The organism is Cupriavidus sp. C1SS-2L (assembly GCF_057073735.1).
This window is the reverse complement of record NZ_CP172708.1, coordinates 2,826,837-2,883,496: the sequence shown is the minus strand read 5'-3', so window position 1 is coordinate 2,883,496 and position 56,660 is coordinate 2,826,837. Positions and strand designations below refer to the sequence as shown.

General features: G+C 64.0%; 50 protein-coding genes, 1 tRNA gene, 1 other RNA gene and 1 pseudogene (2 of these 53 cut by a window edge). 37 read left to right on the top strand and 16 right to left on the bottom strand.

Features of this window, described 5'->3' with window-relative positions; genetic code table 11:
* Positions 1 to 82 carry the 5' portion of a hypothetical protein gene (locus ACIGJG_RS13370; protein WP_166487018.1) on the bottom strand. The gene continues 92 nt to the left of window position 1, outside the view, so 82 of the gene's 174 nt are visible here — the first part of the coding sequence; it begins with the start codon at positions 80 to 82; its stop codon lies off the left edge, out of view.
* A gap of 231 nt (positions 83 to 313) precedes the next feature.
* On the opposite strand from ACIGJG_RS13370, the gene ACIGJG_RS13365 reads away from it, so the two are divergent.
* Positions 314 to 709 (top strand): hypothetical protein, encoded by a 396-nt coding sequence (locus tag ACIGJG_RS13365; RefSeq protein WP_483672434.1) that lies wholly within the window; start codon positions 314 to 316, stop codon positions 707 to 709.
* Between the two features lie 3 nt (positions 710 to 712).
* On the opposite strand, the gene ACIGJG_RS13360 is transcribed toward ACIGJG_RS13365, so the two are convergent.
* Positions 713 to 1,573, bottom strand: coding sequence for a hypothetical protein (locus tag ACIGJG_RS13360; protein ID WP_011298745.1), 861 nt, complete (start codon positions 1,571 to 1,573; stop codon positions 713 to 715).
* Between the two features lie 146 nt (positions 1,574 to 1,719).
* Between ACIGJG_RS13360 and ACIGJG_RS13355 the strand changes: the two genes are divergently transcribed.
* The 5 genes and pseudogenes from ACIGJG_RS13355 to ACIGJG_RS13335 form a co-directional block, all read left to right on the top strand.
* Positions 1,720 to 3,060 carry a replication-associated recombination protein A gene (locus ACIGJG_RS13355; protein WP_483672433.1) on the top strand — a complete coding sequence of 447 codons (1,341 nt, stop codon included), beginning with the start codon at positions 1,720 to 1,722 and terminating at the stop codon, positions 3,058 to 3,060.
* Between the two features lie 101 nt (positions 3,061 to 3,161).
* Positions 3,162 to 4,466 (top strand): serine--tRNA ligase, encoded by a 1,305-nt coding sequence (gene serS, locus ACIGJG_RS13350; protein WP_483673083.1) that lies wholly within the window; start codon positions 3,162 to 3,164, stop codon positions 4,464 to 4,466.
* Between the two features lie 79 nt (positions 4,467 to 4,545).
* Positions 4,546 to 4,635, top strand: a tRNA-Ser gene (locus ACIGJG_RS13345).
* A 171-nt stretch (positions 4,636 to 4,806) separates the two neighbouring features.
* Positions 4,807 to 5,649, top strand: coding sequence for a DUF1653 domain-containing protein (locus ACIGJG_RS13340; protein WP_376990593.1), 843 nt, complete (start codon positions 4,807 to 4,809; stop codon positions 5,647 to 5,649).
* A 25-nt stretch (positions 5,650 to 5,674) separates the two neighbouring features.
* A pseudogene (locus tag ACIGJG_RS13335) lies at positions 5,675 to 6,448 on the top strand (phosphatase PAP2 family protein); the annotation flags it as partial.
* A gap of 211 nt (positions 6,449 to 6,659) precedes the next feature.
* On the opposite strand, the gene paeA reads toward ACIGJG_RS13335, so the two are convergent.
* A complete protein-coding gene (gene paeA, locus ACIGJG_RS13330; RefSeq protein ID WP_011298740.1) occupies positions 6,660 to 7,991 on the bottom strand; it encodes a polyamine export protein PaeA in 1,332 nt (443 codons plus the stop codon).
* A 61-nt stretch (positions 7,992 to 8,052) separates the two neighbouring features.
* On the bottom strand, positions 8,053 to 9,027 hold the full coding sequence (locus ACIGJG_RS13325; protein ID WP_041679685.1) for a LysR family transcriptional regulator: 975 nt from the start codon (positions 9,025 to 9,027) through the stop codon (positions 8,053 to 8,055).
* Between the two features lie 128 nt (positions 9,028 to 9,155).
* Between ACIGJG_RS13325 and ACIGJG_RS13320 the strand changes: the two genes are divergently transcribed.
* From ACIGJG_RS13320 to ACIGJG_RS13310, 3 genes are all read left to right on the top strand, one after another.
* Positions 9,156 to 10,436 carry a D-amino acid dehydrogenase gene (locus tag ACIGJG_RS13320; protein WP_483673082.1) on the top strand — a complete coding sequence of 427 codons (1,281 nt, stop codon included), beginning with the start codon at positions 9,156 to 9,158 and terminating at the stop codon, positions 10,434 to 10,436.
* Between the two features lie 259 nt (positions 10,437 to 10,695).
* On the top strand, positions 10,696 to 11,508 hold the full coding sequence (locus ACIGJG_RS13315; RefSeq protein WP_011298737.1) for a transporter substrate-binding domain-containing protein: 813 nt from the start codon (positions 10,696 to 10,698) through the stop codon (positions 11,506 to 11,508).
* Between the two features lie 103 nt (positions 11,509 to 11,611).
* Positions 11,612 to 12,271, top strand: a complete 660-nt coding sequence (locus tag ACIGJG_RS13310) for an amino acid ABC transporter permease (protein ID WP_041679684.1) — start codon at positions 11,612 to 11,614, stop codon at positions 12,269 to 12,271.
* 69 nt (positions 12,272 to 12,340) lie between these two features.
* Here ACIGJG_RS13310 and cphA (ACIGJG_RS13305) read toward each other — a convergent pair whose 3' ends face one another.
* Together cphA (ACIGJG_RS13305) and cphA (ACIGJG_RS13300) are read right to left on the bottom strand one after the other, a co-directional pair.
* Complete coding sequence (gene cphA, locus ACIGJG_RS13305) at positions 12,341 to 14,911, bottom strand: cyanophycin synthetase (protein ID WP_483672432.1); 2,571 nt, start codon at positions 14,909 to 14,911, stop codon at positions 12,341 to 12,343.
* Positions 14,912 to 14,940: 29 nt separating this feature from the next.
* Positions 14,941 to 17,577, bottom strand: a complete 2,637-nt coding sequence (gene cphA, locus ACIGJG_RS13300; protein WP_140950385.1) for a cyanophycin synthetase — start codon at positions 17,575 to 17,577, stop codon at positions 14,941 to 14,943.
* 242 nt (positions 17,578 to 17,819) lie between these two features.
* Here cphA (ACIGJG_RS13300) and ACIGJG_RS13295 point away from each other — a divergent pair, with 242 nt between their 5' ends.
* Complete coding sequence (locus ACIGJG_RS13295) at positions 17,820 to 20,126, top strand: cyanophycin metabolism-associated ABC transporter (RefSeq protein WP_140950386.1); 2,307 nt, start codon at positions 17,820 to 17,822, stop codon at positions 20,124 to 20,126.
* Between the two features lie 22 nt (positions 20,127 to 20,148).
* Positions 20,149 to 20,619, top strand: coding sequence for a cyanophycin metabolism-associated DUF1854 family protein (locus ACIGJG_RS13290; RefSeq protein ID WP_086004448.1), 471 nt, complete (start codon positions 20,149 to 20,151; stop codon positions 20,617 to 20,619).
* A gap of 28 nt (positions 20,620 to 20,647) precedes the next feature.
* On the opposite strand, the gene ACIGJG_RS13285 is transcribed toward ACIGJG_RS13290, so the two are convergent.
* The 5 genes from ACIGJG_RS13285 to ompA all read right to left on the bottom strand — a co-directional run bounded on the left by ACIGJG_RS13285 (position 20,648) and on the right by ompA (position 23,795).
* Positions 20,648 to 21,049, bottom strand: a complete 402-nt coding sequence (locus tag ACIGJG_RS13285) for a hypothetical protein (RefSeq protein WP_011298731.1) — start codon at positions 21,047 to 21,049, stop codon at positions 20,648 to 20,650.
* 122 nt (positions 21,050 to 21,171) lie between these two features.
* Positions 21,172 to 21,531: a transfer-messenger RNA gene (gene ssrA, locus ACIGJG_RS13280) on the bottom strand.
* Positions 21,532 to 21,608: 77 nt separating this feature from the next.
* The gene (gene gph / locus ACIGJG_RS13275; protein WP_182142201.1) at positions 21,609 to 22,271 is read right to left on the bottom strand and encodes a phosphoglycolate phosphatase; all 663 of its coding nucleotides are present in this window, start codon (positions 22,269 to 22,271) and stop codon (positions 21,609 to 21,611) included.
* Positions 22,271 to 23,020, bottom strand: coding sequence for a bifunctional 2-polyprenyl-6-hydroxyphenol methylase/3-demethylubiquinol 3-O-methyltransferase UbiG (gene ubiG / locus ACIGJG_RS13270; protein WP_011298729.1), 750 nt, complete (start codon positions 23,018 to 23,020; stop codon positions 22,271 to 22,273). The genes gph and ubiG overlap by 1 nt, the downstream gene beginning before the upstream one ends.
* Positions 23,021 to 23,138: 118 nt before the next feature.
* Positions 23,139 to 23,795 carry an outer membrane protein OmpA gene (ompA, locus tag ACIGJG_RS13265; RefSeq protein WP_011298728.1) on the bottom strand — a complete coding sequence of 219 codons (657 nt, stop codon included), beginning with the start codon at positions 23,793 to 23,795 and terminating at the stop codon, positions 23,139 to 23,141.
* 436 nt (positions 23,796 to 24,231) lie between these two features.
* Between ompA and gyrA the strand changes: the two genes are divergently transcribed.
* The 7 genes from gyrA to aroA all read left to right on the top strand — a co-directional run bounded on the left by gyrA (position 24,232) and on the right by aroA (position 33,504).
* On the top strand, positions 24,232 to 26,883 hold the full coding sequence (gene gyrA, locus ACIGJG_RS13260) for a DNA gyrase subunit A (protein WP_011298727.1): 2,652 nt from the start codon (positions 24,232 to 24,234) through the stop codon (positions 26,881 to 26,883).
* Positions 26,884 to 26,965: 82 nt separating this feature from the next.
* Entirely contained in the window at positions 26,966 to 27,529 is a 564-nt protein-coding gene (locus ACIGJG_RS13255) for a DUF2059 domain-containing protein (protein WP_011298726.1), read from the top strand.
* 114 nt (positions 27,530 to 27,643) lie between these two features.
* On the top strand, positions 27,644 to 28,795 hold the full coding sequence (serC, locus tag ACIGJG_RS13250; RefSeq protein ID WP_011298725.1) for a 3-phosphoserine/phosphohydroxythreonine transaminase: 1,152 nt from the start codon (positions 27,644 to 27,646) through the stop codon (positions 28,793 to 28,795).
* Positions 28,796 to 28,887: 92 nt separating this feature from the next.
* Entirely contained in the window at positions 28,888 to 30,036 is a 1,149-nt protein-coding gene (pheA, locus tag ACIGJG_RS13245; RefSeq protein ID WP_011298724.1) for a prephenate dehydratase, read from the top strand.
* A gap of 30 nt (positions 30,037 to 30,066) precedes the next feature.
* On the top strand, positions 30,067 to 31,197 hold the full coding sequence (gene hisC, locus ACIGJG_RS13240) for a histidinol-phosphate transaminase (RefSeq protein WP_220630952.1): 1,131 nt from the start codon (positions 30,067 to 30,069) through the stop codon (positions 31,195 to 31,197).
* A 68-nt stretch (positions 31,198 to 31,265) separates the two neighbouring features.
* Positions 31,266 to 32,162, top strand: coding sequence for a prephenate dehydrogenase (locus ACIGJG_RS13235; protein WP_011298722.1), 897 nt, complete (start codon positions 31,266 to 31,268; stop codon positions 32,160 to 32,162).
* Between the two features lie 37 nt (positions 32,163 to 32,199).
* Entirely contained in the window at positions 32,200 to 33,504 is a 1,305-nt protein-coding gene (gene aroA, locus ACIGJG_RS13230; RefSeq protein ID WP_140949068.1) for a 3-phosphoshikimate 1-carboxyvinyltransferase, read from the top strand.
* Here the strand turns inward: aroA and ACIGJG_RS13225 are convergent.
* Positions 33,494 to 33,715, bottom strand: a complete 222-nt coding sequence (locus ACIGJG_RS13225) for a DUF2061 domain-containing protein (RefSeq protein WP_011298720.1) — start codon at positions 33,713 to 33,715, stop codon at positions 33,494 to 33,496. The two genes, aroA and ACIGJG_RS13225, sit on opposite strands and share 11 nt — an antisense overlap.
* A gap of 129 nt (positions 33,716 to 33,844) precedes the next feature.
* Here ACIGJG_RS13225 and cmk point away from each other — a divergent pair, with 129 nt between their 5' ends.
* The 11 genes from cmk (at position 33,845) to cysM (ending at position 45,065) form a co-directional block, all read left to right on the top strand.
* A complete protein-coding gene (gene cmk / locus ACIGJG_RS13220; RefSeq protein ID WP_011298719.1) occupies positions 33,845 to 34,510 on the top strand; it encodes a (d)CMP kinase in 666 nt (221 codons plus the stop codon).
* Between the two features lie 162 nt (positions 34,511 to 34,672).
* Positions 34,673 to 36,367, top strand: coding sequence for a 30S ribosomal protein S1 (gene rpsA / locus ACIGJG_RS13215; RefSeq protein WP_011298718.1), 1,695 nt, complete (start codon positions 34,673 to 34,675; stop codon positions 36,365 to 36,367).
* Positions 36,368 to 36,397: 30 nt separating this feature from the next.
* Positions 36,398 to 36,811 carry an integration host factor subunit beta gene (locus ACIGJG_RS13210; RefSeq protein WP_011298717.1) on the top strand — a complete coding sequence of 138 codons (414 nt, stop codon included), beginning with the start codon at positions 36,398 to 36,400 and terminating at the stop codon, positions 36,809 to 36,811.
* 194 nt (positions 36,812 to 37,005) lie between these two features.
* Positions 37,006 to 37,326 (top strand): lipopolysaccharide assembly protein LapA domain-containing protein, encoded by a 321-nt coding sequence (locus ACIGJG_RS13205; protein ID WP_220630951.1) that lies wholly within the window; start codon positions 37,006 to 37,008, stop codon positions 37,324 to 37,326.
* Positions 37,327 to 37,329: 3 nt separating this feature from the next.
* Positions 37,330 to 38,553 carry a lipopolysaccharide assembly protein LapB gene (gene lapB, locus ACIGJG_RS13200; RefSeq protein WP_011298715.1) on the top strand — a complete coding sequence of 408 codons (1,224 nt, stop codon included), beginning with the start codon at positions 37,330 to 37,332 and terminating at the stop codon, positions 38,551 to 38,553.
* A 36-nt stretch (positions 38,554 to 38,589) separates the two neighbouring features.
* Positions 38,590 to 39,963: a UDP-glucose dehydrogenase family protein gene (locus tag ACIGJG_RS13195; protein WP_011298714.1), complete on the top strand. Its 1,374-nt coding sequence runs from the start codon at positions 38,590 to 38,592 to the stop codon at positions 39,961 to 39,963.
* A gap of 51 nt (positions 39,964 to 40,014) precedes the next feature.
* Entirely contained in the window at positions 40,015 to 40,962 is a 948-nt protein-coding gene (rfaE1, locus tag ACIGJG_RS13190; protein ID WP_011298713.1) for a D-glycero-beta-D-manno-heptose-7-phosphate kinase, read from the top strand.
* 49 nt (positions 40,963 to 41,011) lie between these two features.
* The gene (gene rfaD, locus ACIGJG_RS13185; protein WP_011298712.1) at positions 41,012 to 42,007 is read left to right on the top strand and encodes an ADP-glyceromanno-heptose 6-epimerase; all 996 of its coding nucleotides are present in this window, start codon (positions 41,012 to 41,014) and stop codon (positions 42,005 to 42,007) included.
* A gap of 152 nt (positions 42,008 to 42,159) precedes the next feature.
* Positions 42,160 to 42,498 (top strand): ComEA family DNA-binding protein, encoded by a 339-nt coding sequence (locus ACIGJG_RS13180; protein WP_011298711.1) that lies wholly within the window; start codon positions 42,160 to 42,162, stop codon positions 42,496 to 42,498.
* A gap of 268 nt (positions 42,499 to 42,766) precedes the next feature.
* Positions 42,767 to 44,065: a solute carrier family 23 protein gene (locus ACIGJG_RS13175; protein ID WP_011298710.1), complete on the top strand. Its 1,299-nt coding sequence runs from the start codon at positions 42,767 to 42,769 to the stop codon at positions 44,063 to 44,065.
* Positions 44,066 to 44,162: 97 nt separating this feature from the next.
* Positions 44,163 to 45,065, top strand: a complete 903-nt coding sequence (gene cysM / locus ACIGJG_RS13170; protein WP_011298709.1) for a cysteine synthase CysM — start codon at positions 44,163 to 44,165, stop codon at positions 45,063 to 45,065.
* 70 nt (positions 45,066 to 45,135) lie between these two features.
* Here the strand turns inward: cysM and ACIGJG_RS13165 are convergent, their stop codons facing one another.
* From ACIGJG_RS13165 to mltB, 4 genes are all read right to left on the bottom strand, one after another.
* A complete protein-coding gene (locus ACIGJG_RS13165) occupies positions 45,136 to 46,167 on the bottom strand; it encodes a glycosyltransferase family 9 protein (RefSeq protein WP_140949054.1) in 1,032 nt (343 codons plus the stop codon).
* A 44-nt stretch (positions 46,168 to 46,211) separates the two neighbouring features.
* The gene (locus ACIGJG_RS13160) at positions 46,212 to 47,207 is read right to left on the bottom strand and encodes a glycosyltransferase family 8 protein (protein WP_011298707.1); all 996 of its coding nucleotides are present in this window, start codon (positions 47,205 to 47,207) and stop codon (positions 46,212 to 46,214) included.
* On the bottom strand, positions 47,204 to 48,313 hold the full coding sequence (locus tag ACIGJG_RS13155; RefSeq protein ID WP_041679682.1) for a glycosyltransferase family 9 protein: 1,110 nt from the start codon (positions 48,311 to 48,313) through the stop codon (positions 47,204 to 47,206). Before ACIGJG_RS13155 ends, ACIGJG_RS13160 begins: the two co-directional genes overlap by 4 nt.
* Positions 48,314 to 48,481: 168 nt before the next feature.
* Positions 48,482 to 49,588: a lytic murein transglycosylase B gene (mltB, locus tag ACIGJG_RS13150; RefSeq protein WP_140949056.1), complete on the bottom strand. Its 1,107-nt coding sequence runs from the start codon at positions 49,586 to 49,588 to the stop codon at positions 48,482 to 48,484.
* 179 nt (positions 49,589 to 49,767) lie between these two features.
* On the opposite strand from mltB, the gene ACIGJG_RS13145 reads away from it, so the two are divergent.
* From ACIGJG_RS13145 to ACIGJG_RS13110, 8 genes are all read left to right on the top strand, one after another.
* Positions 49,768 to 50,691, top strand: coding sequence for a histone deacetylase family protein (locus ACIGJG_RS13145; RefSeq protein ID WP_011298704.1), 924 nt, complete (start codon positions 49,768 to 49,770; stop codon positions 50,689 to 50,691).
* 13 nt (positions 50,692 to 50,704) lie between these two features.
* Positions 50,705 to 51,508 carry an enoyl-CoA hydratase gene (locus ACIGJG_RS13140; RefSeq protein WP_011298703.1) on the top strand — a complete coding sequence of 268 codons (804 nt, stop codon included), beginning with the start codon at positions 50,705 to 50,707 and terminating at the stop codon, positions 51,506 to 51,508.
* 167 nt (positions 51,509 to 51,675) lie between these two features.
* Positions 51,676 to 52,710, top strand: a complete 1,035-nt coding sequence (locus ACIGJG_RS13135) for a methionine ABC transporter ATP-binding protein (RefSeq protein WP_011298702.1) — start codon at positions 51,676 to 51,678, stop codon at positions 52,708 to 52,710.
* A complete protein-coding gene (locus ACIGJG_RS13130; RefSeq protein ID WP_011298701.1) occupies positions 52,700 to 53,353 on the top strand; it encodes a methionine ABC transporter permease in 654 nt (217 codons plus the stop codon). The genes ACIGJG_RS13135 and ACIGJG_RS13130 overlap by 11 nt, the downstream gene beginning before the upstream one ends.
* A gap of 65 nt (positions 53,354 to 53,418) precedes the next feature.
* Complete coding sequence (locus tag ACIGJG_RS13125) at positions 53,419 to 54,216, top strand: MetQ/NlpA family ABC transporter substrate-binding protein (RefSeq protein WP_220630949.1); 798 nt, start codon at positions 53,419 to 53,421, stop codon at positions 54,214 to 54,216.
* A 206-nt stretch (positions 54,217 to 54,422) separates the two neighbouring features.
* On the top strand, positions 54,423 to 55,172 hold the full coding sequence (locus ACIGJG_RS13120) for an electron transfer flavoprotein subunit beta/FixA family protein (RefSeq protein WP_011298699.1): 750 nt from the start codon (positions 54,423 to 54,425) through the stop codon (positions 55,170 to 55,172).
* Between the two features lie 18 nt (positions 55,173 to 55,190).
* Positions 55,191 to 56,126 carry an electron transfer flavoprotein subunit alpha/FixB family protein gene (locus ACIGJG_RS13115; protein ID WP_011298698.1) on the top strand — a complete coding sequence of 312 codons (936 nt, stop codon included), beginning with the start codon at positions 55,191 to 55,193 and terminating at the stop codon, positions 56,124 to 56,126.
* A gap of 99 nt (positions 56,127 to 56,225) precedes the next feature.
* A protein-coding gene (locus ACIGJG_RS13110; RefSeq protein ID WP_220630948.1) for an acyl-CoA dehydrogenase crosses the window boundary here: on the top strand, positions 56,226 to 56,660 show its beginning. It continues 1,350 nt past the right edge of the window; the window shows 435 of its 1,785 coding nt (coding positions 1-435); the start codon lies at positions 56,226 to 56,228; the stop codon falls past the right edge of the window.

Here is a 56,660-nt window from a genome sequence, read left to right as displayed (position 1 = left end):
CGCCGCGCTTGATGGCGGCGCGTAGCCTGAGTACCGCCTTGCGGTATTGCTTCTTCTTTCGAACCCGGGTGGTGATGGCCATGGCAGGCAGCCTCCGTTCTGTGGGAAAAGCGCTCGGCGGCCGGCCGGTATGGCGCGGTCGCGCGTGCCATGGTACTGCCGGGATTTCGGCGCAGGCTGGCGTTTGCCAAAAGATTCAGATCGGCCTGCCAAGAAACTGAATGCCCGCGCGACGGGCCCTGTCGCAGAATTGTGGTCTCGCGAAACAAACAGATCGCGACGGCCAGCGATCATCGGATCAAGGAAAAAGAACATGTTCTCCCTGCTTCGTCGCCGTGCACTGCACACGCTTGCCTTTGCAGCCACCCTTGGTGCACTGGGCGTCGGCTGTGTAGCGCCTCCCGCGCCACCTGCCGCATCCGGCAGTCCCGCGCAGGGTTCGTCCCCAAGCCCTATCCAAAGTCCCACGCAGAGCCCGACTGGCCCGCAAGGTGCGCGCGGCACGTCCGAAGGCTGTCAGGCCGACAAGCTGGGCGACGACATCCTGGTCGGCAAGACCGAGGCCGAGGCCATCGCGCTGCTGCAAGGCTGCGCCTGGCGTCTTGGCGAGCGCGACGGCCAGCAGTATCCGGGCACCATGGACTACAACCCGCAACGCCGCACGCTTGGCGTCACGTCCGGCAAGGTTGCGTGGGTGCGCCGCGGCTAGGTTTCAGAGAAGGAATCGCTTGTTGCCGGTTACCTCGGTCGGCTCGACCTTCCGGAAAGTGAGTTTCACGCTGCTGTCGAGCCTTCGGCCAGCCTGCTTGCGCCGAAGCGCGCGTTGCATCACGCCCTTGTGGCCCACCGTGCCTTCGGCATAGGGCTGGCCGTTTCCGATATTCAGCAACCCCGCGGCGAGCGCAGCATTGCGCTCGGCGGCGCTCTTTTCGAGCAGCTTGTCGAGCGCGACGCGGGCGCGCACCTGGGCCATCAGAGTCGCGTCGGACGGATTGGCGCGGGCCCGCTCCGCATCCCACGGCAACCGCACCTTGCCGGCCAGGCGGCGCAGCGCGGCGCGCAGTTCGGGGCCATCCATCTTGTTGTCCTGCACGATCCAGACGGCGTCATGCCGGATCAGTGCTTCGGTGTCCGCCATCCTGCGCAGCAGTACGGCGGGCAGGGCGGGCGCGCTCACCTGGTGCGAGCGGCGGATGGCATTGAGCGTGATGCGCCGGATCTGCGGATTGGCATGGTCGGCCAGGTCGGCGAGCACGCGCTGCGCGGCGTCCGGCGAGTCGATCATTTCGGCCAGCTGGCCCGCCAGGGAAACCTCCTCCACGCTGCTGAGCTTGCCCTTGCCGACAAGCCGGTTCATCTTGAACACCAGAAAGTGATATTTCAGCATAATTCCCCGGGCAATCTTGTTAGCCGCGTGGCGGGAAGCGACATCCGGCCTGCCTCGCCCGCCGCCTTGTCTGTTGTCCCCGGACGAGGGATTCCGCAAGAATCCTGAGCCGGGCCAAGCCCGGATATCGGTCGTCGCTGGGCGAACCTTGAGGGAAATCAGAACACGCAGAATCCTGCGGCCCATGGGCGTCAGCAGCCCCCCCGCAAGAGCCTTGTCCGCGTCTGCGCGCGGCGCGGCGGAACAATGGTCTACACTCTCACGTTCCCCGGCGCCGCTGGCGCCAACCACGCCGATGCCTTGCAGCTGGCGATTTTCGAGGCCTGAATACCGTGGCGGACACGTTGTTTTCCGATTCTCCCGACCGTTCCCGGCAACCGCTTGCTGAGCGCCTGCGCCCACGCAATATCGGCGAGGTGATCGGCCAGCAGCACCTGCTCGGAGCGGGCAAGCCGCTGCGCGTGGCGTTCGAGTCCGGCGAGCCGCACTCGATGATCCTGTGGGGCCCGCCCGGCGTGGGCAAGACCACGCTCGCGCGGCTGATGGCCGATGCGTTCGACGCCGAGTTCATCGCGCTGTCGGCCGTGCTGTCCGGTGTGAAGGATATCCGTGAGGCGGTGGAGCGCGCCGAGCAGTTTCGCGCGCATGGCCGCCGCACGCTCGTGTTCGTCGATGAAGTCCACCGCTTCAACAAGAGCCAGCAGGACGCGTTCCTGCCGCACGTGGAAAGCGGGCTGTTCACGTTCATCGGTGCGACCACCGAGAATCCGTCGTTCGAGGTCAACGGCGCATTGCTGTCGCGCGCGGCCGTGTACGTGCTGAAAAGTCTCGACGATGCCGAACTCACGCAGCTCGCGCAACGCGCGAGCGAAGAGCTGGGCGGTATCACGTGGCAGGAAGAGGCGCTCAAGCTGATCGTGGCGTCCGCCGATGGCGATGGCCGCAAGCTGCTGAACAATATCGAGATAGTAGTCCGCGCGGCACGCAATGCAGGCGCGACCGAGATCGATACCGCTCTGCTGGGCAGCGCGCTGTCCGAGAACCTGCGCCGCTTCGACAAGGGCGGGGATGCGTTCTACGATCAGATCAGCGCGCTGCACAAGTCGGTGCGCGGCTCCGACCCCGACGCCGCGCTGTACTGGTTCTGCCGCATGATCGACGGCGGCGCGGATCCACGCTACCTCGCACGGCGTATCGTGCGCATGGCGTGGGAGGACATCGGGCTGGCCGATCCGCGCGCCGCCCGGATCACACTGGACGCCGCCGAGACCTATGAGCGCCTCGGTTCGCCCGAAGGCGAGCTGGCGTTAGGACAGGCACTGATCTACCTGGCCGTGGCGCCCAAGTCGAACGCCGGCTACAACGCGTACAACGCGGCACGCGCGTTCGTGTCCAAGGACAAGTCGCGCGCGGTGCCGGTGCATCTGCGCAACGCGCCCACGCGGCTGATGAAGGAACTCGGCTACGGCCACGCCTACCGCTACGCGCATGACGAGCCCGAGGCCTATGCAGCCGGCGAGCACTATTTCCCGGACGACCTCAAGGCGCAGGACTGGTACCAGCCAGTACCGCGCGGCCTGGAAGGCAAGATCGCCGAGAAGCTGCGCCACCTGCGCGAACTCGACGCGGCCTGGCACCGCGAGCACAAGGCCAAGGGCAAACCGGCGGAATAAGGCGGCTCGTCCGTGCTGATCGGGTACGGCAGCCGGGCCGGGTGAAGTAAAATGGCGAGTCCGCTGGCATGTCGCCGGCCCCGCACTTCCCACACCGCAACATGCTCGACATCCAGCTGTTCCGCAAAGACATCGACGCCGTGGCGCAACGCCTTGCCACGCGCGGCTTCCAACTCGACGTAGCGGCTTTCCAGGCGCTCGAAAGCGAGCGCAAGCAACTGCAGACCCAGACCGAGGAACTGCAGTCCCGCCGCAACAGCCTGTCCAAGCAGATCGGCATGCTCAAGGGCAAGGGCGAAGACGCCTCGGCTGTGATGGCGGAAGTCGGTGGCATCGGCGATACGCTGAAGGACTCGGCTGCGCGCCTCGAAGAAATCCAGGCCCAGCTTTCCGAACTGATGCTGTCGATCCCGAACCTGCCGCACGAAAGCGTGCCGCTCGGCAAGGACGAAACCCAGAACGTCGAAGTGCGCCGCGTCGGCGAGCCGCGCAAGTTTGATTTCGAAGTCCGTGACCACGTGGACGTCGGCGACAAGCTCGGCCTCGACTTCGATACCGCGGCCAAGGTCACCGGTTCGCGCTTCTCCATGTTGCGTGGCGGCATGGCGCGCATGCACCGCGCGCTGGTGCAGCTGATGCTAGATACCCACACGCTGGAACACGGCTACACCGAGATGTACGTGCCGTACATTGTCAACGCCGCGTCGATGCGCGGCACTGGTCAGCTGCCGAAGTTCGAGGAAGACCTGTTCAAGGTGCCGCGCAAGGTGGGCGGCGAGGATGGCGAGCGTACTGAGAACTTCTACCTGATCCCGACCGCCGAGGTGCCGCTGACCAACATCGTGCGCGATGCCATCGTCGCGGGCGACAAGCTGCCGCTGCGCTTCGTCGCGCATACGCCGTGCTTCCGCTCCGAAGCGGGTTCGTACGGCAAGGACACGCGCGGCATGATCCGCCAGCACCAGTTCGACAAGGTCGAGCTCGTGCACGTCGTGCCGGCCGAGCAGTCGTTCGACGCGCTGGAACAGCTGACCGGCCACGCCGAGGCGATCCTGAAGAAGCTCGACCTACCGTTCCGCACCATCGTGCTGTGCACCGGTGACATGGGCTTTGGCAGCACCAAGACCTATGACCTCGAAGTGTGGATCCCGGCGCAGAACACGTACCGCGAAATCAGCTCGTGCTCGAACATGGGCGACTTCCAGGCGCGCCGCATGCAGGCACGCTACCGCGTGGGGCAGGGCAAGCCGGAGCTGGTCCATACACTGAACGGCTCGGGCCTGGCCGTGGGTCGTACGCTGGTGGCCATCCTCGAGAACTACCAGAACGCCGACGGCTCCGTCACCGTGCCGACCGCACTGCAGCCGTACATGGGCGGCACCACGCGTCTGGAACCGGAGCTGTAAAAAACTGCATGCCAGGCTCTTGCGCTGGCTGCAGGAACCTGTCTATAATCTTGGTTTCGCTGCACGCGACCAAGTTACCGGAGAGGTGGCAGAGTGGTCGAATGTACCTGACTCGAAATCAGGCGTACCGGCGACGGTACCGTGGGTTCGAATCCCACCCTCTCCGCCAACAAGAAGCTGCCGACTGTTTCGACCACCGGCAGACAAGAAGACTGTAGTAAAACTCAGACCGACTCCTGCGCAAGCAGGCGTCGGTTTTGTTTTTTGTGCGCCGGATTTGCTGTGATCCGGCGCGCGTTCACCGGCCCTGATGCTGGCCGGACCACCGAGGTCTCAGCCGATGACATCCACGCCCGCCGAACTGCCCCGCGATCCCGACCTCGTTCCCGGCATGCCATACCGGCACTACAAAGGCGGCGCCTATGCCGTGGTTGGCCTTGGCCGGTTCGAAGCCGACTTGTCGCCCGTTGTCGTGTATGAAGCGATGCGCGACCGTTCGCTGCTGTGGGTGCGTACCGCCGATGTCTTCAGCGAGCCGGTAGCAACGTCGAACGGTACGGTGCCACGCTTTGCGCCTGACTGGCCGGCCGCGCTGGCTTGCCTCGATTTCCTGCCGCGCAAGGCGGTGCTCGATGTGCTCGCGCTGTACGACGCGCCGTACCGGCACTACCACGACCGCCGACACGTGCTCGAGATGTTCGAGCAAGCCCGTATCCGCGGCGTGGCGCTGAACCCTGCCCAAGCGCTGGCGGTGTTGTTCCATGACGCCGTGTATATCCCCGGTTGCGAACATAACGAAGCCGCTTCGGCCGCGCTGATCGCGACGATGGCACCCGGTGTCGACGCCGGCATCGTTCAACTCGCCGCGCAGATCGTGCTGGATACGCATACCCATGCGGCCACGGTCGCGGATGCAGCGCTCGTACTCGATCTCGATCTGTACCGGCTCGCCGTGCCTGCGGCGGACTTCGACGCCTACAGCCTCGCCGTCTTCGAAGAGAACCGCGCCTTGCTGGCGGCGCACACCGGACTTTCGGGCGAGCCGCTGATGCAGGCGTTCCGGGAGCGCCGTGCCGCCTTCCTGTCCACGCTCGCGCAGCGCCCACGGCTGTTCGTGACTGACGCCTTCGCCGATTGCGAAGCCACGGCGCGCGCCAACATTGCGCGCGTTGCCGCCGACTGAAAACGGCTACGAAGCAGGAGTCGTCATGGATGCGCAGCAATTGCTGATGCCCGCCCATGCGCTCGGCTTGCTGGCGCTGTTCGCGCTGGCGGCCTTGATGCTGTTCTGGCTGATTCCGCTGTTGCTCGGCATCATCCGGCCGCTGGTGAGATGGCTTGATGTGTGGCGGGCCGCGAGCGTGGAGGCATTGTCGAATCGCACTGCCGGCCGTGGCGGGCGCTCATCGCGCCTGCGGGCCATGACGCTGCGCATGCTCGAGCGCGACGCGGCCGAGCTGCTGCTTGTCGCTGCCGCAGGCGCGAGCCTTCTGGCCTGCGGCAGCGCGCTGCTTTGGCTGGTCGACGGGATTGCCGAAGACCGGGGACTGGTCGCCCTGGACCACGCAGTATTCGACCATTTGCGCGCGGTGCGGCAGGGCTGGCTTGACGTAGCCATGATCGCGATCACCGAGCTTGGCGGCGCGCGGGTCTCGGTTGCGGTTGGTGTCGCCGTCTTTGCGTGGCTGGCGTGGCGGCGCGCATGGGCGGCCGCGGCGTACTGGGCGATTGCCTTGCTCGGCGCGCGCGCCTGCGTGATTGCGCTCAAGTTCGGCTTGCAGCGCCACCGTCCGGCAAGCATCTACAGCGGGCTGGAGTCCTACTCGTTCCCCAGCGGCCACGCCAGCGGCAGCATGGTGACCTATGGCTTCCTCGCTTTCCTGATCTGCCTGCGCCAGCCCTGGCGCGTGCGTGCGCCGGTGCTCGCGCTGACCGCCGTGGCGGTGGCGGCGATCGGCCTGTCGCGCCTGTACCTGGGCATGCACTGGCTCTCGGACGTGGCCGCCGGCTTCGTGCTTGGGCTCGCGTGGATTGCGCTGGTGGGCACAGCCTACATCATGCTGCATGTGCCGGCGCGTCTGCCGGCATGGCAGCTCGGCGCTGTGGCGGCGACCGCGGTCATCGTGGCAGCGGGCTATCTCGTAGCGTATCGCCTGCCCGACAGGCTCGAGCAGTATCGCCAGGCGGGCGCGCTCAGCGACCCGCTTCGGGCGCCGGCTGTCCGAGCGTCGCCGTCGTCCCGGCCGTCAGGCGCGACACCAGGAGCTGATCGATCTTGTGATGGTCGATGTCCAGCACTTCGAAGCGGAAGCCTCCCACGGTGATCGACTCCGATTTCTTCGGGATGCGCTTGAGCGCGTAGATCACCAGGCCTGCCACCGTATCGACGTAGTCCTCGCCCGGCAGCGCGTCGATCTCCAGCGCCTTCTTCAGGTCGATCAGCGGTGTCAGGCCGTCCACCAGCCAGGAGCTATCGTCGCGCCGCACGATCTGTTCATCCTCGCTCGAGTAAAGGATGTCGCCCATCAGCGCGCCGACAATGTCGTCCAGCGTGACGATGCCGACTACCAGGCCGTACTCGTTCATCACCACGGCAAAGTTCTCGTGCATTTCGCGAAAGCGTGTGAGCGCTTCGGAAAGCGTCAGGGTGTCCGGAATCACCAGCACGTTCTTGTCGTGGTGCTTGCCGATATTGCCGATCACCGTTGCCGTTTCGTCGGCCAGCAGCAACTGCAGGATGTCCTTGGAGTCGATGTAGCCCTGCACGTCGTCGAGATCGTGGCCGCAAACCGGATATTGCGCATGCGGCTGGTTGACGAGCTTGCGCCGCACGCTGTCGGCGCCCTCGTCCAGGCTCAGGTAGACCACGTCATCGCGCGGCGTCATGATCGCCGTGACGCTCTTTGAATCGAGTTCGAACACATTCTCGATCAGGTGGATTTCATGCTTGAGCAGCACGCCGGCCTCCGCGCCGGCATCGACCATCGCGGCGATGTCTTCGGTGGTGATCTGCTCGACGGTCTTGGTCGGCAGGCCGAACAGCCGCAGCGTGGCATCGGCGGCGGCATTGAACACGTAGACCAGTGGCTTGAGCACGCGCAGCAGCGTCAGGATCGGATCGATCACCGCGAGCGCGCAGGCCTCGGGGAACGTCATCGCGATGCGCTTGGGGATCAGATCGGCAAACTGGATAAAAAGCAGCGTGACGATCAGGAACGAGCCGATATTGGCGATGCGCTGCGCGATGCCGGTATCCATGTACTGCGATAACGCTCCGAACACCAGATCGGAGACATGCTTTTCCCCGAGGATACCGGCCAGGATCGCCACGCTGTTCACGCCGATCTGCACGATCGTGAAGAAGTTGCCGGGCTCTTCCTTCAGCAGCAGCACCTTGGTGGCACGGCGGTCGCCGCGTTCGGACAGAACCTGCAGCTTGGTGCGGCGGGCGGCGGTCAGCGCGATCTCGGAAATCGAGAAGAAGGCGCTGATCAGGATCAGGAGGAGCAGGGTCAGTACGAACATGGCTGGTTGAGGGCACCGTTCGGGCGCCTTGATGATGGTGCAGGCCGCGCGAGGCTGTCAATCAATCCCGTCCTCTGGTGGCAGTAGTGGCGGTGGCGTCAAAGCTGGCAACGGGCGCTTCGAGCCGGTCCGGCAAGGTCGCGGCCAGTGCCGCGGCGGCCTGCGCAAACTCGTCGCGCATGTCGTCGACGAGACTCGACGCGGCGCGGTGGCTCGCGCGCAGCAGCTGGATCTCGAACGGCAGGGCAGGCTGCACGGCGTGCAGCGACACGCGCGCCGTGCTGGCACTCAATGCCGTGAACTGGTCAAGCAAAGCCATGCCCAGTCCGGCTTCCACCAGCGACAACGCGAGCGAATACGTCTGCACTTCGAGCGTCGAATGTGGTTCCAGCGCATGCCGGGCCAGGGTCTGGCGCACCAGCAGGCCCAGCGAGCTATTGTCGTCGTAGCCGATGAAAGGCCGCTCCATCAGTTTGTGCATCGGCACCACATGGCGGCGTCCGCCTGCGGGCAGCGGCTGCTGTCTCGGTACCGCCAGCAGCATGTGGCCTGCGGCCACCGGTTCGCATGTGATCGCTTCGTGCCGCGGCGGCGAAAAGGCGAAGCCGAGATCGATCTGGTTCGCGAGCAGCGCATCGACGATCTCGTCGGTATGGTGGGTCAGCACCTGCACCTGTGTGTCGGGATAGCGCGCGCAAAAGCCGCGCACCGCAGGCACCAGCAGCGGCTCCGCGAGGCTCGGCGTGGCAGCGACCCGCAGGCGCCCGGCGCCCTTGTGGCGCAGGCTTTCCGAGACTCGCCGCACGCGGTCGATCTCGCCATATAGCCTTTCGACATCGCCATACAGTGCGTTGGCTTCCGGCGTGGCCTGCAAGCGGCCGCGCACGCGCTCGAACAGCCGGAAGCCGAGCGAGGCTTCGGCATGCTGCAGCACGCGCGTGACCACCGGCTGCGAGACGTGCAGCAGGCGCGCCGCCTCGCTGACGGTGCCGGTCAGCATGATGGCGCGAAACACTTCGATCTGGCGCAAACGCATGGTCGGGACGCTGGGAAAGTGCAGCCCATAGCCTAAAGACATATTCTGGCACGTATTGGCATTGGGCAAGCCGCGTGCACTCGACTACGCTGACGCCATTGAATGAACAGCAAGCGACAAGGATGGCAATGCGGGTAGTGATCGTAGGCGCCGGCGTGGTCGGCATGACCAGTGCGTGGCGCCTGGCGCAGGATGGCCACGAGGTGACGGTGCTCGAACGCCATGACGGCCCTGGCGAGGAAACCAGCTTCGCCAACGGCGGGCAGCTTAGCTACAGCTACGTGGCGCCGCTGGCCGGACCGGGCGTGATGGGCAAGGTGCCAGGCTGGCTTCTGCGGCGCGATTCGCCGATGCGCTTCCGGCCCGTAGCCGATCCCGCGCAGTGGCTCTGGCTGGCGGCATTCATGCGCGCTTGCAATGCCGGCACCAGCGAGGCCACCACGCGCAAGCTGCTGCGCCTGGCATTTTACTCGCGCGACCTGATGGAGGCGTTCGTCGCCAGCGAAGCCGCGAAGGCCGGGACGGCGAGCGATTTCGATTTTGCGCGGCGCGGCAAACTGATTGTGCACCGCGATGGCGCGGCGTTTGAATCGGCGCGCCGCTTGCTCGATTATCAAGCCAGTCTCGGGTGCGAACAGCAGGCACTCGACCGGGACGCGTGCGTGGCGCTGGAACCCGCGCTGGCAGGTATCCGCGACGAGATCGCCGGCGCGATCTACACACCGAGCGAGGAGGTGGGCGACTGCCATCGCTTCTGCCTGTCGCTGGCACGGTTGCTGCAGCATCAGCCGGGCGTGTCGATGCGGTTCGGCAATGTCGTGCACGGCCTGGTGCAACAAGGGGACCGCGTCACGGGCGTGCAGACGGTAGCCGGCGTAGTGCCCGCCGATGCGGTGGTGGTGGCGGGTGGCATCGGCAGCGTGCCGCTGCTGCGCCCACTGGGCGTGCGGCCGATGCTTTGGCCGTTGAAGGGCTACAGCATTACCGTGCCGCTGTCGAACAGTGGGCCGGCTCCGCACATCAGCATCACGGATTTCGCCAACAAGATCGTCTATGCACGCATCGGCAATACGCTGCGCGTCGCGGGCATGGCCGATCTCGTGCGTGGTGGCGCGCGGATCGATCCCGAGCGCATTGGCACGCTGGTGGCGCAGACGCGCACGGTGTTTGAGGGTATCGTGCCCGACATCCCGCTCGCGCAGTTGCAGCCGTGGGCAGGGCTGCGGCCCGCGACGCCCGATGGCTTGCCGATGGTCGGGCCATCACGCCTGCGCGGCCTGTGGCTCAATCTCGGGCATGGCGCGCTTGGCTTTACGCTTGCTATGGGCAGCGCAGGGCTGCTTGCCGACCGCCTTGCCGGACGCAAGCCTGCCGTCAATGGCGATGATTTCATCGCCGCGCACGCGTAGTTGCGCGGCGGAATCCTTGCAGTAGCGGGCTATACAACTGTGGTTCGTATCGCCGTTCCCGCCGCGGGGCATCAACATGAGCGGCAAGGCGTTCCAGAGGTCCAGTGGCAGGGGTCAAAGCCATATAGCCATGACGAATCGTTATTTCGATATCGATAGCGTTTGCGGTAGTGTTGAGGCCGATATAGGCTCATAGCAGCACAAGCGACGGGCACCTTTACAAAAGGCGCCCGTCAGTCCGCATCCCACTGGAGAACATATGCGATCGATTCGTCATGGCTGGCTCAAATCCCTGCTGGCTGCCTCGCTGATCGCCGGCGCCGCCGGCCTGAGCGCCACCGCGGCCAGCGCCGCGGACCTGCTCGATACGGTCAAGCAGGCCGGTGTCCTGAAGATTGGCCTGGAGGGCACCTATCCGCCGTTCGGCTTCCGCAACCCGAAGAACGAGCTCGATGGATTCGACGTGGATGTGGCACGTGCCGTCGCCGCGAAGCTCGGCGTGAAACCGGAGTTCGTGACCACGGAATGGAGCGGCATCATTGCCGGCCTGCAGGCGGGCAAGTTCGACGTGATCGTCAACCAGGTTTCGGTGACGCCGCAGCGCAAGCAGGTGCTGGACTTCTCGACGCCTTATGTCTACTCGGCCGCGCAGCTTATCCAGCGCAAGGATGACAAGCGCGAGTTCAATTCGCTGGAAGCGCTCAAGGGCCACAAGCTCGGCGTGAGCCTGGGTAGCAACTACAACGAACTGGCCAAGTCGGTGCCAGGCATCGACGTCAAGACCTATCCCGGTGCGCCAGAGTACCTGCGCGACCTGGCCGCGCAGCGGGTCGACGCCGCACTCAACGACCGGCTCATGGTCAACTACCTGATCAAGACCGCCAACCTGCCGCTGCGCCCGGGCGCGGTGGTGGCGGGCGCGAATGCCGAAGTGGCCATCCCGTTCCGCAAGGACAACCCGAAGTTCGCCCAGGCCATCGACCATGCGCTCGATGACCTGCGCAAGGACGGCACGCTGACCAAGCTGTCGGTGAAGTGGTTCGGGTCGGACGTGACCAAGCCCGGCAAGTAAAACCGCAACCTGTCATACGACACCCCGCCCGGCCACAGGCTGCGCGGGGTTTGCGCGCATGCGGGCAATCCGTATGATGCGTGCTTTTTCCGGCGACCTTCCTATGTCCGCGCTCCAGCTCATCTCCGATTCCATGCCCGTGCTGCTGCAGGGCACGCTACTGACCATCAAGTTCGCGCTGTGGTCGATGGCCTTCGGGCTGGTGCTGGGCATGGTCGTGGCGCTCATGGGCATCAGCCACAACCCCGTGCTGAAGGGCATCGCACGCACGTACGTCAGCATCATGCGCGGCACGCCGCTGCTGGTGCAGATCTTTGTCGTCTACTACGGCTTGCCCGGTATCGGCGTCGCGCTGGAGCCGACGCCTGCGGGCGTACTGACGCTGAGCCTCAATGTGGGCGCATATTTGTCCGAGAGCATGCGCGGGGCGATTCTCGGCATTGCGCGCGGGCAGTGGCTCGCGGCCTATAGCCTTGGGCTGACGCCCGGCCAGACACTGCGTTACGTGGTCGGCCCGCAGGCCCTGCGTCTTGCGGTGCCGAGTCTTTCCAACAGCCTGATCAGCCTGATCAAGGACACCTCGCTGGTGTCGGTCATTACCGTGACGGAGCTGTTGCGCACGGCGCAGGAGGTCATTGCGGCGACTTATCAGCCGTTGCCGCTTTATCTTGCGGTGGCGGCGATCTACTGGGTGCTCAGCACCGGGCTGTCGGGACTGCAGCATGTGCTGGAGCGCAGGCTGTCGTTGCCGGGCCGCCACTGAACTGAGGCGCAGCAAACAAGAAGGGCCAGCCCGGTGGGCTGGCCCATCGTACCTCCGGGATATCCGCGCTTAACCCTGCGCGACGCGCCCGGCGATATGCGCGAGTGCTTCATCGACCTGATCCACCAGGATCAGGCACAGGTCACCCGGCTGCAAATGCGACAGACCCGTGTCGATGGCGACGAACTCACCGCGAATCTCCTCGACCGCACTGGTACGCGTGGCACCTTGCAGGCCCTCGCGCAGCAGCGCCAGCACCTCGCCATCGGCGCGGCCGCGCTGGCACTGGTCCTGGTACAGGATGACCTCGTCGAACACGCCGCCGAGGATCTGCGTCTGCTTGCGGATATCCTCGTCGCGGCGGTCGCCCGCGCCGCTGATCACCACCAGCCGGCGATTGGCCGGCATGGTCTGCACGGCATTGCACAGCGCCTGGATGGCATCCGGGTTGTGGCCGTAGTCAGCAATCAGCGTCGCGCCACGGTAGTCGAACACGTTGAAGCGGCCCGGGGCCGTCTGCGCGTCGTTGACGAAGGTAGCCAGGCCGCGGCGGATGACGTTCCAGTCGATGCCGAGCGCCCACGCCGCGCCGATCGACGACATGGCGTTCTCGACCTGGAAGCCGATCGTGCCATTGCGCGTGAGCGGGATCTCGGCCAGCGGGATGCGCATTTCGTTGTCGCCTTCCGACGCCACGATGTGATCGCCGTCGACGAACACCACGCGCTTGCCCTGGGCACGGTGCGTAGCCATGGCCGGCTGGCCCGGGTCGTGCGCGAAGAAGGTCACCAGGCCCGGGCAGGCATCAGCCATGCGCACCACCATCGGATCCGCGGCGTTGAGCACGGCCATGCCGTGAGGCGCCACGTTCTGCACGATCACGCTCTTGAGCACGGCCAGGTCTTCCACCGTGCTGATGAAGGACAGGCCCAGGTGGTCGCCTTCACCGACGTTGGTCACCACGGCAACGTCGCAGCGGTCGAAGGCCAGGCCTTCGCGCAGCAGGCCGCCGCGCGCGGTTTCGAACACGGCCGCGTCGACGTCAGGGTGCAGCAGCACGTTGCGCGCGCTGCGCGGGCCGCTGCAGTCGCCGGTGTCGATGCGCTCGCCACGGATGTACACACCGTCGGTGCCGGTCATGCCCATGCGCAGGCCGCTCGTGGCCATGATGTGCGTGATCAGGCGGACCGTGGTGGTCTTGCCGTTGGTGCCCGATACCGCGACCACAGGAATGCGGCCATCGTCGCCATCGGCAAACATGGTCGATACGATCGCTTCGCCGACTGCGCGGCCCTTGCCGTATGACGGCTGCAGGTGCATGCGCAGGCCTGGCGCGGCATTGACTTCGACGATGCCGCCGGCCTGTTCCTCGAACGGCTTCAGCATGGTCTCGCACACGGCGTCCACGCCGGCGATGTCGAGGCCGACCATCTGTGCAGCGGCGACGGCGCGCGCGGCGATGTCCGGATGGACGTCGTCGGTCACGTCGGTGGCGCTGCCGCCGGTCGACAGGTTCGCGTTGTTGCGCAGGACTACACGCGTGCCCTTGGGCGGCACAGACTCCGCGGTCAAGCCTTGCTTGGCCAGCGTGGCGAGCGCGATGTCGTCAAAACGGATCTTGGTCAGCGACGTCGCATGGCCCTCGCCGCGGCGCGGGTCGCGGTTCACTTCCTCGACGAGCTGGCGCACCGTATGCGTGCCATCGCCGATCACTTGCGGCGGATCGCGGCGCGCGGCGGCGACGAGGTGCTTGCCGACTACCAGCAGGCGGAAATCGTGGCCCGGGATGTAGCGTTCGACGATCACGTCGGAGCTGATGTCGGACGCGACTTCGTACGCCGTCATCACTTCCTCGCGCGTGCGGATGCGCACGGCCACGCCCTTGCCCTGGTTGCCGTCGCGCGGCTTCACCACGACAGGTGCGTCGATTTCCTGCGCGGCTTCCCAGGCTTGCTCGGCGCTGCGCACCGAACGGCCCAGCGGCACGGGTACGCCGGCCGCGTGCAACAGGCTCTTGGTCAGTTCCTTGTCCTGCGCGATGGATTCGGCGACAGCGCTGGTGGCGCTGGTTTCGGCGGCCTGGATGCGGCGCTGCTTGCTGCCCCAACCAAACTGCACCATCGAACCTTGGGTCAGGCGGCGGTAGGGAATACCCCGCGCGACGGCTGCGTAGACGATCGAGCCCGTGCTGGGGCCGAGGCGCACGTCTTCATCGAGTTCGCGCAGGCGGTGCAACGCGTCATCAAGGTCGAAGGGCGCGTCATCGCGCGCGGCCAGGCACAGCGCCTGGGCCAGGTCGAACGCCAGGCGGCCGACTTCTTCCTCGCTGTATTGCACGATCACCTGGTAGGTGCCGGGCTCGACCGTCTGCGCCGTGCGGCTGAACGTGACCGGGCAGCCGGCCGCGGCCTGCAGGCGCAGCGTGGCGGCTTCGAGCACGTGCGCGAGCGACAGCTCGCCGGCGTCCTCGTCCGGATGCAGCGGGCCGATATCGGGAAAGCGCGCGCGCAGGCGGTCTTCAAAGCCGGGCAGGGTAGCGACCATGTCCGACGGCTCCGGACAGGCCACGATCGCCTCGACGGCGGTGTGGCGGCACCACAGGTTCGGGCCGCGCAGGGCCCGGATGCGAGAGACTTCCATAGATTCTGGTATCCGTTCTTCTTGGGCCGTCAGGCGCGGCGCGGGGGCTGACCCATCCACTGGTGCACGCGGTCGACGGTGGCGGCGGTGGCACCTTCGTCGCACTGCAGAACCAGCAGGTCGCCGGCCACCAGTTGGCCGAGCGCGGTTTCGATGGCGTCCTGGCGCGTGCCTTCGTCGATGATCTTGGTGACGCGGCGGCCTTCGTACAGCCCCTGCTTGAGCAGGGCGCGCGCCTCGGCATCGGGCAGCGCGCCCTTGACGCTGCGGTCCTCGCACAGGAACACGCGGTCGAAGGTAGCGCCAATGACCTTGCCCTGGCGGACCATGTCTTCGTCGCGGCGTTGTACGCCGGCACCGTAGACGATCATGCGGCGTTCCGCCGGGAAGCGGTCCAGAGCCGTGGCCAAGGCTTCCAGGGCAGGGGCGTTGTGCGCATCGTCCACGATCACCGTGGCGCCATTGCGCTCGAACAGCGTGAAGCGCCCCGGTACATCGACCTGGCCGACGTCGAACGTCACGATGCCGGCGCGGATCAGGTCATTGGAGATGCCCAGCGCCCAGCCTGTAGCGACGGCCGCCAGCACGTTCTCGACCTGGAACGACACGCGGCCGGCATAAGTCACCGGAATCGCGGCGACATCGGTCAGCGGCGTTTCACTGTTGCCGGTGGTCAGCACGACCTTGCCATCGCGCACGAATACCGCGCGCTTGCCCTTGGCGCGATGCGCGACGATGGCCGGCAGATCTGCCGACAGGCCGAAGAAGATCACGTCGCCGTCGGACAGTTCGGCCATTTCGACCACGCGCTCGTCGCGCGCGTTGAGCACGGCGGCGCCGTTCTTGAGGACCACGTCGATCTGCGTGCGCAGCACGTTGTACATGCGGTCTTCGTCTTCGACGTAGTAATCGCCCATGTGGTCGGGCGTGTCGAAGTTCGTGACCACGCCAACCTGGCAGCGGTCATAGACGAGACCTTCGGACAGGATGGCGCCGCTGTCGTTCTCGAACACGGCGGCTTCGACCGCACGGTTCATCAGGATGCGATGGCCGGCGTCCCAGTTGGCGCGGTCGCCGCCCTGGACCAGGCGACGATCCAGGAACAGGCCGTCGCTGCACGCCAGGCCGGTGTGCTTGCCCGACAGTTGCAGCAGGCGCGCGACCAGCTTGGCCACCACGGTCTTGCCGTTGGTGCCGGTAATGCCGACCACGGGGATGCGGCCGGGATACGTGTCGTCGGCCTCGGGGAACAGGTGATCGACGATGGCGCGGCCCACCGGGCGCGGCCTGCCTTCGGCCGGCTTGAGGTGCATGAGCAGGCCGGGGCCGGCGTTGACTTCGACGATGGCCCCGCGCTGGTCGGTCAGCGGGCGCGAAATGTCTTCGGCCACCAGATCCACGCCGGCGATGTCCAGGCCGACCACGCGCGCAGCCAGCGCCGCATGAGCGGCCACGCTGGGGTGTACGCGGTCGGTCACGTCGAACGCCACATTGCCGGTGCGCTGGATCAGCACGGTCTTGCCTGCCGGAGGTACCGACTCGCCATCCATGTTCTGGCGCTTGAGTTCCAGGCGCGCTGCCGAGTCCAGGCGGACGCGGTTCAGCGGATGATCTTCGGTGCTGCCACGGCGCGGATCCGAGTTGATTTGCAGTTCGATCAGTTCCTCGATGGTCGACTTGCCGTCGCCCACCACGCTCGCAGTCTCGCCCATCGCGGCGGCGACCACGCGGCCGCCCACTACCAGCAGGCGGTGTTCGTTGCCGGGCACAAAACGCTCGACGATCACCCCGCTGCCTTCCTCGATGGCTACCGCATAGGCGGTCTCGACTTCCTCGCGCGTCATCAGGTTGGTGAAGACGCCGCGGCCGTGGTTGCCGTCGTACGGCTTGACCACCACCGGCACCCCGATGTCCTCGGCGGCTTCCCACGCGTCTTCGGGCGACTCGACCATGCGGCCTTCCGGCACCGGCACGCCGCACGATTCCAGCAGGCTCTTGGTCAGGTCCTTGTCGCGCGAGATGCTTTCGGCGATGGCGCTGGTGCGATCGGTCTCGGCCGTCCAGATACGGCGCGAGCGCGCGCCGTAGCCAAGCTGCACGAGGTTGCCGTCGGACAGGCGGATCGACGGGATGTCGCGGTCGTCCGCGGCATCGACGATGCAGGCCGTGCTCGGGCCGAGGCAGTGCTCGTCGACCAGGCGGCGCAGGTTGTCCACAGCGGCGGGCACGTCGAACGGACGGTCCTCGATGGCGGCCATGACCAGGTCGCGGGCCGCGAACAGCGCGGCGCGCGTGACTTCCTCATGCCAGGCGCGCACGATCACCTTGTAGACGCCGCGGATGGGGGTCTCGCGCGCCTTGCCGAAGCCGCCGGGCATGCCAGCCAGGTTCTGCAGCTCAAGCGTCACGTGTTCCAGGATATGACCCGGCCACGTGCCTTCCTTGAGGCGCTGCAGGAAGCCGCCGCGTTCGCCGATGCTGCAGCGATGCTCGACTAGCGAGGGCAGCCACGTCGACAGCCGTTCATAGAACCCCGGAATCGTGTTGGAGGGAAAATCCTCCAGCTCCCCGATATCGACCCACGCCTCCAGCACGGGCCGATATGTCCACATATTCGGGCCGCGCAGCGACATGACATCGAAAATCTCAATGTCCTTCTTTTTCATTGATTTAGCTTGAGGCAATGGGCGGGACCGCCCGAGAAATGGAAGCCTAACCTTTCAATAACGTTACAGCATACGTCAGGTTGACTTCTTTAGCTGACATCCGATTGTGCAATGCATCAGGAGCACCCGCTGGTTGGCGTTATGTATACTTGCGGGCAAAATCGCCGGCCGCCAGAGTGCGGCCATTCTAAATTGTTTCAAGTTATGTCCGTTTCCGCTGGACGCTGCAAGGCGCGCCGACAATGACCCAGTCTTCCCTGCCTGTCTCTCAAAGCCTCGCCCCGGATGAGCCGTGGCGTGCCGAAGCCGGCGCGACGCTTCGTCCCGGCGAGACCGTTCTGGCTGGACTGGAACTCGACCTCGACGCGAGGCTGCATTTTACCCAAGGGTGGCTGGTTGTGACGGACCGGCGGCTCCTGGCCCGTGCTCCCGGTGAAAAAAGTGTGCGGGAATGGGCCATCGAGCCGGGCCTGCGCCTGACCCATACCGACCACGCCGGCGTTGGCACCCTCGAACTGTGCGATGCCGCGGGCCGGCTCGGCAGCTGGCGCTACACGCTTGGTTACAATCCCGCCGCGCTGCGGCTGGTGGATCAGTTCGAAGCACGCCGCGATACGGCCCCTTCCATGCTCTCCGAGGATGACGGCGAAGTGCTGTGCCCCACGTGCAAGGCACCGTTGCCACCGGGCGAGGAAGAATGCCCGCAGTGCAGCCGCGAGCTCGAAACCCCGTCGTCGACATGGGCACTTCTGCGCCTGTGGCGTTTTGCGCGCCCGTACCGCTGGGAATTGCTCACTGGCTTCATGCTGACGCTGCTGTCCACCGCGGCCACGCTGGTACCGCCTTACCTGACCATGCCGCTGATGGACAAGGTGCTGATCCCGTTTCAGAACGGCGTGCCGATCAACTACGACCTGGTGCGCCTGTACCTCGCGGGGCTGCTCGGTGCGGCGCTGGTGGCATGGAGCCTGGGCTGGGCGCGCACCTACCTGCTGGCGCGCGTGTCGGAACGCATCGGCGCGGATCTTCGCACTACCACTTACGAGCATCTGCTGAAGCTGTCACTCGAGTATTTCGGCGGCAAGCGTACGGGCGACCTGATGGCGCGCATTGGCTCGGAAAGTGACCGCATCTGCGTCTTCCTGTCGCTGCACCTGCTCGACTTCGCGACCGACGTGCTGATGATCGTGATGACCGCGTTGATCCTGGTGTCGATCAACCCGTGGCTCGCGCTCGTGACGCTGGTGCCGCTACCGTTCATCGCCTGGATGATCCACCTTGTGCGCGACAAGCTGCGCCATGGCTTCGAGAAGATCGACCGGATCTGGTCGGAGATCACCAATGTGCTGGCCGACACGATTCCCGGCATCCGCGTGGTCAAGGCGTTTGCGCAGGAAAAGCGAGAAGTCGCGCGGTTCCGCGAAGCCAACAAGCACAACCTTGCCATCAACGATCGCGTGAATGCGGTGTGGTCGCTGTTCACGCCGACCGTCACGCTGCTCACGGAAATCGGCCTGCTCGTGGTGTGGGTGTTCGGCATCTGGCAGGTGTCGCACAGCGCCATTACGGTCGGTGTGCTGGTGGCCTTCCTCACGTACATCAGCCGCTTTTATACGCGGCTCGATTCGATGAGCCGCATCGTCTCGGTCACGCAGAAGGCCGCGGCCGGCGCGAAGCGGATCTTCGATATTCTCGACCACGTATCAAGCGTGCCTGAGCCCGTGCGGCCGGCAAAGCTGGACAAGGTAGAGGGCGCCATCGAAATGCGCGACCTCGGTTTCCGCTACGGTAACCGCGCGGTGATTCGCGGGCTGGATCTGTCGATCGCGCCGGGCGAGATGATTGGCCTGGTGGGTCACAGCGGCTCGGGCAAGAGCACGCTCGTCAACCTGATCTGCCGCTTCTATGACGTGTCCGAAGGCGCGATCCGTGTCGACGGCATCGACATCCGCTCGCTGCCGGTGTCGGAATACCGTCGCCATATCGGCCTGGTGCTGCAGGAGCCGTTCCTGTTCTTCGGCACGATCGCCGAGAATATTGCTTACGGCAAGCCCGATGCCACACGCGAGGAAATCGTCGCGGCCGCGCGCGCCGCGCACGCGCATGAGTTCATCCTGCGCCTGCCGCACGGCTATGACTCGCTGGTCGGCGAACGCGGACAGGCGCTGTCCGGCGGCGAGCGCCAGCGTATTTCGATCGCGCGCGCGCTGCTGATCAATCCGCGCATCCTGATCATGGACGAGGCCACGTCGTCGGTCGACACGCAGACGGAGAAGGAAATCCAGAAGGCGCTCGACAATCTCGTGCAGGGACGGACCACTATCGCGATCGCGCACCGGCTTTCGACGCTGCGCAAGGCCGATCGCCTCGTGGTGATGGACCGCGGCAAGATCGTCGAAGTCGGCGGTCACGACGAACTGCTGGCGAAAGAGGGCGCCTACTACAAGCTATACCAGGCGCAGGCGCGCAATGTGGATACCGAGGACGACGACACCGAGAGCGAAAGCGAGGTGCTTGCGAGGGAAGCGGAGGCTGCCAATGCTCAATGATGCCAATCTACAAGCGGCTGACATGCCCGACACGGAATTCACGCTGACCCGCAATGGCTTCGGCCGCCTGGTGCTGACACTTGGCGATGGCACGGCGCATGAGGGCGTGGTTCCTGTGCGTGCATTCCCGATCGGCGCGCCCGATGATGGCATCGGCATGATGAGTACCGATGGCCATGAACTGGCCTGGATTCCGCGGCTCGATCGTCTGCCCGCGCCGCAACGCGCCATGGTGGAAGAAGAACTGGCTGCGCGCGAGTTCATGCCGGAAATCCAACGCATCGTCGGCGTGTCGACGTTCGCCACGCCGAGCGAGTGGACCGTTCAGACCGACCGCGGCCAGACCACGCTGGTGCTGCGCGGCGAGGAAGATATCCGCCGCCTGGCGGGCACCACGCTGCTGATTTCAGACAGCCACGGCATCCACTACCTGATCCGCGACCTGATGGCGCTGGACCGGGCCAGCCGCAAGATTCTGGACCGTTTCCTCTGACCGGTTGCGTTGGGACGGGGCTGCTGCCTCAGTGCAGCAGTTCCTCGCCGTCGTCGTCTTCGTCCATGTCGTCATGCATCAGCGGGATGTCGGGGACCATGTCGAAGACCGACGAGTGATAGTGCACGCTGAACCATTCGCGGAACATCTGCAGCGACAGCGTCTCGGGCCACAGTGACTCGTCGAACCACTCGGCGAGCATGAATTCGAAGAAACCGCGCCAGCGCTTCTCCACCCAATGCCGGGCGTTGTCGGTGGTGTCCGCAATTTCCTCGGGCAGCAGGAAAACGCTCTGGTCCTCCCGAATGTGCTCGAGTGTCAGGTTCGGCACGGGCTCCGGATCTACAGCCTGAATCCAGTCCAGAAACGGCTGCTCGGGAACGATCGCGACCAGGGCGCGGTTGATGGTGAAGCGGGGATAGTCGGACATGGCTAGGCGACGGGGCAGGCTGCAGGACGGTATTGTAGTTGCCGGACGAGCGGCCAACGCATGCGGAGAATAGCGGAGGCAAGAAAAAACCCAGCCTGTGCAGGCTGGGTATTCGGAAATACTGGTGGAGCCGGCGGGAATCGAACCCGCGTCCGCAAGCCCTCCACAGAGAGTTCTACATACTTAGTTCTGTCATTTGATTTAACCGCCGCATCGCGGACGAACACGCTCTACGACGGCGAGTCACTTGGTTTTCGTCCCCGCAGTCGTGACACCGACGGGGCTTATCTGACGTAAATGACCTCGCTGGTTCTTGCGAACCCTAGCCCGTCAGCGAGCCAGTGCGAGGACGGCGGCCCTTAGGCTGCCAGTGCGTAACGTTCGTCGTTAGCAGTTATTGCATTCCCATTGATTAACGAGGTGACGGGTCCTCGGTATGCCCTCCACTGCTTCGCAACCCACGTCGAAACCAGGTCGGCCCCAGTGATGAGAAGACGGATTGTACCCGGGTTGGACGCAAGTTGCCGCGCCGGGTTCCGTTTTTGCTTGCAGAGGGCGATCAGTCCGGCATGAGCAGCGGAATCAACTCGGCAGGGTGGCGCACGAGGTAGTCGGCGCCCCAGGTCTCCGGCGGTTCGCCTTCGCCGCAGTACCCGTACGCGGCCGTGACCGTGAGCATGCCCGCTGCCTTGCCCGCCTGGATATCGCGCAAGTCATCGCCCACATACACGCAACGCTTAGGCGATACGCCACTGAGTTCTGCGGCACGGAGCAGCGGAGCCGGATGTGGCTTGGCATGGGGCGTCGTATCCCCGCTGACCACGGCTGACGCGCGCGGCGCCAGCCCGATCGCGGTCACGAGCGGCACGGTGAATCTGGCGATCTTGTTGGTCACAATGCCCCAGCGGATGCCTGCACCTTCCAGCGCATCGAGTACCTGCGGCATGCCGTCGAACAGCCGAGTATGCACGGCGATATCGGCTTCGTAGTAGTCGAGAAACAGGTCGCGCAGCGCAGGGAAGTCCGGATCGTCCGGGTGCTTGCCGAATGCAGCGCCCAGGAGGCCGCGCGCGCCATGCGACGCCACGGGGCGCAGCTTTTCATAGGCAACAGGCGAGCCACCATGCTCGACGACCAGCCGGTTGGCAGCTGCGGCAAGATCCGGAGCGGTGTCGGCGAGCGTCCCGTCGAGATCGAAAAACACGGCGTCGATTCCAGTCATCATTCTGCAACCCGGCGAAACGCCATCATGTAATTGACGTCCGTATCACGGCTCAGTGAATAAATCTGCGACAGCGGGTTATAGGTCATGCCGCGCATTTCCACGAGATCTAGTCCGGCATTGCGGGCAAATCGCGCCATTTCCGATGGCGTGATGAATTTCTCGTAGTCGTGCGTGCCACGCGGCAGCATTTGAAGGATGTACTCGGCGCCCACGACGGCCATCAGATACGCCTTAAGGTTGCGGTTGATCGTCGAGACGAAGACATGGCCGCCCGGGCGGACTAGCGTCGCGCACGCCTGGACGATCGACTCGGGATCGGGCACATGTTCAAGCATTTCCATGCAAGTTACGACATCCACGCTGCCCGGTTCGCGCGCCGCCAGCGCTTCCGCGGCGATCTCCTCGTAGTTGACGGCAACGCCGGACTCGAGGCTGTGCAGGTCGGCCACCCGAAGCGCCTTCGTCGAGAGGTCAATTCCACGCACATTTGCGCCAAGGCGCGCCATACTCTCGGACAGGATGCCGCCACCGCAGCCGATATCCACAACTTTCTTACCGGCCAGTCCGGCAATGCCGTCAATCCAACCGAGCCTCAGCGGATTCAGGTCGTGCAGCGGCTTGAACTCGCTGTTCGGGTCCCACCAGTGGTGGGCCAGTTCGCTGAACTTGTCGATTTCCTTGGGGTCGGCATTGGGGCCGGTGGGTTTGCCAGCGGAGGCCGGCAGGACTTGCGAAGGCGACGTCATGGTTTGCAGTGCCGGTACGGACGAAGTGCCTGAGCCGGCAGATAGGAGGGTGTCTGGCCACTGTACCAAAAAAAAAGCCCAGCTTGCGCTGGGCTTTCCTGCATCGGAAAGAATCCGATTAACGTGCGCTGCGGGTGCCGACCACTTCGACTTCCACGCGGCGGTTCGGCTGCTGGCAGGCGATCTGGGCGGTGCGGTTGCCCTTGCACGACTTCGGATCGACCTTCAGCTGGCGCTTGCCCTTGCCTTCGGTGTAGACGCGGTTGGCTTCAACGCCCTTGCTCACCAGGTAAGCCTTGACCGACTCAGCACGACGGATCGACAGGCGATCGTTGTACTTGTCCGAACCGAACGAGTCGGTGTGGCCAACGGCGATGATGACTTCCAGGGTGATGCCTTGCAGCTTCGAGACCAGATCGTCCAGCTTGGCCTTGCCTTCCGGCTTCAGGACAGCCTTGTCGAAGTCGAACAGGGTGTCAGCTGCGAAAGTGACCTTCTCGCTGGAGACGACCGGCGGAGCCACCGGTGCCGGTGCCGGTGCCGGAGCAGCGGCCGGGGCCAGCGCGCCGTCGCACAGGGCGTTGGCGGTAGCCGGGGTCCAGGAGCTGTCGCGCCAGCAGAGCTCGTTCGTGCCATTCTTCCACACGTACTCGCTCGTACCGTTGCCCCAGTTGTCATTCACGGCCTTCTTTTCATAGGGGACGGACTGGGCTTGAGCGGATGCAGCCATTACTGCGGTAGCTGCAACGAGCGCGAGCTTGGCAAATTTTTTCATATTTCTCCTCTCAGGATGAGATCACCGCAGGGTTACTGCGAGCAAATGGACGAAAACAAGTCATACATTCTTCGGAGTATAACATTCTCGATGTGGTGTATGCTCCACTTCGAACAATGTCTGGCTCTTCGCTGGGGAATTGTGCCACAAGGCTCGTTTCCTAAGAAGTAAATATATTCGATTCAATCAACCCCTTTTGGGCCTGTGGTGTTTGTGCAACATGGGTCTTGAACTACCCGCAAAGCCTTGTGGCATCAGGCTTTGCGGGTTTGGCCGAGAGGCGCGCGGACGGGTTTGTCGGGCTGGCGCAGGGGGTCGGAGGCGGGTCCGCGCGCATGGTAGAATGCCATGTTGGCCCGCCGCCGGATGCCCTCGCGCATTGAGCGGAAAACACGGCCCTCCTTTCGCTTAAACCCGCCGCATAAACCACGCCGCAATGGATCCATTCGCAAAAGAAACCCTTCCGGTCTCCCTTGAAGAGGAAATGCGCCGCTCGTATCTGGATTACGCAATGAGCGTGATCGTAGGGCGGGCGCTTCCCGATGTGCGGGATGGCCTGAAGCCGGTTCACAGGCGCGTGCTCTATGCGATGCATGAGCTCAACAACGACTGGAACCGGGCGTACAAGAAATCAGCCCGTATCGTCGGTGATGTGATTGGTAAGTACCATCCGCACGGCGACACTGCTGTATACGATACGATCGTCCGCATGGCGCAGAATTTCTCGCTGCGCTACATGCTCGTCGACGGGCAGGGGAATTTCGGTTCGGTGGACGGCGATAACGCGGCAGCAATGCGTTATACCGAAATCCGACTTTCGAAAATCGCCCACGAGATGCTCCACGACATCGACAAGGAAACTGTCGATTTCGATCCGAACTATGACGGTTCGGAAAAAGAGCCCGCTATTCTCCCTGCGCGAATTCCGAATCTGCTTATCAATGGTTCGTCGGGTATTGCGGTCGGCATGGCCACCAATATCCCGCCGCATAACCTTAATGAAATCGTCGATGGCTGTCTTCACCTGCTGCGCAATCCGCAGGCAACGGTGGATGAGCTGATTGAATTGATTCCCGCGCCCGATTTCCCGACCGCCGGCATTATCTACGGTATTCAGGGCGTGCGCGAAGGCTATCGGACCGGACGTGGACGCGTTGTCATGCGCGCGCGCACGCACTTCGAGGACATCGACCGCGGCCAGCGCCAGGCCATCATCGTCGACGAGCTGCCGTACCAGGTGAACAAGCGCACGCTGCTCGAGCGCATTGCCGAGCTGGTCACCGAGAAGAAGGTCGAGGGCATCTCGGACATCCGCGACGAGTCGGACAAGTCCGGCATGCGCGTGGTGATCGAACTCAAGCGCAACGAGGTTCCCGAGGTCGTCCTCAACAACCTATATAAGAACACCCAGCTCCAGGACACGTTCGGCATGAACATGGTGGCGCTGGTCGACCGCCAGCCGCGCCTGCTGAACCTGAAGCAGATGCTCGAGTACTTCCTGCAGCACCGCCGGGAAGTTGTGACGCGTCGTACGGTATTCGAGCTGCGCAAGGCGCGCGAGCGTGGCCATGTGCTGGAAGGCCTGGCCGTGGCGCTCGCCAACATCGACGAGTTCATCGCGATCATCAAGGCGGCGCCTACGCCACCTATCGCCAAGCAGGAACTGATGGCGAAGTCGTGGGATTCCGGGCTTGTGCGCGAAATGCTCGCACGTGCCGAAGCCGACACCCCTGGTGGCCGTGCGTCGTACCGCCCGGATGGGTTGCCAGCGATGTTCGGCATGCAGGGCGATGGCCTGTACCGCCTGTCGGATTCCCAGGCGCAGGAAATCCTGCAGATGCGCCTGCAACGCCTCACCGGTCTGGAACAGGACAAGATCGTCCAGGAATATCGCGATGTGATGGCGATCATCGCGGATTTGCTCGATATCCTGGCACGGCCCGAGCGTATTACCACCATCATTTCCGACGAACTGACCGCTATCCGCGCGGAATTCGGCGACGAGCGCCGCTCGCAGATCGAGCTGAACGCCACCGAGCTCGACACCGAGGACCTGATCACGCCGCAGGACATGGTGGTCACGCTGTCCCACAGTGGCTATATGAAGAGCCAGCCGATTTCCGAATACCGTGCCCAGAAGCGCGGCGGACGCGGCAAGCTGGCGACGGCGACCAAGGAAGACGACTGGATCGACACGCTGTTTGTGGCCAACACCCACGACTACATCCTGTGCTTCTCGAACCGAGGTCGCCTGTACTGGCTCAAGGTCTATGAAGTGCCGCAGGGCTCGCGCAACTCGCGCGGCCGCCCAATCGTCAACATGTTCCCGCTGTCGGACGGCGAGAAGATCAACGTCATCCTGCCGGTCCGCCAGTTCGACGCCGAGCACTTCATCTTCATGGCCACCGCGCGCGGCACGGTCAAGAAGACGGCGCTGACGGAATTCTCGAACCCTCGCAAGGCCGGCATCATCGCCGTCGACCTCGACGAGGGCGACTATCTGATCGGCGCCGCCGTGACGGACGGGCAGCACGATGTGATGCTGTTCTCGGATGCCGGCAAAGCCGTGCGTTTCGATGAGAACGATGTGCGCCCGATGGGCCGCCAGGCACGTGGCGTACGCGGCATGAATCTCGACGAGTCGCAAACCGTCATCGCCATGCTCGTAGCGCCGGCAGAGACGGCGGAGCAAACCGAAGCCGGCTCGCCGGGCAGCGTGCTGACCGCGACCGAGAACGGCTACGGCAAGCGTACGCCGATCGCCGAGTACACTCGACACGGTCGTGGGACCAAGGGCATGATTGCGATCCAGACGAGCGAGCGCAACGGCCGTGTGGTGGCTGCTGCACTGGTTTCGCCCGATGACGAGATCATGCTGATCACCACAGGCGGCGTGCTGATCCGCACGCGCGTGGCCGAAATCCGCGAGATGGGCCGCGCGACGCAGGGCGTCACGCTGATCAATGTTGACGAAGGCACTAAGCTCTCGGGCCTGCAGCGCATCGTGGAAACCGATGCCGACAACGGTGCGGGCTCGGAAGAGGCGGAAGAGGCGGATGGTGCCGCCGATGCCGATGCCAATTCGTAAGTTGTTGCAACAATAGGACACCGGCCGGAACTCGCCAGATGGCGGTCCGGACTAAAACGGACATATTTACCAGGGAGTCACAATGCTCAAAACCTATCGACGTATCGCTGTTCTGGCTGCTTTCGTTCCGACGTTCATGATGGCGCAGCATGCGCACGCACAGGACGCGGACAAGACGGCTGCCATCAAGGAACTGCTTTCCGTCATGCAGGCTGACCAGGCCGTGAAGGGCCAGGCAGAAAACTGGCAGCAAGGCGCCAAGCAGGAAGCCCCGCTGGTGCTGGAGCAGGTACTGGTAGAGAACAAGACGCTGAACGACAAGCAGAAGCAGGCCGCTGTCGAGAAGCTGAAGAAGAACGGCGCGGTACAGCGCATGGTGGATGGCGCCGGTACGGCGTTCAATACCGATGGCTTCCGGAAGGATGCGATCCAGGCTCACTACGACGCCTTCGGCAAGTACTACAGCACGCAGGAACTCAAGGACCTGACCACGTTCCTGAAGTCGCCGACCGGCCAGAAGTTCATGGCTAACCAGGGCAAGGCGACCCAGGAGATCTGGGGTTCGATGATGCAGAAGTACGGTCCGCAGGTCGGCAAGTCGATGCGCGACGCCGCCGAGAAGGAAATCGCGGCCGCCGCGAAGTAACTTCCGGCGACAGGGTGCAGGTCCTGCGCCCGCCCGCATCGCCCAACGGGATGCGGGTTTGAGGGATAATGGCTGCTTGGGGTATCCCCGGCAGCCATTTTTCTTTTCCAGTTCATGAACGATCCACAGACTCCCGCCCTCGCCGGCATGCAGCGTGCATTGGCCGAACGCGTCTTCAACTTCTCCCCGGGACCCGCCACGCTGCCCGCCGAAGTGCTGCAACAGGCCGCAGAAGAGATGCTGTCATGGCATGGGACGGGCGTGTCGGTCATGGAGATGAGCCACCGCAGCCGCGAGTTCGAAGGCATTCTTGCCGAAACGACCGCGGATCTGCGTGAACTGCTCAAGATTCCAAAGAACTTCCGCATTCTGTTCCTGCAGGGCGGCGCCATCGGCGAGAACGCGATCGTGCCGCTGAACCTGATGCGGCTGCGCAATGCCGATCGCCCCAAGGCAGACTTCGTGGTGACCGGCTCGTGGTCTATCAAGACCGAGCAGGAAACGCGACGCTACGGCGAGGTAAACATCGCAGCATCGAGCGCCGACCGGAAGTTTCACGATATCCCCGACGTGGCCGGCTGGAAGCTGTCCGATGACGCTGCCTACGTGCATCTCTGCACCAACGAGACGATCGGCGGCGTGGAGTTCCACGAGGTTCCGGATATCGGGCAGGACAAGGGCCGCGTCGTGGTGGCCGACGCATCGAGCCACATCCTGTCGCGCCCAGTGGACTGGTCGCGCGTGCAGGTGATGTATGGCGGTGCACAGAAGAATATCGGGCCCGCTGGCGTGACGATCGTGATCGTGCGAGAAGACCTGCTGGGCCATGCTCATCCGCTATGCCCGTCGGCGTTTAACTGGCGTATCGTCGCCGAGCATGACTCGATGTACAACACGCCGCCGACGTACGCCATCTACATCGCGGGGCTGGTCTTCAAGTGGCTCAAGCGCCAAGGCGGAGTGCCGGCGATCGAGCAACGCAATATCGCCAAGGCGAAGGCACTGTACGACTTCCTTGACCAGAGCGATTTCTATCGCAATGAGATCGACCCGAACTGCCGTTCGCGCATGAACGTGCCGTTCTTCCTCGCTGACGAGACCCGCAACGAGGCATTCCTGCAGCAGGCCCGCGCCCATGGCCTGCTGCAACTCAAGGGCCACAAGTCCGTGGGCGGCATGCGCGCCAGCATCTACAACGCCATGCCGATCGAGGGCGTGTATGCGCTGATCGATTTCATGCGTGAGTTCGAGCGCAACGCTGCCTGACGGCGCTGCGGCGGACAGCCGCGCGCGAACGGCGCGCGGTATTGTTTTATTCTCAGGCCCTCCCTGCGGAGCGGCCCAACCGGTTCCTGCAAATGACAAGCGAAGACAACAACACCGCGCGCGAGGAGACGCAGCAGAGCGGTGCTTCCCCGAGCGCGGCGGAACGTGCCCTCGGTGCCGAACTGGCCCCGTTGCGCGAGCAGATCGATACCGTCGACCGTGAACTGCTGGCCATGCTGAACCGGCGCGCGCAGCTTGCGCTCGATGTCGGCGAGGTAAAGAAGAAGTACGGCGCGCCGGTGTTCCGCCCCGAGCGCGAACTGCAGGTCATTCGCAAGGTGCAGGCCGCCAATCCGGGTCCGCTGCTCGGCGAGAGCGTGGCGTCGATCTGGCGCGAGGTCATGTCGGCATGCCGTGGCCTGGAAAAGCCGCTTGAGATCGCCTTCCTCGGCCCGGCCGGTACGTTCTCGGAACAGGCTTTGTACGCGCACTTCGGCCATGAAGTGAGCGGCGTGCCGTGCCCGAGCATCGACGAAGTATTCCGCGCCGTTGAGGCGGGGACCGTCGAGTACGGCGTGGTTCCGGTGGAAAACTCCACCGAGGGCGCCGTGTCGCGCACGCTGGACCTGTTCCTGCAGACCTCGCTGAAGATCAGCGGCGAAATCGCGCTGAAGGTGCACCACAACCTGATGGCCGCTTCGCCGGACATGAACGGCGTGAAGGTCGTGCGCGCGCATGCGCAGGCGCTCGCGCAGTGCCAGCACTGGCTGACGGCGAACTATCCGCACCTCGAGCGGCAGGCCGTATCGAGCAATGCCGAGGCGGCGCGCATGGCGAGCGAAGATCCCACGGTCGCGGCCATTGCCGGCGAATCGGCTGCTAATCGCTATCACCTCCATATCATCCGGCCGCATATCCAGGACGATCCGCACAACCGCACGCGCTTTGCCGTGATTGGCCGGTACGAGACTGAGCCGTCGGGCAGCGACCAGACTTCGATGATCCTGTCGGTGCCCAACAAGGCCGGCGCGGTCTACCAGTTGCTCGCGCCGCTGGCGGAGAACGGTGTGTCGATGTGCCGCTTCGAATCGCGCCCCGCGCGCAGTGGTGCATGGGAGTACTACTTCTACGTCGATGTGGAAGGCCACCAGCACGAGCCGGCCGTGGCGCGCGCGATCGAGACGCTGCGGCGCAACGCAGCGTACCTGAAGGTGCTCGGGTCGTACCCGTCGAGCAAGTAAGCACGCGCAGATACGAGGCAAGGAGACAAGATGGCAGAGCAAGGCAAGCAAGGCGGCAAGGTACCGTTCGGCCCGGATTACGTCAGGGCGATTTCGCCTTACATCGCGGGCAAGCCGATTTCAGAGGTGGCGCGCGAGTTCGGCCTCGACGAGGCCGGCATCGTGAAGCTCGCGTCGAACGAGAACCCGCTGGGCATGCCGGAGTCCGCGAAACACGCGGCGGCCGCGGCCATTGCCGAACTGGGTCGTTACCCCGATTCGAACGGCTTCGAACTGAAAGCTGCGCTTTCGACAAAGCTCGGTGTGCCGCAGGACTGGCTTACGCTCGGCAACGGCAGCAACGACATCCTCGAACTGGCCGCGCATGCGCTGGTCACGTCGGGGCAGTCGATCGTGTACGCCGAGTATTCGTTCGCGGTCTACGCGCTCGCGACGCAGGAGATCGGCGCGCGCGCAATCGTGGTGAAGGCGCGTGATTATGGCCATGATCTCGACGCCATGGCGGCGGCGATCACGTCCGACACGCGTCTGGTGTTCATCGCCAACCCGAACAACCCGACCGGCACGTTCGTGCCCGCGGCGGCGCTGGAAACGTTCCTGGCCAAGGTGCCGGCCGAGGTAGTCGTGGTACTGGACGAGGCGTACAACGAATATCTCGATGACGACCAGCAATATGATTCGGTGGCATGGGTTCGCCGCTATCCGAACCTGCTGGTGTCGCGCACGTTCTCGAAGGCCTACGGGCTGGCGGGCCTGCGCATCGGCTATGCCGTGGCGCAGCCGGAACTGACCGATCTGCTGAACCGCATCCGGCAGCCGTTCAATGTCAATAGCGTCGCCCAGGCGGCGGCCGTGGCTGCGCTTGGCGACACGGCATTCCTGCAGCGCAGCGCCGAACTCAACCGGGCGGGCAAGGCCCAGCTCGTTGAGGCGTTTTCGCGCCTCGGGCTCGAGTTTGTCGCATCGTCCGGCAACTTCGTGCTGGTGCGCGTCGGCGATGACGATGACGCCGGTGCGCGCGTCAACGTGGCGCTGCTGAGGCAGGGCGTGATCGTGCGGCCCGTGGGCAACTACGGCATGCCGCGCTGGCTGCGTGTCACGATCGGCTTGCCCGACGAAAACGCCGCCTTCATCGCGGCGCTGGAGCGCGCGCTGAAGTAACCGCGCGCAACGGCCATGCATTTCCTTTTTCGAATTTCCCGTATTGCCCGCCCCCGAGGGCTGAGATTGTGAGCGCTCTGCATTTTTCCCGTGTTGTGATTGTCGGTGTCGGCCTGATTGGCGGTTCGCTTGCGCTTGCGCTCAAGCGCGCGGGCGTCGTTGGGACAGTGGTCGGCGTGGGTCGCTCGCCCGCGTCGCTGCAAAAGGCGCTTGATCTGGGTGTCATCGACGAGGCCGCTTCGCTGGAAGAGGCGGCGCGCGACGCCAGCCTGGTCGTGCTGTGCGCGCCGGTCGCGCAGAATTTTGCGTTGCTGCATGCGCTGGAGCCGCACCTGCAGCCGGGCACGATCGTGACTGATGCGGGCAGCACCAAGTCCGACGTCATCATGGCGGCCAAGACTGCGCTGGGCGACAAGGTCGCGCAGTTTGTTCCGGCACATCCGATTGCGGGGCGCGAACTCAATGGCGTCGAGGCCGCGCTGGCGGATCTATATGTCGGCAAGAAGACCGTGCTATGCCCGTTGCAGGAGAATTCGCGTGCCGATGTCGCTGCCGTGCGCGCGATGTGGGAAAGCGCGGGGGCCGAATGCCACGTCATGTCCGCCGTGCAGCACGACGCGGTGTTCGCTTCGGTCAGCCACCTGCCGCACGTGCTGTCGTATGCGCTGGTGGCGCAGGTCGGCAATGCGGAAGACGCAGCGCTCAAGCTGGCGTTTGCTGGCGGCGGCTTCCGCGATTTCACGCGCATTGCCGCGTCGTCGCCGGAGATGTGGCGTGATATCTGTGTGGCCAACCGCGAGGCGCTGCTGCGCGAGCTGAACACCTACCAGTCGGTGCTGACGCATCTGAAGACGCAGATCGAGAAGGGCGACGGCGCGGCGCTGGAACGCATCTTTGCGCGCGCGAGCAAGACTCGCCTGCAATGGGGCGCCGACCGGGCAGCCGCGGCGAATACTGAACCCTGAACTGGCGCGGCCACGAGCCGTGCCTAGCGTGAATACCATGGAACACCTGACGCTTGGCCCTCTTACCCGCGCCGCGGGCACTGTCCGTTTGCCGGGCTCGAAAAGCATTTCGAACCGCGTGCTGCTACTCGCTGCGCTGGCCGGCGGCGAGACGCGCGTGCGCGACCTGCTCGATTCCGACGACACCCGCGTCATGCTGCAGGCGCTGAAGACCCTCGGCGTCGCGTGGCGCCAGGAAGGCAGCGACTACATCGTGACCGGTTCGGGCGGCAATTTCCCGGTCAAGGCGGCCGAGTTGTTCATGGGAAATGCCGGCACGGCGATCCGTCCGCTGACGGCCGCGCTCGCGCTGCAGGGCGGCGACTACAAGCTGTCCGGTGTGCCGCGCATGCACGAACGGCCGATTGGCGATCTCGTGGATGGCCTGCGCCAGGTGGGCGCGGACATCGGCTATCTCGCCAATGAAGGGTTTCCGCCCTTGCATATCCGTCCCGCGCAGATCCGCATCGATGCGCCGATCCGCGTGCGCGGCGATGTGTCGAGCCAGTTCCTGACCGCGCTGCTCATGACGCTGCCGATGGCGCAGGCGGCAAACGGCAAGATCGAGATCGAAGTGGTCGGCGAACTGATCTCGAAGCCCTATATCGAGATCACGCTCAACCTGCTTGCGCGCTTCGGCATCAACGTGGAGCGGCAGGGCTGGGAGCGCTTTATCGTCCCGGCCGGCGCGGTGTACCGCTCGCCGGGCGAGATCTACGTGGAAGGCGATGCCTCGTCGGCCTCCTATTTCCTGGCGGCCGGCGCGATCGGCGGCGGCCCGGTGCGCGTGGAAGGCGTCGGCATGAGCAGCATTCAGGGCGACGTGCGTTTTGCCGAGGCGCTCAACCGGATGGGCGCCAATGTCATGGCCGGCGACAACTGGATCGAAGTGCGCGGCACCGAGCGCGACGATGGCCGCCTGCATGGCATCGAACTGGACTGCAACCATATTCCCGATGCCGCGATGACGCTCGCGGTGGCGGCGCTGTTCGCCGAGGGCACGACCACGCTCACGAATATCGCGAGCTGGCGCGTCAAGGAAACCGATCGCATCTCGGCCATGGCGACCGAACTGCGCAAGCTCGGCGCGACGGTGGAAGAGGGGGCCGACTACCTGAAGGTAACGCCGCCCGCGCAGTGGCAGACGCCGGCCGACGGCATTGGCACCTACGATGACCATCGCATGGCGATGTGTTTCTCGCTGGCTGCATTCGGCCCGCTGCCGGTCCGGATCAATGACCCGGGCTGCGTGGCGAAGACGTTCCCGGACTACTTCGCGGTGTTCGGCGGCGTTACGCGCTAAGCGCCGGGGTGCCAGCCTGCACCGGTTCGTGCCGGTGCTCCCGCTTTTCCCGCCGGTCCCAGTAGCGGTCGAAGAAGTAGTGCGCCACAGTATTGATGGCGGGCTCGATAAACGTGATCGCGCCGCTCACGGCGAGGCTGCCGGTCAGCGCGTACGTCACGCTGAAGGCGATGCCGAGGTGCAGGATGCCGAACGTCAGGGTCTTGGCCATGGTAGATTGCCTCGCGAACGAAGAGATGTAGCGGGAAGGGCAGAAATGCGGCACCGGAGTGCGGTGAATCAAATGATAATGATTCGCAATTGAATTTCCAATCGAAGTTTTCTGTCGGCATCATCAGCAATGACTATCGTTCACGTCATCACCATTGACGGTCCAACCGCCTCGGGCAAAGGCACTGTCGCGCACAAGGTAGCTGACGCGGTTGGCTATCATCTGCTCGACAGCGGGGCGCTGTACCGCCTGGTGGCGCTCGCCAGCGACCGCATCGGCGTGGATATCGAAGATGTCGATGGCCTTGCAAAAACCGCGTCCCGTCTCGATGTCAAGTTCGGTCCCGACCGCGTCTGGCTGTCCGGCGAGGAAGTCAGCCTGGCGATCCGGGCCGAAGCCATCGGCAATCGGGCCTCCGCCATCGCCGTGCACCAGCCGGTGCGCGACGCGCTGACCAAGCTGCAGCGCGACTTCCGCAAGCTGCCCGGCCTGGTCGCGGACGGGCGCGACATGGGGACGGTGATCTTCCCTGATGCCCAGCTCAAGGTATTCCTGACCGCAAGTGTTGAAGCGCGCGCTCGCAGGCGCTATAAACAATTGATTGATAAGGGAATTTCTGCTAATATCGAAGACCTTTTGCGTGACCTTGAGGCGCGCGATGCACGGGATCGAAACCGTGCTGCCGCGCCGCTGCGTCCCGCCGAGGATGCGAAACTGCTCGACACCTCCGACATGACGGTGGATCAGGCAGTGGCGCAGGTGCTGGAGTGGTTCGCCGCTGTGCGCAAAGCCTGACATTGTCAGCGCGTACCCAAGCGATGGACGCTTCCCGTACCAGGTGTCGGCTCCGTAACCACAGGGGCGAAGCCGGCAGTGTTCAACCTGACCCCGCTGCACATGGCAGACTGCGCGCGATCCTCGCGCCGGCCGGTGTACCGCGGATTGCTACTTACGTTTATGTCCGACCTGCAAACTAACGAATCCTTTGCCGCACTGTTCGAGGAATCGATCGCCCGCTCCAATATGAAGGCTGGCGAAGTGATCTCCGCTGAAGTCGTGCGCATCGACCACAACTTCGTGGTTGTCAACGCTGGCCTCAAGTCCGAGGCTTTCGTGCCGGTGGAGGAGTTCCTGAACGACCAGGGCGAACTCGAAGTGCAGGCCGGCGACTACGTCTCCGTGGCCATCGACGCACTCGAGAACGGCTATGGCGACACCATCCTTTCCCGCGACAAGGCCAAGCGCCTGGCATCGTGGCTGAACCTCGAGAAGGCGCTGGAAGACGGCGAAATCATCTCGGGTACCGTGACCGGCAAGGTCAAGGGCGGCCTGACGGTCATGGTCAACGGCATCCGCGCGTTCCTGCCGGGTTCGCTGGTTGACGTGCGTCCGATCAAGGACACCACCCCGTACGAAGGCAAGACCCTGGAATTCAAGGTCATCAAGCTGGACCGCAAGCGCAACAACGTTGTGCTGTCGCGCCGTGCCGTGGTCGAAGCCACGCTGGGCGAAGAGCGCCAGAAGCTGATGGAAACCCTGAAGGAAGGCGCCATCGTCAACGGTATCGTCAAGAACATCACCGACTACGGCGCGTTCGTGGACCTGGGTGGCATCGACGGCCTGCTGCACATCACCGATCTGGCATGGCGTCGCGTGCGTCATCCGAGCGAAGTGCTGTCGGTTGGCCAGGAAATCACCGCCAAGATCCTCAAGTTCGACCAAGAGAAGAACCGCGTTTCGCTGGGCGTGAAGCAGCTGGGCGAAGATCCGTGGGTGGGCATCTCGCGCCGCTACCCGCAAGGCACCCGCCTGTTCGGCAAGGTGACCAACCTGACCGACTACGGCGCGTTCGTCGAGATCGAAGCCGGTATCGAAGGCCTGGTGCACGTGTCCGAAATGGACTGGACCAACAAGAACGTGGCTCCGTCGAAGGTTGTCCAGCTGGGCGACGAAGTGGAAGTCATGGTCCTGGATATCGACGAAGACAAGCGTCGTATCAGCCTGGGCATGAAGCAGTGCAAGGCCAATCCGTGGGACGATTTCTCGCGCAACCACAAGAAGGGCGACAAGCTGAGCGGCCAGATCAAGTCGATCACCGACTTCGGCGTGTTCATCGGTCTGCCGGGCGGCATCGACGGCCTGGTGCACCTGTCCGACCTGTCGTGGCAAGAGACCGGCGAAGAGGCTGTGCGCAAGTACAAGAAGGGCGACGAAGTGGAAGCCGTTGTCCTGGGCATCGACGTCGACAAGGAACGCATCTCGCTGGGCATCAAGCAGCTGTCGGGCGATCCGTTCAACAACTTCATCTCGGCCAACGACAAGGGCTCGCTCGTGACCGGCACCATCAAGGCTGTCGATCCGAAGGGTGCCGTGGTTCAGCTGGCTGACGACGTGGAAGGCTACCTGCGCGCATCGGAAATCTCCGCTGACCGCGTGGAAGACGCCCGCAACGTGCTGAAGGAAGGCGAGCAGATCACCGCTCTGGTGGTGAACGTCGACCGCAAGTCGCGCAACATCAACCTGTCGATCAAGGCCAAGGACAACGTCGAGCAGCAGGAAGCCATGCAGAAGTTCCAGGCCGACACCAGCACCGCTGGTACGACCAACCTGGGCGCCCTGCTGAAGGCCAAGCTCGGCCAGGACAACCAGTAATCGCAGGCCCTGACGCCCGCGCGAACGCCCATGACCAAGTCGGAGCTCGTCGAAAAACTGGCTGCCCGCTTTCCGCAGTTGCTGCTGCGGGATGCGGACATCTCGGTGAAAACGATACTCGACGCGATGTCCGATGCGCTGGCCGATGGCCATCGCATCGAGATCCGCGGATTCGGCAGTTTTGGTCTGAATCGGCGTCCGCCGCGCGTTGGGCGCAACCCCAAGTCCGGCGAGCGAGTGCTCGTGCCCGAGAAACGGGTGCCGCACTTCAAGGCGGGCAAGGAGTTGCGCGAACGGGTAGACCGGAACCTCACGCCGTCTTCGGGCGGTTCGGGTAACGGACACCTGACCGGTACGCCGTCCGGCAAGGGCCCTCAGGGCGCCGCGCCGGGCAGCCCGGCGGTGCTGCATGAAGGTGGCGGGCTGAACCTGGCCCGCTCCTGACGCGATCCGTCTGCCGGCACTGTGTTGTCGCAAATAAAAAAGCGCTCCATTGCGGGGCGCTTTTTCATTTTGGGCATCCCATCGGGAACGTGCCGTTTTCATTTGCTGGAAGTGATTCCGCTACAATGCCGGGGTCTGCCGCACTCCAGCGATGCGCCTGTGCGCTCCCGCAACGCCACGCCTGCTTATACCGCATGAAACTCGTCGCCTGGATTATTCGCATCGTCCTGTTTGCGCTGCTGTTCGTGCTCGCGCTGCGCAATACCGCGGACGCTTCGCTACAGCTTTTCTTTGATGCTGTCTGGCGCGCCCCGCTGATCCTGATCCTGTTCGTGGCGTTTGTCCTCGGCGCCGTCGCGGCACTGGCAGCGGTGGCACCAGGCCTGATGCGCCAGCGCATGGAGGTCGCGCGGCTGCGCCGTGCGCTCGGTGATGCTGGCCGTCAAGCGGCCTCCGATAATGCCGCACGTGAAGGCAAAAGTGCTCCTTACAACGTAATTGGCCCGAAAGTCTGATCCATGATGTTTGAAACCTGGTGGCTGCTTGCGCTGCCACTTGTCTTTGGCCTTGGATGGATGGCGGCACGCTTCGATGTGCGCCAGCTCATCAGCGAGCAGGGTGCCTTGCCGCGCTCGTATTTCAAGGGCCTCAATTTCCTGCTCAATGAGCAGCCGGACCAGGCCATCGACGCCTTCATCGAGGTCGCGCGGCTCGATCCGGAGACCACCGAACTGCACTTTGCGCTTGGCGCGCTGTTCCGTCGCCGTGGCGAAACCGAGCGCGCCATCCGTGTGCACCAGAACCTCGCCACACGTCCGGATCTGCCCGAGCCAGAGCGTGAGCACGCGCTGTATGAACTGGGGCAGGACTTCTTGCGTGCGGGCCTGCTGGATCGCGCCGAAGAGTCGTTGCGCCGGCTGATGTCTGGCCCGTACGCGGCGTCAGCCAAGCGGGTGCTGCTTGAACTCTATGAAGTGGAGAAAGAATGGCAGAAGGCCATCGATGCCGCGCGCGAGCTGCAGGCGCTCGAGAATAAGGACTACCGCCTGCAAATTGCCCAGTTCTGCTGCGAACTGGCGCAGGATGCGCTGCAACGCAAGCGTCCTGAAGACGCCGTCAAGTGGCTGAACCAGGCGGTCCAGGAAAATCCCGCCAATGTGCGCGCGCCGATCCTGCTTGGCGATGTGGCGGCGGCTGCCGGTAATGCGCGCGCCGCGTTGGGCCACTGGCTCGGCATCGAGCGACAGGATGCGTCCTTCCTGCCGCTGGTCGCAGAGCGCGTGGTGAAAGCCTATGCCGGCCTCGGCGAACAAGGCGTCGCACTGGATTGGCTGCGCGGTCTGCTGAAGGGCAGTCTTGCGGCTGAACTGCTCGACGTTGCGTTCAAGACGGAACTCGACCAGAACGGGCCGGAAGCGGCGACCCGGCTGATGCGCGAGCAACTGCGCCGCCAGCCGACGCTGCTGGCCCTGACCCGGTACTTCGAGGCGCAGGCCGCCAGTATGGCGCCAGCCGGCGCAATGGCCGGCAATGGCAGCGAAGCCGATACCGGCGAGACCGTTGAGGGCGACAAGACAAAGGAGGTCACGGCGATCCGCGACCTGCTGCAATTGCGTACGCGCAACCTGGCCCGCTACACCTGCCGCGAATGCGGCTTCCGTGCGCGGCTTTTCTACTGGCAATGTCCCGGCTGCAACCGCTGGGAGACCTATGCGCCCCGGCGATCCGAAGCGCTCGGCTGACCAGGCCGCCACGCGAACTAATTTCATGTAAATGCTATGAAAGTCACCATTATTGGCAGTGGCTATGTTGGCCTCGTTACCGGCGCGTGCCTGGCCGAACTCGGCAACGATGTGTTCTGCCTCGACGTCGACGAAAAGAAGATTGCCTTGCTCAACGCCGGCGGTGTGCCGATCTACGAGCCGGGGCTTCAGGAAATCATCCAGCGCAATCGCGCGGCCGGGCGGCTGACGTTCTCGACCGATGTGGCGGCGAGCGTCGAGCACGCCGATGTGCAGTTCATCGCCGTTGGCACCCCGCCCGATGAAGACGGCTCGGCGGATCTGAAGTATGTGCTTGCGGCGGCGCGCAATATCGGCCGCCATATGACCGGCTTCAAGGTCGTCGTCGACAAGTCCACGGTGCCGGTCGGCACGGGCGACCGCGTAGCCGCTGTGATTCGCGAGGAGCTTGCCGCGCGCGGCCTGGAGGACCTGCAGTATTCCGTGGTGTCGAACCCGGAATTCCTCAAGGAAGGCGCTGCGGTCGAAGACTTCATGCGTCCGGATCGCATCGTGCTCGGCTGCAGCGCCGACGCTGCCGGGCGCCACGCGCAGGCCACCATGCGGCAGCTCTATGCGCCATTCAACCGCAACCACGAACGCACCTTCTACATGGATGTGCGCTCGGCGGAATTCACCAAGTACGCCGCCAACTCCATGCTGGCCACGCGTATTTCATTCATGAACGAACTGGCCAATCTGGCCGACGAGGTTGGTGCCGACATCGAACTCGTTCGCATGGGCATCGGCTCGGATCCGCGTATCGGCTACAGTTTTTTGTATGCGGGTGCAGGCTATGGCGGTTCTTGCTTCCCGAAGGATGTGCAGGCGCTGATGCGCACGGCGTCGGACCACGGCAAGCCGATGCGCGTGCTGGAGGCTGTCGAAGCCGTGAACGGTGCTCAGAAGCAGGTGCTCGGCGACAAGGTGCTGCGCCGGTTTGGCGATGACCTGAGCGGCCACACCTTTGCCATCTGGGGGCTGGCGTTCAAGCCGAACACCGACGATATGCGCGAAGCGCCGTCCCGCGTGCTCGCGCGCGAACTGGTCTCGCGCGGGGCAACGCTGCGCATGCACGATCCGGTGTCCATGGAAGAGGCGAGGCGCGTGCTGGAAACGGATCTCGCCGACATTCCGGGTGGTATCGACCGGCTCAGTTTCCACGCTGCCCAGATGGAGACCCTCGATGGTGCCGACGCGCTGGTGATCGTGACGGAATGGAAGGTCTTCCGCAGCCCGGATTTCGAGCAGATCAAGCGGCGCCTGAAGACGCCGGTGATCTTCGATGGACGTAACCTGTACGAGCCGGAAGCCATGGCGCAGGCCGGCATCGAATACCACGCGATCGGGCGATCGGCCGCGAAGCGCTGAACGCATCAGCAGCGCGCCTGTCCGAAGACGGACAGGCTTGCCGGAGGAATCATGGGTATGAATCAAATTTCGCAGGATCAGATCGGCCAGGCGCGCATCCTGGTGGTCGGCGACATGATGCTGGACCGCTATTGGTTCGGCGACGTCGAGCGCATTTCGCCGGAGGCGCCGGTACCGGTCGTCCAGATCAAGCGCAGCGATGAGCGCCTGGGCGGCGCCGCCAACGTGGCGCGCAACTCGGCCGCGCTCGGTGCGCAGGTCGGCATGCTCGGCGTCGTCGGTGACGATGAGCCCGGCCGCACCATCGAATCGTTGCTGTCGGCGTGCAAAGTCCAGCCGTACCTGCACCGCGACGCCAGCGTCAACACGACGATCAAGCTGCGCGTGCTCGCGCACCAGCAGCAGTTGCTGCGCGTGGATTTCGAGAACCCGCCGACGCATGAGGTCTTGCTGTCGGTGCTCGAAGGTTTCCAGGAACTCGTGAAGCAGTACGAGGTACTGGTGCTGTCGGACTATGGCAAGGGCGGGCTGACCCACGTGGGCCGCATGGTCGAGGCCGGCCGCGCGGCCGGGCGGATGGTGCTCGTCGATCCGAAGGGCGACGACTATTCGCGCTACCGTGGTGCCACGCTGATCACTCCCAACCGCGCCGAGATCCGGCGCGTCGTGGGCGCCTGGAAAAGCGAACAGGACCTCACCGCGCGCGCCCAGAACCTGCGGCGTGACTTGCAGCTCGAAGCGCTGCTGCTCACCCGTTCGGAAGAGGGTATGACTCTTTACACGGAGGCTGAGGTACTGCACGTCTCGGCACAGGCGCGGGAAGTCTATGATGTATCAGGTGCCGGCGATACCGTGATCGCCACGCTGGCGACCATGCTGGCGGCCGGCGTGTCGCTGAAGCAGGCGGTGCAGTTCGCCAACCGCGCTGGCGGCATTGTCGTGGGCAAGCTGGGTACTGCCGTCGTTAGCTACCCGGAACTGTTCGGCGCTGCCGGCTGATCGCCTGTGTCTTCCGGCGCGCCCTGTTGAACTCTCTGTCGGACCGATCATGACCATCATCGTCACCGGCGCTGCAGGATTCATCGGCAGCAACCTCGTCAAGGGATTGAACGCGCGCGGCGAGAACCACATCGTCGCGGTCGACAATCTGCACCGCGCGGACAAGTTCCACAATCTGGTGGACTGTGAAATCCGCGACTACCTCGATAAGGACGATTTCCTGTCCCGGTTCGAGCGGGGCGAGTTCGGCCGGGTACGCGCTGTTTTCCATCTTGGGGCCTGCACCGACACGATGGAGCAGGACGGGCGCTACCTGATGGAGAACAACTATCGCTACAGCAAGACGCTTATGGAGCTCTGCCTCGCGCAGGACACCCAGTTCATCTATGCCTCGTCTGCGGCGGTCTACGGCGAGTCGCACTCGTTTCGCGAAGCGCGCGAGTACGAGCGGCCGCTGAGCGTCTACGGCTACTCCAAGTTCCTGTTCGACCAGGCCGTGCGCAACAGGCTCGATGGCGCGCTGTCTCAGGTTGTCGGGCTGCGCTATTTCAACGTGTATGGCCCGGGTGAGGCGCACAAGGCCCGCATGGCCTCGATCGTGTGCCAGCAGTTCGAGCAATTCCGTGCCGAAGGCACCGTCAAGCTGTTCGGCGAGCACGGCGGCCATGGGCCGGGCTGCCAGAGCCACGATTTCGTTTCCATCGACGATGTGGTCAAGGTGAACCTGTTCTTTCTCGATCATCCGCGCCGATCGGGCATCTTCAACGTCGGTTCCGGCCATGCGCGCTCATTCAACGATGTCGCCTGTGTTGTCGTCAACACCCTGCGCGCGGCGGAGGACAAGCCGCCGTTGGCCCTTGAGGAGCTCGTGCAGGAAGGGCTGCTGGAATACTTGCGATTCCCCGATGCACTGCGCGGGCGCTACCAGAGCTTCACCCAATCGGACAGTTCGCGCCTTCGCGAAGCTGGCTACACCGCTCCTTTCGTTGCGATGGAGGAAGGCGTGGCACGCTATTGCCAGTGGCTGCTCGAACGCGGCCAGTGAGCGCGCCCGGCGGCGCTTCGATGCTCGGAAACATCTCCGTGCAATCCACGTGAACGTTTGTTGCCGCATGCGCTGGCGCATGCGGTGGGTCCTATCCTGAGCGCACCTTGCCAATTCCGGCAAGGCAACGCAAACGGAAGGGGAACTCACAAATGTTCAAGGCATTGTTCAAGCGCGGCTGCCTGGCCGCTGCAATCTGGATGGCGCTCACCGGTGCCGCGATGGCAGCAGTGGATGTCAATACGGCCGACGCAACCGCGCTTACCTCGGTGAAAGGCATCGGGCCTGCAACTGCAAAGAACATCATCGACGAACGCACCAAGCACGGGCCCTACAAAAGTGCGGCCGATCTTGCCGAACGCGTCAGCGGCGTGGGAGCCAAGTCGGTCGCCCGCATGCAGGAGGGTGGGCTGACGATCGGCGCCAAGGCTGCGCCGGCGGCAGCGGCCCCTGCCGGCGCAGCGGCCGCCCAGCGCTCCGCGAAGCGCTGATCAGGCATGGCACCCGGCGCAAAGGGGGTGCCCGGGTGCCGTGGTCCTTCGCCACCCTGTTCCTTGTGTCAGATTCGATGTTGTGCCGTTGGTATGGCTCGTGCTAGTCAGGCGCACTGTTCTTCGCTTGCCGGGAGCGGCGGAGTATCATGCGGCAGCCAGCGCGGGCCAGGTGGTTTCTCCGGCCGCGCGATCTGTATAACCAGGCTAGGCCTCGCCCTTCCCAATGGGCCAGGGAGAGCCCGGCAGAACAACAGGGAGCATAACAATGACCAATGGCGAGGACACAGGGTTCCTGCCGAAGTGGCGACTGAAGACGGAAGGGGTCATCGGTCCGGACGAGCGCCTGCCCACCGGGCAGACGGTACTTGCCGGCATCCAGCACGTGGTGGCGATGTTCGGTTCCACGGCTATCGCGCCGATCCTGATGGGATTCAACCCGAACATCGCCATCCTTTTCTCTGGCATCGGCACGCTTATCTTTTTCCTGTGCGTGCGCGGCCGCGTGCCCAGCTATCTGGGCTCCAGCTTCGCGTTCATCGCCGTCGTGATCGCGGCCACCGGCTATGCGGGCAGCGGACCCAATACCAATATCCCGGTCGCGCTGGGCGGCATCATCGCCGCAGGCGCGTTGTACACGGTGATCGGCCTCGTCGTTCAGGCAGTCGGCTATAGCTGGGTGGAAAAGCTGATGCCGCCTGTGGTCACGGGCGCGATCGTCGCAGCCATCGGACTGAACCTCGCGCCGGTGGCGGTAAAGGCCGTGAGCGGATCGTCGTTCGATACGTGGGTCGGCTTGCTGACCGTGCTGGCGGTCGGACTGGTGGCAGTGCGCGCGCCTGGCATGATCGGTCGCCTTCCAGTGCTGATCGGCGGCCTGTTCGGCTACCTGATTTATTTCGTCGGCACGAACCTGATGGGCCTGGGCAAGCCAATCGATTTCGCTGGCGTGGCCGCCGCGAACTGGTTCGGCCTGCCGGCGTTCACTTCGCCGGTATTCGAATTCAGCGCCATGCTGCTGATCGCACCGGTGGCCATCGTGCTGGTCGCAGAGAACCTCGGTCACATCAAGGCCATTGGCGTGATGACGGGCCGCAATCTCGATCCGTACATCGGCCGTGCGTTTATTGGCGACGGTGTGGCGACCATGCTGTCCGCCAGTGGCGGCGGCACCGGCGTTACCACCTATGCCGAGAACATGGGCGTGATGGCCGTGACCAAGATCTATTCGACGCTGATCTTCGTCGTGGCCGCTGCGGTTGCCATCCTGCTCGGGTTCTCGCCGAAGTTCGGTGCGCTGATCCTGACCATTCCGGGCCCTGTGATAGGCGGCTTGACCATCGTGGTGTTCGGCTTGATTGCTGCCACGGCAGGCCGTATCTGGGTTCAGAATCACGTCGACTTTTCCAGCTCGCGCAACCTCATTACAGTGGGCGCGACGCTGACGGTAGCGGCCGGTGACCTGACGCTCAGGCTCGGTGGTATGACGCTGGGCGGCATTGGCACCGCGACGTTCGGTTGCATCCTGCTTTACCACCTGCTCGGCGAAGGCAACAAGGAGGCTTAAGCCGGGGCATCCACACTGGCAGTGGGCCCAACGGGCCGCTGCCGGCGCGGGTCAGGGGCCTGGATTACAATGTGCAGGACATTTTCGACCCCGCACCATGGCCTACAAGACAATCGAAGACACCATCGGCAATACGCCGCTGGTCAGACTGCAGCGCATTCCCGGTGCCGCCAACGACGCACGCGGCAACGTCATCCTGGGCAAGCTCGAGGGTAACAACCCGGCAGGGTCAGTCAAGGATCGCCCGGCCGTGTCGATGATCGCCCGTGCTGAGGCGCGCGGCCGCATCAAGCCCGGCGACACGCTGATCGAAGCCACGTCCGGAAATACCGGCATCGCGCTCGCCATGGCCGCGGCCATCCGCGGCTACAAGATGGTGCTGATCATGCCGGAAGATCTGAGCCTGGAACGCCGCCAGAGCATGGCCGCCTATGGGGCCGAGATCATCTTGACTCCGGTGAAGGGCGGCATGGAGTACGCGCGCGACCTCGCCGATTCGATGGAGCGTGACGGCAAGGGCGTCATCCTGGACCAGTTCGGGAATCCGGATAATCCGCTGGCCCACTACGAAACCACCGGCCCGGAAATCTGGCGCGATACGGAAGGGCGGATTACGCATTTCGTATCGGCGATGGGAACGACCGGCACAATCACCGGCGTTTCGCGATACCTGAAAGAGCAGAACCCGGCCATTGAGATCGTCGGCGCGCAGCCGGCGGAAGGCTCGCGGATTCCAGGCATTCGCAAGTGGCCGGAGGCTTATCTGCCGAAGATCTATGATGCGAAATACGTGGACCGTACCGAGCCCGTGAGCCAGGCCGATGCGGAACATATGGCACGGCGCATGGCAAGCGAGGAAGGCATCTTTAGCGGTATCTCGGCGGCGGGCGCGCTGTGCGTGGCCTTGCGAGTTGCTGAAGAGGTGGAAAACGCGACGATCGTTTTCGTGGTCTGCGACAGGGGAGATCGATACCTGTCCACGGGCGTATTTCCCGCCTGAGTTTCCTCCGAAGTCGGAAATCTAAGTACCCGGTGACGGATAATCCCGTTGCAGGGTACTGGTGTATTCCTTATGCCGCGGACTTGTCGCGGATCCAGCCCTCGACAATTTCCAGCACGGATTGGGGGCTGAGCTGAACCATGCAGTCGCAGCTGATCGTTTCGAGCTTTTCGCAATCCCTGCAGCTCTTGTCCCTGACGAGATTCTGAGCCCGTTTTCCCAGCGCCGCCCATCTGCCCGGATGCATCGGACGCGTCGGCGGGAACAGCCCCAACGTGCGCTGGCCAATCGCGGCCGACAAATGCAGAGGCCCGGTGCCACTGGCGATCAGGCCATCCGCCTGGTGGATGAAGGTGGTCAACTGGCCCAGCGTCTGCGTGCCGCACAGGCTCGTGACGTTCGGCTTGGCCAGCAACGCGCCGCCGTTGGCTTTCAGCCATTCCCCTTCTTTTGCACTGCCCGACAGCCACAGATGCACATCGCGCCTGGCCAACAGTAACTCCGCCAACGCAGCGTAGTGTTCGATCGGCCATTCGCGGCCGTGGCCGTTCGACTTGGTGTGAAGGACCAGATTGAACGCATACGGGGCCTGCATTTCCGAAATGGCCTTGTCTTCGGGAATATCGAAGTGATACAGGTCCGGGATTTGCTCCCGCGTCGGAATGTCACGGCTGCCATACGGGCTCAGGAAGCGAAAGTTGATCTGCGCCTCATGGTCTTCCGTGGTCCGCTTGCTGAAACGCACCCTGCGGTTGCAATACAACATCAGGTAAATCTTCTGGCGCGCGTTGCCGATCCGGTGGCGGACTCTTGCCCGGAACGCGGCCTGCGCCAGCGTTCGATCGGGCTGTGCCAGGATCACGGTATCGATGCCGGATTTCCTGAGGAAGCCGGCCGGGTCATCGGCAATGTTTTCCAGTTCGATGACTTCATCGATATCCGTGCAGAAGCGGACCAGCGGCGCCGCATAGGCGCGGCACAGGAAGCTGATCTTCGCTTTCGGATTCAGTTGCCTCAGTCGAGCGACCATCGGCAAGGTCAGTACTATGTCGCCGATGTTGTCGGTGCGGCTGACCAGTATGTGGTTGCTTCGGATTGCCATTTATCTTCAATGTCAGAGCAGGGTGGGGGCATGCCACTCAGGCATTACCGTTGCGCCCGCTTGCGCAAATACCGCAAATACCATTTCAGGCTCTCCACCGGCTTGTGCTGGCGGAACATGAAGCGCGAATGCATGCGCATTTCCTTGGTATTTCTCGGTTCCGGATCCAGCGGCATGTCACGCCACGGTGACAAGGCCAGATATTTGCGGAACAGTCCGCGGGCCTCATGGCCGCTCCAGTCGGCCCAGGGTTTGACCGAGCCCGCAAAATGGATAAAGACCGCCTTGCCGACCGGACGCATGGCAAAGCGGTTGACGTTCAGGTCGTGGATCAGGTCATATAGGTAATTCCAGCGCGGCGAGATGTATTTCGCGCGACCGTTGAGCACCTTATTGAGCGCGTCCTGGTCGTTGAAACGCATGTCCGTGCTGGTATCAAGTAGCGCTTCCAGGGTTTGAGGCGTGATGTTTTCGGCCAGCCACTTGTCGATATTGATGAACAGCACGCCGCCATTGAAATACTCGGCATGGGCCAGGCCAAGTGCGGCAACACGCCGGCGCAGTGTAACGGGCGCATCCGGCACGACGACCGCGATCTCGTTGCTGATATCCATGTCGACCAGTTCGTCGAGGCGGTTGACGCACAGGATATCGGCATCGAGGTACAGCACGCGGTCGGTCTGCCCTTGCAGCACCTCGGGAATGACCAGTCGAGTAAAGATCGACAGCGAGTAGTGCGAGTGCCCGAGGAAATGCGAGAACTGCGTGAAGGATGCCAGATCCAGCAAGTGCAGCTGGGTGCTGACCGGGTACATCTCTTCGAGCTGCTTCAGGCGGCGCTGATTTTCTTCCAGCGCGGAGAACGTCAGCACATGGAAGGTGAAATGCTGTCCCGGGTTATTGTCGATGATCGATGCGATCGTCGCGCCCATCGCACGGAAATAATTGTCGTCGACGCAGAACGCGATATGGAACGACGGCTTGCCGTTGCTGCCTGTCATCGGAGCCATGGTGTTGTTGTCGGATGCGGGCAGGTTCATTGGATGGTCTTCATGACTTGTTCGACGGGAATGGCATTGACCCAGTCCCGGCGATTCGCTGCGGTGATCACCGTGCTGTTCTGCCTGTCGATCGGCACCCACTCAGGATTCTTCTGGCGCATCAGTGCAATCACGGGCACATGCACGGCGTTCGCCAGGTGCATCACGGCCGTTTCCACCGAGATGATCAGATCGCATTGCGCCAGGATTGCAGGCAGCTGGAAGAAGTTGTCTTCGGCACTGAACAGCTCGGTGCGCGCCAGGCTGTAGCTGCTGATGACCTCGCGCGCATGCGCCAGTTCCTGCGGCACCGCATTGACGATGAAGCAGCTGTCGCGCCACCGCGGATGCTGCTGCATGGCCTGGATCAGCGCGGCGACCTGTTCCAGCGTCCAGCAGCGCTTCTTAGTCTTGGCGTACGGGTTAATGAACACCAGCTTGCCTTCGCGAGGCAAAAAGCCCCAGGCGGCAAGCGTGTCCTGCGCATACTGTTGCCATTGCGCGGGAATATCGACAAAGGGAAAGCGCTCCGCCGGGCTGACTTCCAGTCCGCTGATCTGGCGGAACCAGTGCGCATACACGTCACTGATGTGCTGCGGCGAGGCCCGGTCGACCTTGTACGGCGGAATCGAGGCGTCGAGCTTGCGGTAGGCAAGCAGGTGGTGTGGCTGATAGAAGCGGACAGGGCGCGTCATGCCCACCACGAATCCGTCCGGACTGATGGTGCGTGCAAGGTTTGCGTACTGCGGCGGCCGCAGCGTCGCTAGCGACACCACGATCGGATAGTGCTCCTGCTGCGCCTCGCGGATCGATGCCTCGTAGAGTTCCGGGCTATAAGTGCGCGTATAGACCTTGCTGAAAAACGGGCAGGCGGCCAGCCAGTCGTAGAGCGAGTACTTGCGCAGGTGTTCCCAGGCCTTGGCATCGCCGGTGCGGCGCACTTCGTCCACCCACAGGTGGATTTCCAGGTGCGGGTTAGCCTGCGCGAATGCCTTGAAGAAGTTTTGCAGATAAGTGAAATCGCCCAGCGCGAGGTGAGCGATGAACAGTATCTTTTTCGACCGCTTCAGCAAGTCTGCGGGAATCAGTGTCTGGGGTTGTGTCACGAATGGCTCGCGGGAAGTCACGTGGCGTCGTCAGGCCGTTATTGTAAGGGAGGGCAAGGACTGGCCCGAAAACTTCGGTGGCTTTTGGCGCACAATTGCCGGGCGCGGTGATGCCGCCTGCCGGCGAGTGCTGGCAGGCGGTAGCGTATCCGGCGACAGGCCTGGGCGTCAGCCCATTGCAGCCTTGACGGCTTCGCCCAGTTGGTACACCGAGAGCGCGTAGAAGAAGCTGCGGTTGTAGCGGGTCAGCACATAGAAGTTGCGCAGGCCGATCATGTACTCGGTGGGCTGATCGGGGGTGGGCAGGTCGACCACCAGGACGCCGGTTTCGCCTTCGCGCGCGAGGTCGACGGGCTCATCGAGACGCAATCCCGCGCGGGTAAGCTGGTTCAGCGTCCGTGTCGGCCACGGCTCGCCGTCGGCCGCCGCCGCCGCAATGCCGCGGCTGCCTTCATCGTTGGCCAGGCGCCAGACCACGGGCCGGTTGGCTTCCCAGCCGTGCAACTGCAGAAAGCGGCCGACGCTGCCGATGGCGTCGGTGGGGCTGTTGCGCAGATCGATGCGGCCGTTGCCGTCATAGTCGATCGCATACTCGCGCAGGCTGGTCGGCATGAACTGCGGGATGCCGATCGCACCGGCAAAGGAGCCCAGCACCGAAAAGACGTCGGTACGCGTGTCGCGGCACCAGATCAGGTAATCCGCCAGCTGGTTGCGGAACAGCGTCGCCCGGGCGTCGCGGTTAGGCGTGGACGGATAGTCGAAAGCCAGCGTCGAGAGCGAGTCGATGACGCGGAACGTGCCCATGTCGCGCCCGTAGATGGTTTCCACGCCGATGATGCCGACGATGACCGAAGCCGGCACGCCGAACTCGGCTTCGGCGCGCCGCAGCGTGTCGCGGTTTTCCTGCCAGAAGCGCATGCCCGCGTTGATGCGGATCGGTTCGATAAAGCGCGAACGGTAGGCACGCCAGCTTTTGCGCCCTGGCGTGGCTGGCGGCATGACCAGCCGCACCACGGTGGCGGAATAGACCGCCTGCCCGAACCAGCCTTCCAGCGTGCCGCGGTCGAAGCCGTGGCGAGTCACCATGTCGTCGATAAAGGCGCGGGTCTGTGCATTGTCGCGATAGCGCCCGGGCTCGATTTCTTCTTCCCGCACGCTCACGCGGCGCTTGCCGGCGGCGAGGAGGCTTGGGGAGAGGCCGCAGAGTCCCAGTGCGGCAGCGGATAACGCAGCGCCCAGCAACGGGCGGCGCAATGAACGCTGGGTGTCGGTCATGGTGTCCTTAGCAAGTCGCAGCGAGTATAGCGGATGGCACTGCACGCTCCGACGCCGAACTGCCGCCTGTCTGCCGCTCAATTGCCGCGGATATGGCGCCGCCACGGGCCCTGGCGGTCCGCTGGGGGGCTTGTCCTGTGCTAACGTAACGTTTGGAGACAAAACAACGAAGATAAGACATGCCGACGGGCTATTACACGCATCCGGAGTTCCTTTTGCACGAGATGGGCCATTTCCATCCCGAGTGCCCGGAACGCCTGCAGGCGATCGAGGATCACCTGATTTCCCACGGCATGGACGGCCTGCTGGAGCGCCGTGAAGCGGCGCCCGCGACCCGCGAGCAGATCGAACGCGTACACGGGGCCGCTTATGTCGATTCGCTGGAGCGCGCGAGCCCCGCCAGCGGCTACTACCCGATCGATCCCGACACATCGATGAATTCGCACACGCTGGCAGCCGCGAAGCTGGCAGCGGGGGCGGCCGTGGCGGCTACCGATGCCGTCATGGCGGGCGAGGTGGAAAACGCGTTCTGCTGCGTGCGTCCGCCCGGACACCATGCCGAGCCCGACCGCGCCATGGGCTTCTGCTTCTTCAACAACGTGGCCGTCGCGGCCCGCCATGCGCTGGCAGCGCACGGGCTGGAGCGCGTGGCCGTCGTCGACTTCGACGTCCATCACGGCAACGGCACCGAGGCAGCGTTCCGGGGCGACGATCGCGTGCTGATGTGCAGCTTCTTCCAGCACCCGTTCTATCCCTACAGCGGCACCGAGCATATCGCCACGAACATGGCGAATATCCCGCTGCCTGCCTATACCAACGGGCTCGCGGTGCGCGAGGTGGTCGACACCATCTGGCTGCCGCGGCTGAACGAGTTCCGCCCGCAGATGCTGTTCATCTCGGCCGGCTTTGACGCCCACCGCGAGGACGACCTGGGTCAGATGGGCCTGGTCGAGCAGGACTATGCGTGGATCACGGGGCAGCTCGTCGATGTGGCCCGCGCGCATGCGAACGGCCGCATCGTCAGCTGTCTCGAGGGCGGCTACAACCTCAGCGCGCTGGGCCGCAGCGTGCTGGCACACCTGAAAGTGCTGCTGGAACGATAAGGAGCAAGCCCGCATGGCCGACACCGATCCGCGCACGAGCGCACCCCTGCTGACCGAGTCGCGCGATGCCGCGGGCGTGGCGCGCCTGACCATGAACCGCCCGGAAGCGTTCAACGCGTTGTCCGAAGACCTGCTGGACGAACTGGCTGCCGCCTTCGCCCGCCTGGCCGCGGACGAGTCGGTACGCGTGGTGGTACTGGGCGGCGCCGGCAAGGCCTTCTGCGCCGGGCACGATTTGCGCGAGATGCGCGCCTCGCCATCGCATGACTACTACCGGCGCCTGTTCGACCGCTGCACCCGGGTGATGATGGCCATCCAGAAGATGCCGCAGCCGGTCATCGCGCGCGTACATGGCATTGCGACGGCGGCAGGCTGTCAGCTGGTGGCCATGTGCGACCTCGCCGTGGCTGCGGACGATGCGCGCTTTGCCGTATCGGGTGTCAATCTGGGGCTGTTCTGTTCGACGCCCGGCGTTGCCCTGTCACGCAACCTCTCGCGCAAGCAGGCCATGGAGATGCTGCTGACCGGCGACATGATCGATGCTGCTACGGCCTGCGCGCGGGGGCTGGTCAACCGGATCGCGCCGCTGGCCCAGCTCGATGAAGAAGTGGCACGGCTGGCGGCCAGCATCTGCGCCAAGCCGGCGGCGGCCGTGGCGGCAGGAAAGGGTCTGTTCTACAAGCAACTCGAAATGGGCATCGAGGCGGCCTACCAGCTCGCTGGACAGACTATGGCCTGCAACATGATGGATGAGTCTGCGCTGGAGGGCGTCCAGGCCTTCATCGACAAGCGGGCGCCGAGTTGGCGTGCCTCATGAGGCCTATGAGCCGCAGCTATATGCCTTGAGTGCATAAAGCCATCGGAAAAAATTCGTTTATTGCATGAGGCGGATCGCTTAAAATGCTCGCTTCATAAAACATAACGTGGCGGCAACAGCGCTGGAGACCTTTCTCGCCTGTTGCCGTTTTCTTTTGGTCACTTTTCATGATCGAACTGCAAGGACTCTCGCAGCGTTTCCCCGGCGGGTCGGGTGAAGTGCATGCTTTGCGGGACGTCAGCCTGTCCATTGGGGCGGGCGAGGTCTTCGGCATCATCGGCCGCAGCGGCGCCGGCAAGAGCACGCTGGTGCGCGCCATCAACCTGCTCAACCGTCCGACGAGCGGCCGCGTGATCGTCGGCGGCCAGGACCTGACCGCGCTGGACAACGGCGCCCTGCGCCTGGCGCGCCGTGACATCGGCATGATCTTCCAGCACTTCAACCTGCTGTCGTCGCGCACCGTGTTTGACAATGTGGCGCTGCCGCTGGAACTGGCGGGCAAGACGAAATCGGAAATCGAGGCCACGGTGCTGCCGCTGCTGGACCTGGTGGGGCTGTCCGTGCTGAAGGACCGCTACCCCTCGCAGATCTCCGGCGGCCAGAAGCAGCGCGTGGGCATTGCGCGCGCGCTGGCAAGCAAGCCCAAGGTGCTGCTATCCGATGAAGCGACGTCCGCGCTCGACCCGGAAACCACGCGCTCGATCCTGGACCTGCTCAAGCAGATCAACCGCGAACTCGGCCTGACCATCGTGATGATCACGCACCAGATGGAGGTGATCAAACAGGTCTGCGACCGCGTTGCCGTGCTGGAAGCCGGACGCGTGGTGGAAGAGGGCCGCGTGATCGACGTTTTCCTGCGCCCGCAGCATGAAGTCACGCGCGCCATGATCGGCGACGTGATCGCGCAGGAGTTGCCCGAAAGCGTGCTCAAGCGCGTGGAAAGCCGGCTCGGCAACGGGCGCGATCATGTCTACCGTCTTGCCTTTACCGGCGAAGGCGTGGACCAGCCGGTGCTGGCCCAGGCGATCCGCCGCTATGGGCTCGATTTCAATATCCTGCACGGCCATATCGACGAGATCCAGGGGCAGGCCTTCGGCTCGCTGGCCATCATGGCCACCGGCGAGCTGGCCGACGTGAAGGCGGCAATGGAATACCTGCAGCAACAGGGCGTGGTGGTAGAGGAGATCGAACATGTGGTCTGAAATGTTTGACCTGTTCCTGACGTCCTTCAACGAGACGCTGCTGATGGTGGTGATCTCCGGCGTGGTCGGCTCGCTGCTGGGCGTGCCGCTCGGCGTGCTGCTGCACCTGACCAATCGCGGTGGCGTGCTGTCGCACCCGCTGTTCAATCGCACCATCGGCGTCGTGGTGAACGCGGTGCGCTCGGTGCCTTTCATCATCCTGCTGGTGGTGGTGATTCCGTTCACGCGATTCATCGTCGGCTCGTCGATCGGCACCACGGCGGCGATCGTGCCGCTGACCATTGCGGCGGTCCCGTTCATCGCGCGGCTCGTGGAAAGCGCGCTGCGCGAAGTCGACAAAGGGCTCGTCGAAGCGGCCCAGTCGATGGGCGCAACGACCGGCCAGATCGTCTGGAAGGTGCTGCTGCCCGAAGCAATGCCCGGCATCGTGGCCGGCCTGACCATTACCTTCGTGAGCCTGGTCGGCTATTCGGCCATGGCGGGCGCGATTGGCGGTGGCGGCTTGGGCGACCTGGGCATCCGCTATGGTTACCAGCGCTACATCACAGAGGTGATGGTCGCGGTGGTGGTGATCCTGATCATCTTCGTGCAGGCTGTGCAGAGCTTCGGCGACTGGCTGGTCCGCCGCATCAGCCACCGCTGATCCCTCAACGATTCAGGCGACGCGCCGCAAGGCGCCACGCCGCTACTCAAGAAAGAAGGCAAGACATGCAACGTCGCAACCTGCTGCAATGGATTCTTGGTGCCGCGCTCGGCGCCACGCTGGCTACCGGTGCGGTGGCCCAGGATAAGCCGATCAAGGTTGGCGTGACTGGCGGCCCGCACGCCCAGATCATGGAACAGGTGAAGAAGGTCGCGGCCAAGGACGGGCTGAACATCCAGGTGGTCGAGTTCAGCGACTACATCCAGCCCAACGCCGCGCTGGCCGCCGGCGACCTGGACGCCAACAGCTACCAGCACTTGCCATACCTCGAAGCGCAGATCAAGGATCGCGGCTACAAGTTCACGCACGTGGCCTTTACGGTCACGTTCCCGATGGGCGTGTACTCGAAGAAGATCAAGTCGCTCGACCAGCTCAAGGCCGGCGCGCGTGTCGGCGTGCCGAACGACCCGACCAACGGTGGCCGCGGCCTGCTGCTGCTGCAAAGCAAGGGCGTGATCAAGCTCAAGCCGAATGCCGGCCTGAAGGCAACGCCGCTGGATATCGTCGAGAACCCGAAGAAGATCCGCATCGTCGAGCTGGACGCCGCGCAACTGCCGCGGTCGCTCGATGACCTGGACGCCGCCGCCATCAACGGCAACTACGCCGAGTCGGCTGGCCTATCGCCCACACGTGATGCAATCGCCATCGAAGGGCCGAAGGGGCCGTACGCGAACCTCATCGCCATCCGCGAGGCAGACAAGAACAAGCCTTGGGTTGCCAAGCTCGTGAAGGCCTATCAGTCGCCGGAAATCAAACAGTACATCACTTCTACCTTCAGGGAATCGGTGATTACGGCCTGGTGAGCCGGGGATCTCATCCAATTCGACGATGTACGTGCCGCCCGTGTCGCGGCACAATCACGAGGATGCAAGAGCCAGCCGGGCTATGCCCGGCAACTTTTTGCCTATAAAATAGTACGATCGTTCGAAAAATATATAGGCCGCCAACCCGGTGGTTATAATGATGAGCGGACAAATTTCTGACTATCAGCTATCAGTGGAGTGAGCGCATGAAAGTACTCGTCGCAGTCAAGCGGGTGGTGGATTACAACGTGAAGGTGCGTGTCAAGGCCGACGGCACCGGCGTGGATCTGGCCAACGTCAAGATGAGCATGAACCCCTTCGACGAAATCGCCGTTGAAGAGGCCGTCCGCCTGAAGGAAGCAGGTGTTGTGACCGAAGTCATCGCCGTGTCGTGCGGCGTGGCCCAATGCCAGGAAACCCTGCGCACGGCCATGGCCATCGGTGCCGACCGTGGCATCCTGGTGGAGTCGAACGAAGACCTGCAGCCGCTGGCCGTGGCCAAGCTGCTCAAGGCGCTGATCGACAAGGAACAGCCGCAACTGGTGATCCTGGGCAAGCAGGCCATCGATGACGACTCGAACCAGACCGGCCAGATGGTGGCCGCGCTGGCAGGCCTGCCGCAGGCAACCTTCGCCTCGAAGGTGGTCGTGGCTGATGGCAAGGCATCGGTGACCCGTGAAGTCGACGGTGGCCTGGAAACCCTGTCGCTGAAGCTGCCGGCCGTGGTGACGACCGACCTGCGCTTGAACGAGCCGCGCTACGTCACGCTGCCGAACATCATGAAGGCCAAGAAGAAGCAGCTCGATACCGTCAAGCCGGAAGACCTCGGCGTGGACGTCAAGCCGCGCCTGTCGACCGTGAAGGTGGTCGAGCCTGCCAAGCGCAGCGCAGGTGTGATGGTGCCGGACGTTGCGACGCTGGTGCAGAAGCTGAAGAACGAAGCCAAGGTTATCTGAGCGCGGGGGAGATAGAACATGACTGCACTCGTCATTGCTGAACACGACAATCAATCGATCAAGGCCGCCACGCTGAACACCGTGACGGCAGCTGCCCAATGCGGCGGCGATGTCCACGTGCTGGTGGCTGGCGCCAACGCCGCTGCCGCTGCCGCCGCCGCCGCGAAGATCGCCGGCGTGTCGAAGGTGCTGCTGGCCGACGCCGCCTACTTCGGCGACGGCCTGGCCGAAAACATCGCCGAGCAAGCCCTGGCGATCGCCAACGACTACAGCCACATCCTGGCTCCGGCTACCCCGTACGGCAAGAACATCCTGCCGCGCGTGGCCGCCAAGCTGGACGTGGCCCAGATCTCGGAAATCTCGAAGGTCGACGCTCCGGATACGTTCGAGCGCCCGATCTACGCCGGTAACGCGATCGCGACCGTGAAGTCGTCGGACAAGATCAAGGTCATCACCGTGCGCGGCACCGCGTTTGACGCTGCTGCCGCCGAAGGCGGTTCGGCTGCTGTCGAGAACCTGCCGGCCGTGGCCGACGCAGGCGTGTCGCAATTCGTTTCGCGCGAAGTGGCCAAGAGCGACCGTCCGGAACTGACCGCCGCCAAGATCATCGTCTCCGGTGGCCGTGGCGTGGGTTCAGGCGAGAACTACACCAAGGTGCTGACGCCCCTGGCCGACAAGCTGGGTGCCGCGCTGGGCGCTTCGCGCGCTGCCGTGGACGCCGGCTTCGTGCCGAACGACTACCAGGTCGGCCAGACCGGCAAGATCGTCGCGCCGCAACTGTACATCGCCGTCGGTATCTCGGGCGCGATCCAGCACCTGGCCGGCATGAAGGACTCCAAGGTGATCGTCGCCATCAACAAGGACGCTGAAGCCCCGATCTTCTCGGTGGCTGACTACGGCCTGGTTGGTGACCTGAACACCGTGGTGCCGGAGCTGGTTGCGGCACTGGGCTGATCTATCGCCGGCCCTTGTGGCCGGCCCTGCAGAGATGCTGCATAAGCCGTTCCGGGCGTGTCCCGCGAACGGCTTTTTTATACACGATTGGAGACATCGATGACCTACCGCGCACCGCTCAAGGACATGCTGTTCGTGATGAACGAGCTGGCCGGACTGGACGCCGTGAGCCAGTTGCCTGGCTTTGAGGAAGCCACGCCGGAGACGGCGCAGGCCGTGCTGGAAGAGGCGGCCAAGTTCAATGAGCAGGTGGTGGCACCGCTGAACCGTGCGGGCGACCTGGACCCCAGCAGCTGGAAAGATGGCATGGTCACCACAACGCCTGGTTTCAAGGACGCATTCCGCCAGTTCGGCGAAGGCGGCTGGCAAGGCGTGCTGCATCCGCAGGAATTCGAGGGGCAGGGGCTGCCCAAGCTGATCGCCACGGCCTGCAACGAAATGCTCAACAGCGCGAATTTGTCGTTCGCGCTGTGCCCGTTGCTGACGGACGGCGCCATCGAGGCCCTGCTGACCGCCGGCTCTGACGAGCAGAAG

What these genes read in the sequence shown, in the direction of transcription:
- ACIGJG_RS13365 (WP_483672434.1), top strand. Translation starts at nt 314, where the DNA reads ATGTTCTCCCTGCTTCGTCGCCGTGCACTGCACACGCTTGCCTTTGCA.
- ACIGJG_RS13360 (WP_011298745.1), bottom strand. Translation starts at nt 1,573, where the DNA reads ATGGGCCGCAGGATTCTGCGTGTTCTGATTTCCCTCAAGGTTCGCCCA.
- serS (WP_483673083.1), top strand. Translation starts at nt 3,162, where the DNA reads ATGCTCGACATCCAGCTGTTCCGCAAAGACATCGACGCCGTGGCGCAA.
- ACIGJG_RS13340 (WP_376990593.1), top strand. Translation starts at nt 4,807, where the DNA reads ATGACATCCACGCCCGCCGAACTGCCCCGCGATCCCGACCTCGTTCCC.
- paeA (WP_011298740.1), bottom strand. Translation starts at nt 7,991, where the DNA reads ATGTTCGTACTGACCCTGCTCCTCCTGATCCTGATCAGCGCCTTCTTC.
- ACIGJG_RS13325 (WP_041679685.1), bottom strand. Translation starts at nt 9,027, where the DNA reads ATGCGTTTGCGCCAGATCGAAGTGTTTCGCGCCATCATGCTGACCGGC.
- ACIGJG_RS13320 (WP_483673082.1), top strand. Translation starts at nt 9,156, where the DNA reads ATGCGGGTAGTGATCGTAGGCGCCGGCGTGGTCGGCATGACCAGTGCG.
- ACIGJG_RS13315 (WP_011298737.1), top strand. Translation starts at nt 10,696, where the DNA reads ATGCGATCGATTCGTCATGGCTGGCTCAAATCCCTGCTGGCTGCCTCG.
- ACIGJG_RS13310 (WP_041679684.1), top strand. Translation starts at nt 11,612, where the DNA reads ATGTCCGCGCTCCAGCTCATCTCCGATTCCATGCCCGTGCTGCTGCAG.
- cphA (WP_483672432.1), bottom strand. Translation starts at nt 14,911, where the DNA reads ATGGAAGTCTCTCGCATCCGGGCCCTGCGCGGCCCGAACCTGTGGTGC.
- cphA (WP_140950385.1), bottom strand. Translation starts at nt 17,577, where the DNA reads ATGAAAAAGAAGGACATTGAGATTTTCGATGTCATGTCGCTGCGCGGC.
- ACIGJG_RS13295 (WP_140950386.1), top strand. Translation starts at nt 17,820, where the DNA reads ATGACCCAGTCTTCCCTGCCTGTCTCTCAAAGCCTCGCCCCGGATGAG.
- ACIGJG_RS13290 (WP_086004448.1), top strand. Translation starts at nt 20,149, where the DNA reads ATGCCCGACACGGAATTCACGCTGACCCGCAATGGCTTCGGCCGCCTG.
- ACIGJG_RS13285 (WP_011298731.1), bottom strand. Translation starts at nt 21,049, where the DNA reads ATGTCCGACTATCCCCGCTTCACCATCAACCGCGCCCTGGTCGCGATC.
- gph (WP_182142201.1), bottom strand. Translation starts at nt 22,271, where the DNA reads ATGACTGGAATCGACGCCGTGTTTTTCGATCTCGACGGGACGCTCGCC.
- ubiG (WP_011298729.1), bottom strand. Translation starts at nt 23,020, where the DNA reads ATGACGTCGCCTTCGCAAGTCCTGCCGGCCTCCGCTGGCAAACCCACC.
- ompA (WP_011298728.1), bottom strand. Translation starts at nt 23,795, where the DNA reads ATGAAAAAATTTGCCAAGCTCGCGCTCGTTGCAGCTACCGCAGTAATG.
- gyrA (WP_011298727.1), top strand. Translation starts at nt 24,232, where the DNA reads ATGGATCCATTCGCAAAAGAAACCCTTCCGGTCTCCCTTGAAGAGGAA.
- ACIGJG_RS13255 (WP_011298726.1), top strand. Translation starts at nt 26,966, where the DNA reads ATGCTCAAAACCTATCGACGTATCGCTGTTCTGGCTGCTTTCGTTCCG.
- serC (WP_011298725.1), top strand. Translation starts at nt 27,644, where the DNA reads ATGAACGATCCACAGACTCCCGCCCTCGCCGGCATGCAGCGTGCATTG.
- pheA (WP_011298724.1), top strand. Translation starts at nt 28,888, where the DNA reads ATGACAAGCGAAGACAACAACACCGCGCGCGAGGAGACGCAGCAGAGC.
- hisC (WP_220630952.1), top strand. Translation starts at nt 30,067, where the DNA reads ATGGCAGAGCAAGGCAAGCAAGGCGGCAAGGTACCGTTCGGCCCGGAT.
- aroA (WP_140949068.1), top strand. Translation starts at nt 32,200, where the DNA reads ATGGAACACCTGACGCTTGGCCCTCTTACCCGCGCCGCGGGCACTGTC.
- ACIGJG_RS13225 (WP_011298720.1), bottom strand. Translation starts at nt 33,715, where the DNA reads ATGGCCAAGACCCTGACGTTCGGCATCCTGCACCTCGGCATCGCCTTC.
- cmk (WP_011298719.1), top strand. Translation starts at nt 33,845, where the DNA reads ATGACTATCGTTCACGTCATCACCATTGACGGTCCAACCGCCTCGGGC.
- rpsA (WP_011298718.1), top strand. Translation starts at nt 34,673, where the DNA reads ATGTCCGACCTGCAAACTAACGAATCCTTTGCCGCACTGTTCGAGGAA.
- ACIGJG_RS13210 (WP_011298717.1), top strand. Translation starts at nt 36,398, where the DNA reads ATGACCAAGTCGGAGCTCGTCGAAAAACTGGCTGCCCGCTTTCCGCAG.
- ACIGJG_RS13205 (WP_220630951.1), top strand. Translation starts at nt 37,006, where the DNA reads ATGAAACTCGTCGCCTGGATTATTCGCATCGTCCTGTTTGCGCTGCTG.
- lapB (WP_011298715.1), top strand. Translation starts at nt 37,330, where the DNA reads ATGATGTTTGAAACCTGGTGGCTGCTTGCGCTGCCACTTGTCTTTGGC.
- ACIGJG_RS13195 (WP_011298714.1), top strand. Translation starts at nt 38,590, where the DNA reads ATGAAAGTCACCATTATTGGCAGTGGCTATGTTGGCCTCGTTACCGGC.
- rfaE1 (WP_011298713.1), top strand. Translation starts at nt 40,015, where the DNA reads ATGGGTATGAATCAAATTTCGCAGGATCAGATCGGCCAGGCGCGCATC.
- rfaD (WP_011298712.1), top strand. Translation starts at nt 41,012, where the DNA reads ATGACCATCATCGTCACCGGCGCTGCAGGATTCATCGGCAGCAACCTC.
- ACIGJG_RS13180 (WP_011298711.1), top strand. Translation starts at nt 42,160, where the DNA reads ATGTTCAAGGCATTGTTCAAGCGCGGCTGCCTGGCCGCTGCAATCTGG.
- ACIGJG_RS13175 (WP_011298710.1), top strand. Translation starts at nt 42,767, where the DNA reads ATGACCAATGGCGAGGACACAGGGTTCCTGCCGAAGTGGCGACTGAAG.
- cysM (WP_011298709.1), top strand. Translation starts at nt 44,163, where the DNA reads ATGGCCTACAAGACAATCGAAGACACCATCGGCAATACGCCGCTGGTC.
- ACIGJG_RS13165 (WP_140949054.1), bottom strand. Translation starts at nt 46,167, where the DNA reads ATGGCAATCCGAAGCAACCACATACTGGTCAGCCGCACCGACAACATC.
- ACIGJG_RS13160 (WP_011298707.1), bottom strand. Translation starts at nt 47,207, where the DNA reads ATGAACCTGCCCGCATCCGACAACAACACCATGGCTCCGATGACAGGC.
- mltB (WP_140949056.1), bottom strand. Translation starts at nt 49,588, where the DNA reads ATGACCGACACCCAGCGTTCATTGCGCCGCCCGTTGCTGGGCGCTGCG.
- ACIGJG_RS13145 (WP_011298704.1), top strand. Translation starts at nt 49,768, where the DNA reads ATGCCGACGGGCTATTACACGCATCCGGAGTTCCTTTTGCACGAGATG.
- ACIGJG_RS13140 (WP_011298703.1), top strand. Translation starts at nt 50,705, where the DNA reads ATGGCCGACACCGATCCGCGCACGAGCGCACCCCTGCTGACCGAGTCG.
- ACIGJG_RS13135 (WP_011298702.1), top strand. Translation starts at nt 51,676, where the DNA reads ATGATCGAACTGCAAGGACTCTCGCAGCGTTTCCCCGGCGGGTCGGGT.
- ACIGJG_RS13130 (WP_011298701.1), top strand. Translation starts at nt 52,700, where the DNA reads ATGTGGTCTGAAATGTTTGACCTGTTCCTGACGTCCTTCAACGAGACG.
- ACIGJG_RS13125 (WP_220630949.1), top strand. Translation starts at nt 53,419, where the DNA reads ATGCAACGTCGCAACCTGCTGCAATGGATTCTTGGTGCCGCGCTCGGC.
- ACIGJG_RS13120 (WP_011298699.1), top strand. Translation starts at nt 54,423, where the DNA reads ATGAAAGTACTCGTCGCAGTCAAGCGGGTGGTGGATTACAACGTGAAG.
- ACIGJG_RS13115 (WP_011298698.1), top strand. Translation starts at nt 55,191, where the DNA reads ATGACTGCACTCGTCATTGCTGAACACGACAATCAATCGATCAAGGCC.